This window comes from Pirellulales bacterium (assembly GCA_035499655.1).
In the GTDB taxonomy this organism is placed as follows: Bacteria; Planctomycetota; Planctomycetia; order Pirellulales; family JADZDJ01; genus DATJYL01.
This window is the reverse complement of record DATJYL010000140.1, coordinates 1-40,380: the sequence shown is the minus strand read 5'-3', so window position 1 is coordinate 40,380 and position 40,380 is coordinate 1. Positions and strand designations below refer to the sequence as shown.

The window sequence follows — 40,380 nt, the reverse complement described above, 5'->3', positions numbered from 1 at the left end:
CGTTCCGGTACCGAGCGTAACCAATCCGCTAATGGTTTCGTTGGCGACAACCGGCGAATTCATGGTGATCGTCCCGCCATCCTGGATATTAAGAGTTTGACTTCCAGAAGTGCCAATGAAGAAAGGCGCCGCAGACGACGTGTCGAAGAAGATGTTTGCGATCGAGACGCCCGCACCGAGGTCGATCGTGGTGAAGCCGCCCCCCGCATTGTCAAATGTTGCCGTTTCACCGCCGAAGGTTCCCGGAACCGTCGTGACCCCACCCCAATTGGCAACATCGGACCACAACCCGTCGGTTAAAGTAGCACCGTTTCCGTCCCATGTGGCACTGTCAGCAAGGGCGATGGCAGGCAGGAACACAATGGTGAATGCAACTAACTTGCATGCGGCGCGGATAATCATAAGATGCTCCTTAAGGATCAATCGCAAAACAACCCCCGATCAAACACCCTGCCGAATCACTCAGAGTTCATTGTTCGGGCTTCACTCCGGAATAGAACCAACTGCCCGACCGGACTAGGTATTGCAGCGCTCCGCTCCCCCTTATTTGAACCGAATTTGAAATGCCTCGGCTGGCGCGCGGTATTTACCCCAAATCAATTTAATTCCAGCACGACGCACTAAATCGCTGATCGCTTCCTATCGACCCAGTGACTAATTCTCAAATTGTGCGCAATGACCGAGAAGTATTGCCGGATGTGAACACTCCCAACCCTGCAGCTTAGTTTCGGTTTGTCGACGACAAAATAGCCAAACTCAAACACAGGCATAGCCATTCTTTTCATCCTTCGATTTCTCGATGACTAAGGTGCACCGTTATCATTGGATTTGGTCAGCAGCCTTCACTCTTTTGAATATCTATGCAGTTTGCGTTGAAATTTTACTGGCGAAATTCCAATGCAGCGCTTAAAGGCACGTGAGAATTGGAACTGGTCAGCAAATCCAAGTTGACGAGCGGCTTGCTTAATCAGAAACTGTGGATCGCTAAGCAACCCGGCTGCAAACTGCATTCGACGACGCAGTAAATAGTTATAAGGTGTGACGTAATTGAATCGTTTGAAAAGTCGGCAGATATATGTCACTGAAAGCTGGTTGTATGCGGCCACTTGTTCAACGCTCTTAAATTTCAAAAAGTCCCGATCGATCAACTTTTGAATTTCCTGGTAAGTGGCAAATGCCCGGACATCGTTTCTGTCGGCCAAGGCTGGTTGTTCAGCAATTTTATAGGCCAACGCCGGCAACAACGATGCACACAAGGTCGGACTATATCGGGTTTGAGCAAGGCCATTTGCAATCATCAACTCGAACAATTCGCGTATCTGATGAATCGCACTAGTTTGCCTAACACCTCTCGAAACCAAATCGGCCCACCGAAAAATTTTCCGAGCACCTTGTCCAGCAAACACGATGTAGTATTTTTCGAGGAACTCGCCCGAGTTAACAGATATTTTTAAAGACGAGCCTGGCATATATCCAAACACGGATCCGGGAATTAATGCGTGCTCTTTGTCGTCAAATACCACCCACCCTGTTCCCGCCGCAACAAATTCAATTGCATAACGTGGAAACTTTTTAATCTCAATCGCCTGCCCGCTCCGGACACGTTCCCACCCGCCACAAATAACTCTGACTTCAATGCTCGAATTTCGTGTTAGCTCAAAGCAAAACCGTCTTGCATCACGAACTAGCTGCTGAGGAACGGTTTCCATTAGTTCTGCGGCAGCAATGGTCCCGCAGTTGCCGATATCTGACGTCCGAAACTTTTTCGACATTTCCCCTTTTTAGTGATAAGAACTGCCTGCCTGACGCCTAAATCCCACTTTGCAAGTGATGTGACTGACACACCGAAAAACTCTAGCCCTTCCCCCAACGGCTGAAACCGGCCGTAGATCAGAAGATTGCCCCTTACCATCTATTACGGGATGAGTGGCACAAACCTAACGGCGTTCGACGGAAATTTTTGAGATTAGATGGCATCTGCTGTGGTCAGGATTTTGCAGGCCTGTGAGGGACGATGGCATCACAAGGTCGGATTCAAAATCAGAAACCACCGAAGAAAATGTTTGCGGCTCAACCAATCGATGGGTAAAATCAAGCTTCTGTGTCAGTCTTGAATCGAAACCATCTGGGTTGAGGCAGTGCTATTTCGTGAAAGGGCTCGCAGTGGCCTATTCCTCAAATTCAATCACGCGCATCACATTGCTTAGTCGGCTAAAATCGGTTCCAGATGATCCGTCCGCCTGGGCCGAATTTGTGCATCGCTATGGCCGAAAAATTATCGCTTGGTGCCGGTCCTGGGGACTCCAAGAAGCTGACGCCCAAGATGTAACGCAAAATGTTTTTCTTAATCTAACGACTAGCCTTCGAGATTTTCGCTACGATTCAAGAGGCTGTTTCCGCGCTTGGTTAAAAACAATCACTCACCACGCATGGCGAGACTACCTTGAGAAGCGTAACAAGCTTGTCACGCCAAGCGAATGCGATTTGGTGCACGATCAGCTTTCAGCCTTCGAAGCTCGCGACGATCTTTCCACGAGGCTCACTGAGCTGGTTGAGCAAGAACTTTTCCGAGAAGCTGCTGCCCGGGTTCGTCTTCGTGTCGAACCACGCACTTGGGATGCTTTCCGCCTACTAGCGATTGATGGCCAGTCAGGCGCACAAACGGCTAGACAACTCGGCATGAAAGTAGCAACTGTCTTCGTCGCCCGGAGCAAAGTACAAAGGATGCTTTGCGAAGAGGTAAAACGTCTGGGAGATGAGTAATCGCTCGTTTCTGCGTAAATAAAAATCGCGATGATAACTTGTCCCACAACAGATTCACTTGAAAAGTTCCTCAGGCATGGTCTCGATGATGCCGAATATAAATTTTTCGAATCCCACATCGAAAGCTGCTCCAGTTGCCAGGAAACGCTTCAGCGAATATCGATCAGTATTCCGGCCAAAATTCATCCACAGCTTTTGAATGCTCTGTCCGAAACGGACCTGACTAATTCATCGGTTGCCGAAGCGTTTTTTTTTGCTCGGCTTACCGAAGAGGTGCTAGCGCGTCAATTGCCGGATCTTACTCCGCCGATGGAAGACTTTGCTGAAATTTGTTCCGCTCCAGAACTAGCTGGCTACGAAATTCTGGGAGAATTAGGGCGTGGTGCGTCGGGAGTAGTATTCCGAGCTCGCCACCTGGAATTAAATCGGTTAGTGGCTTTAAAAGTCCTGTCGTCAGCATCGCATCTATCTAGCGAGGCCCAACAACGGTTTCGACTCGAGGCGCAGGCCATCGCCCGCTTACGACATCCAAATATCGTGCAAGTTTACGATTATGGAAAAAAAGGTAACTATCCTTATCTTGCGCTGGAATTAATTGAAGGGGACAATCTGGCACGGTGGCTGGCCGGGGTTCCTCGGCCAGCAGCAGAATCGGCTCGCCTAGTCGAGGTTCTTGCCAAGGCAATTAGTTATGCCCACTGTCGTGGTGTGATCCACCGCGATCTAAAACCCTCCAACGTTTTGCTCGAAACGAAATGCGCAAAATCTATCCGTCCTTCGATCGAACGCCCTTCTGAAACAGTATGGTCCGACTGCGACCTAAAAATCACTGACTTTGGACTGGCAAAGATTGGTTCCGATTTTAACGAAACGGCGAGTCAACTAACTCAATCAGGAATGGTCTTGGGTACACCCTCATACATTGCACCAGAGCAAGTGTGCGGGCACACAAACGAGGTTGGTCCCGCCGCGGACGTGTATTCGCTGGGCGCCATCTTATACGAAATGCTAACGGGTCGCCCGCCATTTCATGGCGCTACGCCGATGGAAACACTGTTGCAAGCGGCCCACCAGGAACCTGTTCCGTTGCTCCGGTTGGCGCCGCAAGTACCACGCGATTTGCAGACCATCTGCCTGAAGTGTCTGGAAAAAAATATTGCCAAGCGGTATGCCACGGCATCAGATCTAGCCGCTGATTTGGAACGGTTTCGCAAACACGAGCCAATCGTGGCTCGTCCCTTGGGCCGTGGTCGTCGACTTTGGCGTTGGGCCCGTCGGCACCCTGTGCAAGCAATGGCAATATCAACAATTGTTTTGTTGTTCTTTGCGATTGCTAGCGGAGCGATTTGGCTAAGCTACAAGAACGCGACAAAATTGCGACTCACGGAAGACAATTTGCATGAGGTCGCTCAACTGCAGTCAGAAGGCAATTGGTCGGACGCCAATGCTGTGCTTGCTCAAGTGAAAGAACGGTTGGGAGCCGGCCCACCTCTTGAGCTCCGCGATCGCATCAAGCAGTTAGACCAAAATGCTCGTAATCATGATTTGTTGAGGCGTTTTGATGATATTCGCTTGGAACGCGCAAACGTAGAAAAAGTGCCATTTAACAATTTCCAAGCCGATCAAGATTATGCAATTGCATTTCGAGACGCAGGCATTATCGATACGAACAAGGATCCTGCAGCTATTGCGATGAGAATCGCCGCGTCGTCGATCCGCGCGCCGCTGCTTGCTGCAATGGACGATTGGGCTGTCTGCACGAATGATACAAAACGACGGACGCTTTTAATGGACGTCGCTCGGCGGGCCGATCCAGATGTATGGCGCGACTGTGTCCGCGATCCGGTTACGTGGGAGGATACCGACAGGCTAGTGCAACTGGCTAAAACCGCACCTGTCAAAGAGGAATCGGTCCAATTACTCGTCGCCGTAGGTGATCGATTGCAGACCAAGAGACGCGACTCAATTGAATTCCTTAACCGAGTGCAACAAACCTATCCCGCCGATTTTTGGGCCAACTATTTCTTGGGAATTGCGCTGACAAAAAAGAAATCACCCGACGCTGCAGGCTATTTCCGCGCGGCTTTAGCCCTTCGTCCTAGTTCGGCAGCTGTCTACGAGGGTTTAGGGAATGCCTTGCGAGCTGTAGGACAAGTTGATGAAGCGATCAAACAGTATTGGCGAGCAATACAAATCAATCCCAGTTATAGCGGGAGCTACGTTAGTTTGGGGAGTGCGTTGAAGACGCAGGGAATGGTTCGTGAAGCAATTGAACAATATCGTGAGGCAGTGAAAATCGACCCGAATAACGCGTGGGGACACTATGTTCTCGGCAATGCCCTCAGGGAATATTGCCGACTTGACGAAGCCATTGAGCAGTATAATCAGGCAATTGCCCTGAATCCGCAGTTAACTCAACCGCATTACGATTTGGGAACCGCTCTGACCTACGCCGGCAAGTTTCCGGAGGCAATCGAGGAATGTGAAATAGCACTTCGCATGCATCCGAAGAGTGGCATTGCCCATTACAACATTGGGATTATTTTGCAAATCCAAGGACGTTTGAGCGATTCGGTGGAACAGTTTCAAACCGCCGTTCAACTCAGCCCCAAATTAGAGAGGGCCTACGAAGCACTAGGGCAATCATTAATGGCCCTGGGCAATTTCAACGACGCTGAAGTCGCAATTCACCACGCTCTTGCATTGCTGCCTGAAGGGCATCCCCTGCACAGCTTTGTTAAGCTTCAACTTGATCAATGCCAACGTCTTTTTGATTTGGAAAAACACCTCCCTGCTGGGGTCGCGAATAATGCTAATGCCTTTGACGAAGACACCGACCGATTGCTGGCCGAATTGTACTTCATTAAACAACAATATGACTCATCAACACGTCTGTATAGCGCATGCTTCGAAACTTCATTACAACCAAAAGACGAATTATATCGTAGTTGCGGCTTTGAGGCGGCATGTGCTGCGGCGCGAACTGCAAACTGTATTCATAACGATGGCGACCTATCAGTCGATGCGGAACGACTACTTAATATTCAACAAGCACGCAAATGGTTGCGGATGACTTTGGACGCCTGGGCTTCGACGCTAGGCAGTTGCCAATCGAATTGCACACTACTACATAAACTTTATTCATGGCAAGCCAGCCCTGATCTGTCGGGACTGCGAGATTTCAACTCAATCGAAAGGTTGTCACCGGAAGAAGCACGCGAGTGCCGAGAGCTATGGGATGATTGGGCCGATGTGTTGAGGCGGGCAGAGAATTTAAATTAACGACACCCGATATTTCCATTTCTTTCAAGCGACTGTTTCTTTTTTTCCTGTGTGCGTTTGTCCTTGCTCCATGAGGAAAGCATCTTTTAGTAGAGAACTCTAACAATACCGTAGGGGCGGTTGCTAATGCCGTTGAGATAGGCGACAAGCTGAATAATGTGCGGGAACCAGCCCATTGTCGGAGAGGGGGGGAAATGGAAAAGCGCGTGTTGCGCGCGGCGACATTTTGCGTGGCTGCCATCTGCTGGCTAAACACGAACTGCGCACAAGCACAATTGAGGGCCTTTGGCGATGCAGAAGGTTTTGGCTCACTATCCACCGGCGGCCGCGCCGGCAGCCTGTACGTGGTGACCAATCTCAACGATTCCGGCGCTGGCTCTTTTCGCGACGCAGTGAGTCAATCCAACCGCATTGTGGTATTTGCCGTGGGCGGATATGTCAATTTGCTGTCAGCCGTCAGCGTGAAAAGCAACATCACCATTCTGGGCCAAACCGCGCCCGGCCAAGGCATTGGCTTCATGGGACACGAGGTTTCATTTTCAACTTCCAGTAACGATATTGTCGAATTCATTCGCGCCCGAGAGGGCAGCGCCGACTCTTCCGCCAAGGCCAGCATTAACTTGGGCGATACCACCAACATGATTCTGGATCACGTGGATGCGGAATACTCGCAGTACGACAACATCGACGCCGTGGGCACCAATGGCGTCAATAACGTCACCATTCAAAACTCGCTGTTGGCCGATCCCATTAAAGCACAGCAGTTCAACATGCATACCGAGGGGAATAACGTCACTTATGTGAACAACTTGTGGGTCAACGCCCACAACCGCAATCCGCTGGCGAAATCGAACAGTCAATACATCAACAACGTGGTTTATAATTACCAAGCTGGCTACACCACGGGTAACTCTGCGGGCGTTTACAGCTACGACATCCTGAACAATTATTTTATCGCCGGGCCAAGCACTACCAGCGCCGGAGATGCCTGGTACCAGTTGGACTCCAATCAAAGCGCTTATGCTTCTGGTAATTTGCTCGACTCGAACAAAGACGGAGTCCTCAATGGTTCGGCGACTACGCCCAGCGGGGTAAATTTGCTGTCTGCTCCCTGGTCGTCCACCACAACCAGTTTGCCGCTATTAAGCGCATCGGCGGCTTACACGTTCGACGTGGCCCACGCCGGCGATTCGCTGCAGCGCGACACAGTAGATACGCAAGTCATTAGTCAGGTGCAATCACTGGGCACGCAGGGTTCTATTTACAACACGGAAAATGACACCGGCCTGTCGAATAACGGCTTTGGCACCATCACGGGTGGCACACCACCTACTAGCAGCGCCAACGACGGCATTCCCGACACCTGGGCCGCGGCGCATGGTTTGAGCACGACCGATCCGTCGGGCGCACTCAAACTTAATCCGCTGGGCTACACCATGATCGAGCAATACGCCAACGAGCTAGGCGATGAATACGCCAGCCAAACGTGGTCCAACGCTAGCGGCACGTGGTCCAGCGGCACGTGGTCCTCGGCCGTGCCAGGAGTTTTTGACCATGCGCTGATCCGCGGCAACGGATCAACCAATGGCACGGTTACAATTTCGTCGGGCACCGCCACAGCCATGACACTTTCCATCGGTGGCAACGGTCCCACCACCGCCGGCGGCGAACAAGTCACCGTCTCCACCGGCGGAACGCTGAGCGTTTATGACACCATTACCGTGGGCGATCAAAATAATGCCACGCTGAACATTAGCGGCGGCACCGTGCAAGCCTACAACATCATTTTGGGAGATACGGTTTATTCGCCGTCGGCCACCAACTATACCGGCACCATCAATTTCACCAGCGGCACGCTGATGGTTTCGCAAATTGCTTTGGGGGCTGGCACGCCGAGCAACTGGACCAGCGGCGGCACGATGAATTGGAGCGGCGGCACGCTACGGGCGGCCGCCCAGTTGGCGATCAACGTGCCCATTTCGATGTCCGGGAGCGCCGGAACGATCGACACCAACGGGTTCAACGGGACGATTTCCGGCGCGATCTCCGGCAACACAGCCATTACAAAAATCGGCTCCGGCATCCTCGCGCTGACGGCATCGAACAATTACTCCGGAGGAACAATTCTAACCGCCGGTGAACTGGGAATCTCCAGCGACGCCAACATCGACGGCTCGGGCAGCTCCATCACTTTTAACGGCGGCCTGCTGCAAATTAACGGCACATCGCTAGTCACGTTGAATTCGCACGTCGTCAACTGGTCGACCTTCAACGGCGGATTTGACATCGCCAACAGCGCCAATACGTTCACGGTCAGCCAGAATATCGGTGGCAACGGCTCGTTCACAAAAGCCGGGGCGGGAACGTTGGTACTTAGCGGAATGAATAGCTACAGCGGCGGGACGATTCTCACCGGCGGCGTTTTGTCGGTGTCAGACGATTCCAATTTGGGCGCGGTCGGCAGTCCCATCACGTTTGCCGGCGGAACTTTACGCATCACCGGTATCACGTTCACGAATCTCAATGACCACGCGCCGACATTTTCCGCCAGCACCTCCACCATTGATGTCAACACTGCCGCCAACGTCTTCACCATTTCTCAGGCCATCGGCGGGTCCGGCGGCATTACCAAAGCCGGCGCCGGCGTGCTGGTGTTGAGCGGAACGAACAGCTTCACTGGCGATACCAACATTTCGGCCGGTACCCTGCGTTTAGGCAACGCGCTGGCCTTGCGAAAAAGCACGGTGAATTTGACCACCACCGGCATTGTGCTCGATCTGAACGGTTTCAACGCCACGTTTGGCGGACTGTCCGGCTCCCAAGGCCTGGATTTGAAAGGCACAACCCTGTCGGTCGGCGCCAACACAGAGTCTTATTCGGGTGTCATTAGCAGTTCCATCGGCACCGGCTCGATCATTAAAAACGGCAGCGGTACGTGGTCGGTTACCAGCGCCAACACGTACACTGGTTCCACGACCCTGTCCGCCGGAATTCTGAACATCGTAACCATCGGCAATGGTGGCGTTGCCGGACCGCTGGGCCAATCCACGAATGCGGCGGCGAATCTGGTCTTCGACGGCGGCACGCTACAATTCACCGGCACAGCAGGCGTCAGCACCGATCGTCTGTTTACCATGACTCCCAATGGCGGCACCATTGATGGCTCCGGCAGCAGCGGCGATGGTTTGGGCTTTACCAATACCGGGGCCATTGCCTTCACTGGGACTGGTAATCGCGCGCTGAATTTAATCGGCAGCGAAACCCATAACGCCTTTTCACCAGCGCTGGGCGATCCCGACGCTTCGAGCAAAACCTCCGTCATTGCGAACGGCACGGGACGCTGGCTATGGGAAAGCAAACTCTCGACCTATTCCGGCAATACGACTGTTCAGGCCGGCACCTTGCGCTTGTATCAGGGCGGCTTTTTGCCGTCCGGCCCGGGAAAGGGAAATGTGCTGGTCAGCACCGGCGCGACCCTCGTCGCCGACACGACGACGGGAATTAACGCCCTGGATAACGGTTCGTCGGGGGGCGGCACCGTCACTGTCAGTGCCGGCACTTTCACCTTCGGCAATGGTGATGCCTCCGGCAGTTTCGCCGGGGCCATTGGCGGGGCCGGCGGAATTGCCAAGACCGGTGCCGGCACCGAGGTGCTTTCTGGAACCGATACGTATTCCAGTTCCACGACCATCAGCGGCGGCGTTTTGCAATTCAACACCGCCGCCAGCATCGGCGGCTCCGGCGCCAGTGTGACCGTTAGCTCCGGTGCCACCGATGCCGCCGGATACGCCATCGATCAAACTTTCCTCGGACGAATCACCGGCACTTCCACAGGCGTCGTCGCCTTAGCCGCCTCCAGTTCGAACAATTTAAATCTGAGCGCCAACGGCGGTGCTAATCTGCCCTATATCAGCATCGGGGCCATCGGATCGGTAACTTACAGCGGAGTGCTTACGCCGGCTAACAGCGCGTACTCTTTCGGTGGCGGCGGCGGAACGCTAACCGTCAGCGGCATTAATGCCCTGAGCGGAAATTCCACAGTTACGGTTGGTCTTGGCAGTGCCGCAGCTGTTAATGCGTTGAACCTGAACGTCACCGCCTCGCAAAGCTACACCGGGGCCACGACTATCAAAACCGGGGGCGAAATCAGCGGCGTGGTGGCCAATGGCGGAACCAACAGCGGCATCGGTTCCTCGTCCAACGTCGCCAGCAATTTAATTCTCGACGGCGGCACGCTGGCCGGCACGGGTTCGACCAATCGGCTGTTCACACTCACCGCCAATGGTGGCACGCTCGACAATTCCGGCGGATTGAGCTTCACCAACACCGGCGCGCTGGCGACTGCGGCCAGCTCCAGTCCGACCCTAACCTTGACGGGTTCCAGCACCGCGCACAACACGCTCAGTCTGGCCGTGGCCGATCCATCGGGCGGCACGCTTTCGGTTGTGAAATCCGGTACGGGAAAATGGACCTTCGCCAGCGGCGTTAAAACTTACAGCGGCGACACCCACGTCACTGCGGGCACTTTGGAAACGCTCTCCAGCGGCGCGCTTTCGCCCAACAGCAACATGGTGCTGGATGCCGGGACCACACTCGATTTCCATGATGAACCGAGCGAATCGATTAACGCCCTCGCCGGCGCCGGCGCCGTGGTGAACAGTTTCTCCGGCTCGCATACCGACACGCTGACCATCGGCTCCAACAACGGCGGCGGCAGGTTTACCGGCACGATCACCAGCGCCGGCACGTTCAATCTCATCAAAAATGGCGCCGGCACGGAAATCTTGTCCGGCGCAAACGCCTTCACCGGCACCACGACCATCAATCATGGAACGTTGCAGTTGGGAGCCAGCAACACGTTTCCCACGACTGCGAATCTAACACTTGCTGGTGGGACCTTAACCACCGGTGGATTCAGCGACAATTTTGGCGCCGGCAAGCTACAAGTAACCGCCAATTCGCACATCGACTTGGGGTCAGGCACAAGCGTCCTGCACTTTGCCGCCAGCAATGCCATACCCTGGAGCGGGGCCCTCACCATTGATGATTGGAGCGGCTCGCTTTCCGGCGGCGGGCCCGATCAAATCTTTGTCGGCTCCGACGCCACCGGTTTATCGGCCTATCAATTGGCCAACATTGTGTTCACGGGTTCCGGCATGCCCGATGCGGTCCAACTCGCCACCGGCGAGGTCGTGCCCGGCCGAACGCTTATCCCCGGGGATCTTACCGGCGATAATGCCCTTGATGCTCCCGATGTGCTGGCGATGATGACGGCGCTTGCGGATCCTGCCGCTTACGAATCGACCCACGATCTGACCGCCACCGATTTGGTTACGCTGGGCGACATCAATCAAGACGGGTATTTTAACAATGCCGACATCCAAGCGTTGATTAGCGACCTTCGCAGCGGAGGTGGATCAAATGCGACGGTCCCCGAGCCCGCTGCGTCTTTCCTGGCGATCATTTCCACCGCTGGCGGCTTGCTTTTTTACCGTGCAGTTTTCCGCACCGGAAACCCCAGCCGCTTGATTGTGCCTGCGTCCGAAACCGAGCTGACAAATTATTTCATCAACTGACCGGTTTGTTGGCACATGCTGAGCGTCTCGAAAACTCATCTAGGTTCTCGGTCTGGTACTCGGTTGCCGTTCCACCCAAAGAAATGCGTCGGCAAACCAACGAATTTGCGACCGTCGGGCAGCCTATTTGTCTTCTGCGCGGTCAACTTCAAAGCGAATCCGGAGGAACTCCGGGCACACTTGCACGACGTAATCGTGCAATTAGCCAGTCAACCTCGGGACTTTAAGTCTGCCGAAGAGTTTCTTGCGCAACTGCTGCCAGACGCTTGGCTTGCTGATCATCTTGAGGCTCTCCGTTCCCTAGCCCGATAACACATTGGTACTTTTGTTGACACGGCACCGCTTACTTTACCCAGTTGGAGAGTTGGGGCAGCCGTAACGCCAAACGATGAGGCCCATTCGCACTAGATTCCGACCGATCCTGTGCTTCGTCGCGGTTCAGGCTCCGCCAATTTCTGAATAGTCAATAAAAAGTGCTTGCTTTGGTCATATTACCCGCCCATAATGGGGGGGGGGGGAAATTGAAATCACTGCCGTCATGCGGCAAGGACTAAGGAATTCATGTCGAGGCAAGATTGCAATCTTTCGACCCAACTCGCTAGCGTCTTTTGTTCAAGGAGTCGCTAATCACATGAAAAGCCATAGCCTGCTGGCGCTCCTATCGGTTGGCGTTGGAGCAATCTTCACTGTCGCTCCCATGAGCGCCCGCGCCGACGAAGCCTTCTTTGTGTCGAATACCAACAACACGATTGAGCAATTCACGCCAACTGGCGTCGGTTCCCAGTTTACAAACTCCGGCTTGCACTCTCCGGAAGGATTGGCAATTGATAGCGCTGGCAACGTCTATGCCGCGAATTCCGCCAACACGGCGATCGAAAAATACACACCCGCCGGTGGAACAGGAACGGTTTTCTCCAGTTTCGGCACTTCTAATAAGGCCGGCTTGGCTTTCGATAGCATGGGCGACCTTTTCGCTGCTGGATTCGGCAATAATACGATTGAGGAGTACTCTCCCGCTGGCACGCCGTCTGTGTTCGCCAGCGACCCCGGCGACCATTCTGTTGTGTACCAACCACAGGGAATTGCCTTCGACAGCCTGGGCAATCTCTATGTGGCCAATCTTAACTTCATTGAGAAATTCACTCCTGCCGGCTCCCCGTCGCGATTTGCCACCCCAGGCCATGCTCTGGGCGGTCTGGCCATTGACAGCGACAACAACGTCTTCGTGTCGTATTTCAACGATAACAAAATCGAGGAGTTCAATTCCCTGGGCAACGATGAAGGGGCATTTGCGGACCCGAACGACAGCTCCATTTTGGCGATCCCGCTAGGCCTGGCCTTTGACAGCGACGGGAACCTTTACGCCGCAAACATCACCAACTTTATCGAGGAGTTCGCGCCGGATGGAACTCCCTCGCGATTCGCAACAGATCCCGGCGACGGTACTGTCATGCATGATCCGCAATATATTGCGATCGGCGTCGTTCCAGAGCCCTCCTCCTTGGCATTGCTGTGTGTTGGCACGGGAATACTCTTGGTCGCAACGCGCCGGCGAAACCATCAAATCAGTCCCGACGGGCATCTCGCTCCTTGGTGTGTCTAGGTACAGCAAAGTGTAACCGTAGCAAATAAGCGAAAGAGTCTTTGCACCTTTCGACCGCATTACGCATCCGTTTTCTTGGACTCCGAGAAACTCACCCCTTTGTTGGCACATTCTTGGCGTCTCGAAAACTCATCTCCGTGCTCAGCCTGACAGTCGACGGCCGTTCGGGTCCAAGAAACGCCCCATCAACCCAACCCTTTTTCGAGTCGCAGTCGCGCGCTGAGTGTATTTGCGATGGAGCATTTGGCTTGCTTCAGCGCGCCTGTTCCGCGCGGCTGTGCGCACAACTGACTTCGTCCGAACTGCAAGGACTGGTCGAATCTCCGGGGGATTCGCAAGTCACTCTAGCCTAGTTGTAAGTAGTGAAGTAATGTCCTACTGCTGCGATTGCGTTGCTAGCCTCTCAGCCCACTTGGTGTTTGTCCCACGATAGGAAGTTCCCATGCCTGAATGACCATACTTTTTTTAATCGTCAAAGCTTGCCCAGTCGATAGAAGGGCAGAGATATTGACAATCGTTGCACCTTGCAGTGCTAGCCTCAGGACTCGCAGATGGCATCGATTTTAGACCGGCCCTCTTCCTTTGTGTTGCAATCTCCGCCTCGGGAGACGCTCGTCGATTCATTAGAATTGGCATCCATGCCCCCTGCGCGCGGGCCGCTTAACTTGATTCTGATGGCCAAGCGCCGAAGGGCACATTCGCAAGATTTTCCCGCAATTGCACAGAAGATTCGCGAACTGGCGCCGGATATCAAGCCGATCATCCTGACCGATCGCTATTACGACTATTTGTGGCCCGCACCGTGGCTGAGACCCGCGCTGACAGTGGCACCGGCGCAATTGCAGCGTTACCATCCGCTGCGTGGCTACCTGTGTCAGAACCGTCTGTTCAAAAAGAGCACAGAATATGCGTTGATGGAGCAGTTCGGAGTGCCCGTTCCGCGCTGGGCACTGGTGACTGAAAACCAATCACCCGATCTGACCGGCTTCGGACCGTACGTGGTCGTGAAGCCTGACTTAGGGTGCCGCGGGGCCGAGGTTAAGATCAAACGTCAGGGGCGAGTGCGGTGGAAACCGCCGGCGAATAAGATGGCGGTTCGCAGGGGCAATCTAGACCTAATTGCGCAGGAATTCATTTATACGGGCTCTTGGCCAGTCAGCTATCGCGTGACCACCCTGTTTGGTCGAGTGTTGTTTTCTTGGAAGGTTGAAGCTGCACGCACCCGGCGCCCGTTGTCGAGCCCCGTTGGTTTTAATGTGGGTGACGCAAACGGCGGCGGGATGGCGATCACTTCGAGCGGTCCGGGCTGCCGGTTCGAACTTTGTTACGACGAGGACGTTTTGAAATTAGGACAGCGCGCGCACGCCGCATTTCCCAACCATCCGCTGCTGGGCTTTGACATTATTCGCGAGTCGCCGAGCGCCAAGCTGTATGTCATCGAGGCAAATTCCGGCGGCGATGTTTGGCATTTTTCCTCGGCGACAGGACTGAGCATTCAACGCGACAACAACCTAGATTTTGCCGCTCAGTTCGACGGTCTGCGCCGCGCGGCGTTGACGCTTATTGCGGAAACGCGACGGCGTGCTCAATAGCATCTAATTGGGCTAACTGCGAAGAAAGATCAGTCGCATGGAACCCTTTCTCGTCATGAATGCTCCTTCGCTTGCAACCGCGAATCGTCGGCGGCTTCACATGCATTGCGCCCGGTCCATGGCGTGCGCGTCGTTGGCGCCCTGGCGGGGTTGTGAACTCGCGCACTACTCCGATCGTTCGCTCCTGTTCTCGAAACCGGGCGATCTTGTATGCCTCCATGCGCCCCCTGATGCAAGTTACCTGGCCTACTTAAATCGACTGGGAATCGGCCCGCGTCTGGCGGACGTGATTTCCTGCCCCGACTTGCCTGATACTGCCGGATTACCTATGGCCGCGAAGCTTGGCAGGGACGAATACCTTTGGCGGCAACTTGTCGAAAGTCTTCGGCCCGCGGAAGAAGTTGAACTTCAGCCGTATATGACGACCCGCTTCGAGACGGAATTTGCTCAGCGTTTACAGGACTGCCTGCCTGGAACTGTGCAGTTGATTGGCGGCAATAGCGCCGTGCTAGAGCACTTCGACCAAAAACATCATGCCCGCCAGATGGCTCTGGCACTTGGAATTCCCGTGGCCCCTGGCGAGGTGATCGAGATTGCCAAGGCGATTGATTGGTACAACTTGGGCAATGCAATCCGCCGCCAACTCTGTCACACTGGGAAGGTAATTGTTCGTGGAGCCTGTGGCAATAACGGCTCATCAGTTCAGGTTGTTGTCGGCACTCACGAAGTGACGCCCTGCATCGAGCGTTTGCGACAGAACGACTCTAACATAACCTATCTGGTTGAAGCGATGTTCGAAGTCACGAGTTCCCCCAACATAGGAATGTTCATTGATCCGCAGACGCGTGATGTCTCGTGCTTCAGTTGCACGCAACAGGTATTCGAAAGGAACTTAGATCACGCTGGCAACCAGTATCCGCTCAAAGATTCAGGCCAACTCCCGGCCATGATTGCCGCAGCAGAACGATTCATGTTCTTTCTGCGAGACTTGGGTGTAACCGGTCATATAGGATTTGATTTTTGCGAGTACAAATTACCCGCCGGCGGAATATCCTTCCTAATGGCCGAGCTCAATCCCCGGATTAACGGTGCGACATATAGTCAAACTTTGTTCGCGGCATTGAATCAGATTCAGCGCAATTACGGCGGCCCATCGCTGGGCAGCTTCTATGCCGTGAACATGTCCACGGCACTCAACAGCTTTTCGGCACTGGAGGACGCCGTTGGTGAATTGCTCTTCAAGCCGGGCCAGCACCAAGGGTTTGTTCCGAGAAATCTCAGCCCTTTTACCGAGGGGAAGTGTAGCGTCGTCATGGTAGCCCATCAGGCGGAAGGCCTCAATGAACTGCATTCTCAGCTTTCTGCGAAGCTACAACCCGCAGTTATGCGGCGAGCCGCGCGAGCAGCATAGTCAAGCTTGAAATTCTGTTTCGATGCCTGCCCTGAGGATCAAAGGCACTTACCACCCTGTATTCAAAGGAACTGCTAACAGTGAACTCGATATCATCGTCAAGGTTTTCCTATTTTTCGCGAGTGATACGACCGATAAACACGATATCCTTGTCTCCTATGAATACTGCTGCTAGCAATCGCGTTTGGACCCATGCCACTAGCTAGCCCTCCAACTTGGCACGTAATTGAAAGCTGCGATGAGCACGTCATAGCGGAAATCTGCTGCTTTCGAATAAGCGTTTGGCGCGAGGAAGGGCTTCTATCTCCCCATGCTTTCCCCAACGGCCAGTGGCGCGATTCGGTCGACGGGCGGTCCACGCATTGGCTCATTCGTGATTTCCATGGACTGTGCGCGGCCGCAGGACGGTTGAGCATGCACCGTTCGCTGTCAGAGGTTCATCAAGCTGACGAGTATCTCCGCTTCGGCTTGCAGTTGCCGGGTCCCGTGGCTGCGCCTGACCGTGTGGTGGTGGCCCGCTTTGCCCGAGCGTGCGGCTTAGGACGTCGTATTCTCGATTTGCAAGATGCCGCCGCTCAAGCGCGCGGAGCCTTGCATGCCGTGCGGCAGGCCTCACCGCGCATGGCTCAGTTGCTCGAACATCGGGGATGGCGGGTACTGGGACCTGCGAGCCCGGATAATCGCTTTCCCGGCGTCGAATTCCAGGTGGTTGTTAAGGAGTTCTGATTCAAGGAATAATTCTGGACGACACGCAACATTGCCCCGTCCCCTTTTAAAAAGCATAAGGCGTCATGCCGCGTCAACAATCCCTCGCCAATCACCTATTGCATCCTCTGGAAAGGGGCGCGCGCTGGGCCACGCGAACAATTCGCGATGCTCTCGAGAACCGGCAGCAGGTTACGGGAAACGAGCGAATCTTGCTCGTGCGGCATCGATTGCATATCACAAGTTATTACCGCAAATTCCTAGATTGGGTCGCGACAGAGTTGCCGGACGTGCGTCGATACTTCGAACTGTGCACATTACCTTGCCGCAGCCGGATCGATTCGCGCACGCGTCTCGTGGTGCCCTGGGTATCAGAAAACATGGTCAGTCGCAGGCCCCATGTCTATCGACAGTTGAAAGAACTGGAAGCAATCGCGAACGCCGGTGGAATCGAAACCATCAATCGTGTCGATCGGATTTTACAGGCCTTGAAACTCGAAGCCTCGGAAGCGATTGCCGCGGCGGGCGTGCGAACACCAAAGATGACGCGGATTTTGGATCATCGTCAGTTCAATCGTGATTTCGGCGGATTGCATCTGCCGCTGCTGATTCGCGAAAACCGCGCTCACGGCGGCAGCACCAAGAGCTACTTGATCCGCAATCGGGCGGATGTGGAGCGGGTCCCGCTGGAGAAATTTGAGGATCCAATCGCGGTGGAGTTCATCAATGTGCAAAGCCCCGTCGATGGATACTTTCGCAAGTATCGCTACCTCGCCGCCGGGCAGCGCGGCATTGCATTGTCGGTGCAGATTGCCAAGGAGTGGGAGGTGCGCGGTACAAAGCGGGATCTCAACGCCGCCACTTGCCGCGAAGAAATGGAGCATCAACGGCAGCCCGATTCCAATCATCAGCGGTTCCAACAGGTCAGGAGAATTCTCGGTCTTGACGTGGTGGCCTTCGATTACAGCTACACTCCGACGGGAGACCTGGTTGTTTGGGAAATCAACGTCTTGCCGGGTCTGGGACTCGAACGAGAGCCCGAACGCCAGTACATCAATTACGCCCAGCGTCGTGCAATGGCGGCAATCATTGAACTCTATCTCACTCGCGCGGGCATTGAAGCGCCTGACTCCCTAAGCGAGATCGTCGCCACCGGCTGGACACCTGCCTCGCCAGTCAGGCGATCGGCCTGATCTCCACCTTTAACGCATTGAGCTTGATACTGTGAAATCTTCTGGCAATCATCGCAAATACTTTTGGAAGGGCCGGTTGTGCCGCATGTCCGTTTCCACCGCCGATGCGTGGCAGAACATTCACTGGCTTAACAGTGGTCTGCGGATTCTTGTCGCGCGACACGGCGGGAAGCATCCGTATTTGCAGCACTACTACTTGAGTTGGCTGGCAAGGGAATTTCCTAAGTTGCGATCGCTGTTCGAGCTGCGATTACTCCCCTGCAAAGTACGAGATTGGTCTCGCTATCGGCTTTATGTTCCCTGGTTCCAAGATCCAGCAGTCGATTGGATGGATCGCGCGACCTACGCTCGGGCGCTCGACTTGGAAGCCGAATGCAAATCGCGCGGAATTCCAATCATTAACTCCGTCGCCCACACGAGCAATTGCATTCGCTCCCTGGCCGCTGGGCGTCTCGCTGCGGAAGGAATTCGCACGCCGCGAGTCGTGCCTATTTCCGATCCGCAGCAATTCCAATCCGATCTTGGCGGTTTGGATTTGCCCTTCATCGTCCGTGATGATTGCGGCCACGGCAAAGCGGTCGTGCGGGTCAGGCAGCCAAGCGATCTCGAAAAAATCCGCTTCGATCGAATGCGTCGTCCGATTGCCGTTGAATGGATCGATGTTTCCGGAGCCGATAGCCTGTTTCGCAAGTGCCGCTTTGTGGTCGCCGGCACGGTTGGTGTGCGGCGTCACTTGATTGTTTCTCGGCACTGGGAAGTTCGGGCCGCGAGGCGCGTGGCCAGTAGGGCAACTCGCCAGGAAGAACTTGACTACCTTACAGCCCCGACCTCCGAGCACGCGTTGCTCGACCGGGCCAGGCGGTGCCTTTATTTACAGTGGGCTGCATTCGATTACAGCTTTGACTCCCAAGGCGAGCCAATTGTCTGGGAGACGAATTCGTATCCGAATTTATCGTTTCCCACGGAACGGGAATTGAGTTACACGCATCCTTATGTTGAACGTAGCCTGGCCGCCATGACCCACATGTACCTCACAGAGGCCGGATTGCCAGTGCCGGAAGAAATTATTCGACGCATGATTCTGCACACCGGATGCGCGTCGCAGACCTGGCAGGATGCAGCCTTCATATCGGCCGCCTAAACGGAAGGCGAAAAAGGTGCGAAGGAACCTGCATTAGGATCAATGAAAGCGAGCCGTAAACTTGAAGATGCATGACGTCGGCAGTGTTTGTCTGACTTCATTAGGTGCGTTTGATCATCTTAAATCACCGATAGCGAGATAGGTCATGGAGCCTCTCATTATCAATGCCGCTCTTACCGGAATGGTTCCTCAAAAAAGCGACAACCCGTATGTGCCGGTCTCTCCTGAGGAGATCATCGCCGATGCTCGCCGTTGCGTCGACGCTGGCGCGACAATTCTCCACCTCCATGCACGTGAAAAGGACGGTACTCCGACGTACCGCGAGGAAATTTACGCCGAAATTTTTCATGGTGTTCGAGAGCGGTGCCCTGGAGTGCTGATTTCTGGCTCTTGCAGTGGCCGCCTTCATGGAGAGTTTTGGCAACGCAGCCAAGTCTTGAATCTACAGCCGGACCTGGCTTCACTCACGCTGGGCTCACTGAACTTTCCCAAGCAGGCATCGGTTAATGCCCCGGACATGGTGCAGCGGCTGGCGTCAAGCATGCAAGAACGGGGAATCATTCCCGAACTGGAGATTTTCGATTTGGGCATGGTCGACTATGCGCGCTACATGGTCGACGAAGGATTCATCGAACCACCGTTTTATGCCAACGTTTTGCTCGGCTCGCTGGGCACGCTGGCCGCGACCCCTGACAATTTGTGTACGCTGGTGCGAGCACTTCCTTCGGGAACGACTTGGGCGGCGGCGGGCATCGGTCGCTTCCAGTTCTTTGTTAACTCGTTGGCGGTCACAATGGGTGGCCACGTCCGTGTGGGATTGGAAGATGCGATTTATTTTGACTGGAAGACAAAACGACTGGCCACGAACGCCGGTTTGATCGACCGCATCGTGCGGCTCGCTCGTGCAGCTGGGCGCGAAATCGCGACCAGCGATCACACGCGGCACAAACTCGGTCTTCCACCGGCCGGGAACGTGGTGTCGCAGATCGCTACCGTTCCCTTTCAGCGTGCCGCCTGAGGAGAAAATCAGATGGACCCATGGCTGGGGAATAAGATGGTGCAAGTTTCCGTAATTCTGAGCACTTACAATTCGCCCGACTGGTTGGCAAAAGTTCTGTGGGGATATTCGGCTCAGTCCTATCCCCATTTTGAGATCCTCGTGGCCGATGATGGTTCAACCCCAGCCACCGCTGCATTGATTGCGCGAATGCAACACGATACCGGTCTAATGCTTCGGCACGTTTGGCAGGAGGACCAAGGATTCCGAAAGTGCCGCATCCTGAACCGCGCCATTTTGGCCGCGCGAGGCGAATACCTAATCTTTTCCGACGGAGATTGCATCCCGCGAAAGGACTTTGTTGCTCAACACGTCCGCTTCGCCAAACCGAATCAATTTCTATCCGGCGGAATTGTGCGTTTGCCAATGGACCTCAGCGTAAGGATCTCGCGCGAGGACATTCTGAACGGCAGTATCTTTCGCCCAACATCACTTCTTGCCCTGGGGATGCCGTGGACTCGGAAACTACGCTTCCTTGTCACCAAGCCTTGGTTGGCCTGGACATTCGAACGATTCTCGTTAACCCGCGCGACATTTAACGGATATAATTCGTCGGCCTGGAAAGTGGACGTGGAAAGTGTTAATGGTTTCGACGAGCGACTGTATTATGGCGGCCTCGATCGGGAGCTTGGAGAACGGCTGACGAATGCCAGCATTCGTCCGCAGTCGCTGCGGCATCAAACAACATGCCTCCACCTGGACCATTCCCGAGGTTATTCCGATCCTGAATTGATTGCCGCCAACCAGCGTATTCGATGTGAAACGCGTCGCAAGCGTTGCACTTGGACCTCATTCGGGCTGAACCATGATAGCTTGAAACCGCCGGAATACATTTTGGATCGTGGCAGTTGGCAATCAGTGGATGAGGAAACGATTATCCCATTTTCGAGTGATGCCGTGCGAAATTCTAGCACTCGAAGTCCTCTCAACCGGCACGCAGCCTGAGCTATGCGCGACATCGTGGCATCCTGCTAGACCGCATTGAAATCTCGCGATCGAAACACGTAAGCGACGTGATTGACACGACGGTGATCGACTTCGACGATTGTGCATGGGTAAGATCGAATGATACAGGTATTGTGCTGCAAGCCGGACGTGAAGACGGGTACCTTCGCCGAACGGACACGAAAAACCAAACAGGAAACAACCCAGTTCCAGGCACTAGCCAAAATCAATTGTGAAACTATGAAGGAAGCCCGGAGTGGAGTAGCGTGGCTGAGGCCAGGTCACTCAACACGAAGGAGGTTCCTATGTGGTACGTGGGTTTGGATCTTCACTTGCGGCACACGACAATTTGCGCACTGGACGATCAAGGTTGCATCGTCAAGCAGCTCAAAGTGCGTGGCGCCTGGAGGGATGTCGTGGCGGTTTTGGAGTCTTGGAATGAGCCGTTAGCCGTCTGCTTTGAAGCGTCGTGCGGGTATGGGCACTTGTACGATGTGCTGATGCGTTTTGCTCACCGGGTTGTGGTAGCGCACCCAGGGCAACTGCGACTCATCTTTCGGTCCAAACGCAAGAACGATCGGATTGACGCGGAGAAGTTAGCGAAGCTCATGTTCCTCGACGAAGTGCCTGCAGTCCATGTTCCCTCGGAGGAGGTGCGGACCTGGCGCGAGCTCATCGAGCATCGCAAGCGTTTGATGATGAAGCGAACCCGCACGAAAAACTCGTTACGAAGCCTGTTGCGCGCTTGCGGCATCGCCACACCACGCACCTGGCGTCTCTGGACCAACGAGGGTGTCGAATGGCTGAAGGCCGTGGAACTGCCGAGCCAGACCCATCACTCACGTCGTTTGATGCTCCTGGAAGAGTTGGCGCTGTTTGCGCAGCAAGTGCAAATCGTGAACCAAGCGCTTGATCGACTCGCTACGGGAAACAAACAGGTTCAGCTTCTCCAGACGATCCCGGGCATTGGGCCTCGCACCTCGGAGGCGGTCTTAGCTTACGTGGATCGCGCCGACCGTTTTGCGGATACGAAGTCCATTGGCAGCTACTTTGGCCTTGTGCCCAGCCAAGACCAATCTGGCTCGACGAACCGACTCGGACACATTACACGGCAAGGCCCCGCCACGGTCCGGCATCTTCTTGTCGAAGCCGTTTGGCAAGGCATTCAGCGGTCACCGACCATCCGCGCCCACTTCGATCGAATTTATCAAGGTCAGGAAATCCGAAAGAAAATCGCGCTGGTGGCCACCGCCCATTACGTTTTGAGGGTGATGTTGGCCATCCTGAAATCCGGGCAACCCTGGAGGGAAGCACCAGCTGCATGACCAATGTGAAGGAGATAGCGGGAACCAAACCGTACCCCGTAGGATGCGCATGGCACGTTGATGCCGAAAATGTGAATGGGGACGGCCGAATTCAGCTCATGGCGGCCTGCACGTCAGGGATGCCGGATGGATGCTTGGGAGTTCCCGTGATTTACCCGCTACCCCTTGACTCGGGCTTCCTCATGGATGCGCACCTTGACGGACACTACCCGGAAGTCGCGGCGAAGCGATCAGCCTTACGAGATTAGACCTAGAGCCGGGCCTTCATTGCAATTCCATTTCAAATGGGCACTGTCGCAGTGGATCAAACGGCCTGAATTAGGAGCCAAAGCTCTCACAAGTTTGGGCGCGGTAGCAGGGGCGGATTGTGCTGCGTTTTCATAGGGATTGACCTGGGGGGGTTCCCTTAGATTACCTATTGTTTTGTATCCTCAAACGCGGTGTGAAAGCGACGAAATTCCAGCACAGATTTAGTGCGCTGGGGCCCGGGTTGAGGCGGCAAGATATCGATCGTTTTCGTGAAAAACACTGGCGCTTTGCCACGTCGGAGACGGCTTCGACTTTGAGCTATTTGCAGAGCCGTTTTGGCAGAAAACCTCTATGCAGCAGCCAAAAATCGACTCGAAAAAGTACTGCTTGTCAAACGCGCGTTTTTGCGGAATTTCCAGAACCCCGGCTAAAGTTGGCGGCCGTGATCAAGCGACACCGCTCCTAGCTGCCGAAGAGTCCTTAGGCGTGTGACGGATAATTATGGGAATATCGGGAACGCTTTTTGACATTTGAATTTTCACGGATCATCCTGTGTTGCCCCGCTCAGCAAAGACAGGATCTGTTTCTTGATGTCAGAAGACAACGTGGGCCAACGAGAGATGATCAAAGCCAGGTCAGGGTTGGGTGATCCGACCATTCCGCTGTTCGACGTATCGGAAGATGCGTCAAAATTTGACGGAATTGCACCGGATTGTGCAGCGCTGGAATCTGGCGATTTACATAAGTCTTTGCTAGGATTCTTGCTTACGTGACCCAGTTCGAGTCCTACTCGGGGAGCTTGAACTACTTTGTTTATGTTCATGTGAATGATGTCGTTGGCCGGCGCTACATCGGCCAGACCGACGATTTGCATCGCTGACTCGCTGAGTATGTTAGCGAGGGTCGTTGACCGACGCGATGTGTCTTGTTCGCATCCGTCAACTCCGGCGGTTTTTTTCAGTGCGCTGTCGGCCTCAATGCGGCGAAAAGTTGCTTGTGTGGCCCCCACTTCACGGCTATAGTGGGGAGGCGTCAGTCGATGGGTTGGGACAGAGGCAAGGCTCCACGGTTCAGTTGCACCATTGAATTCGGAGCCCGCTCGATGAAACGCTTCTTGGTTTCACTCGCGCTGCTTTGCGCGATTTCATTTGTTTTTTTCCGAACCGCTTTCGCCGATGTGTTCAACATGCCCGACGGGCAAACCAGCCTGGTCACCGTGTCAGTCGGTAATCCGGGCAATACGGCTAATCAACTAAACTTCGGTTCCATTCGTGGAATTGGATCGGTCGGCTACAACTATAGCATTGGCGAATATGACGTGACCGTGGGCCAGTACACGGAGTTTCTGAACGCTGTGGCGGCGACCGATCCTTATGGGCTTTACGTTTCCAACATGGCGACGGACCTGCACGTCGCCGGAATCCAGCAGAATGGCGCCTCGGGCAGTTACACGTACAGCGTGATCGGTTCTCCTAATCATCCTATTGCCTACATTAGTTGGAGCAATGCGGCTCGATTTGCCAATTGGCTTTATAACGGCCAGCCGGACGGTGCAGAAGGTGCGAACACGACTGAAACGGGCTCGTACACGCTTAACACTGGCGTTCTATTTCCCACCCGCAACACCAATGCCACTTGGGTGATTCCCACCGAAGATGAATGGTACAAAGCGGCATACTATAATCCTTCCACTAAAACATACAATATTTATCCATTTTCCATCGACACTGCTCCCACCACTTCAGCTCCGCCGGGCAACACGCCAGACACCGCCAACTTTTACGATCCAACAACCGGTTACGCTGTTACCGGTTCGTCAACTTTAAGCAGCACGCAGAATTATCTGACCGATGTGGGGGCCTACACGGCTTCCGCCAGCCCCTACGGCGCTTTTGACATGGGGGGCGATGTTTTCCAGTGGAATGAAACGCTGATTGATGGCGCCCGCATCCGCGGTTTAAGCGGTGATTCGTGGTCCGATACCTCCCTCTCTCCTCAATTACTACTTAGCTACTATGGACCGGAAGAACTGTACGACTACGGTCCTTCGTCCGGCGATCTCTACGAAGTCGGCGCCACCGGATTCCGCGTGGCACTCGTTCCCGAACCTTCCAGCGTTATTCTCTTAGCACTAGCCTCTCTAGGCTTGCTGTGGCGCGCGAAGCGCTGGCCGACGTGAAGGCAAAGCGACTAACAACCCAAACGCCAAGACGGCCAGGATGAAGGTGCTGGGCTCGGGAACGGTTTCAAACGCGCCCAAATCGGGCGCGGCCCCGAGGTAAGGCAAGCCGACATTCAGGCCGGCGTCAATCAGGTCGCTCCCAGCGGCCAAATTCATAAACGCGATGTCGGGCAGGCTGCCGTCGGCCTGACGAGGCAGCGTCATTTGGGTGGCATCCAAGCTCTGGAAATCCGCGGCGCTGACGGTCACGGGCAGTGTGAACCAATTGTTCGCCACCATGCTTCCAGTTTCGTCGAGGTTCGATACGCCCGTTCCCACATACGCCAGGTTGTTGTGCAGAACTTCGCGCGTTCCCGGAACGCTGCTGTTTTCCGGGCTGGTATCTATCGCCTCCAGCATGTTGAAGTTGCCGTGATTGTTGTAGGCGGTGTTGTTGTACCAGTTGGCGGCCTGCCCCGGCTGATGGTTGGCATAAAACCCGTTGGCGCCGTTGTCGGCCGACAGGCAGAACTCGACGGTATTCGCCGACGGTGGATCGGGAAAACTGCCGCCGGTGTCGCCAAAGCCGCCGATCTTAAAGCCGTTTTTGTTTCCGTCAAAGCGTCCATTATCGTACGCCCAACAGTGGTCAAAGGTGACCCCGCCGCCGGAATTGTCAATGCAGTCGTAGCCGTCGTCACTGTTGCCCCAGGAACGGTCTCCTCGGAAAACATTGCCCGAGCCCGCGGAATGACAGCCAAAGCCGTCGGTGTTTCCGGCCGATATTCCATTCACACCGACGAGATTGTAGGAATCGCAGTTGAGAACTAAATTGTTCGACGAATGCGACAAAAAATACATTCCGTTCCCTTGATCATCGTGGGTCACGATCTCGTTGAAGGTGTTTCCATTGCCGGTAATTCGCCAATTGTCGGCTTGCTTCAAAGTTCCTGCCTGAACTCCGGTGACATTGATTCCCTGGAAGGTATCGTTCGATCCAGTGACTTGAATGCCACAGACTCGCAGGGTCGTGGGAGCAATGTTGGAAAAATTGAGAATCGGGGACGGATCTCCAGGATATGCCAGGTAGTTGATGTTGCTCTTGGTGAAATTAAGGACGTACTGGTAAGTGGCATCGGTCGCTGCCACAGAAAAGTTGGTGTACGTGCCTCCGCGAATGTAAACCGTATCGCCCGATGATGCCGCCTGTTGCGCTTGCGCAATGCTGGCAAACGGCTGCGATAATGTTCCCGCTCCGGTGTCGCTCCCATTGGTGGCCACGTAATAAGTCGCCCCTTGCACAGCGCCGCACAAGAACAGTCCAACGAGGACCGTCCCAATGGCATAGAAATTGCGCGTCAGTTGCATCGCTGGGCTCTCTCAGCACAAAGTCTAATCCATTTCACCAAATACTGCCAACTTTGTGTCCGGCCGGAAATAATTTCATCGTCTGGCACTCTTTATGCCCCCTGAATCGTTTGGCAGGGGCTGAAAACTGCCAGGGCCCGATCATGCGAGGAATGATTGCCGCGATCGTTTGTTTTGCGTTCGCCGTGTTGCTGTTGCTGTTTCCTCAAACCGATTTTGCGCATTGGGTGGACCAACAAATCAACCATCTTTTAGCGCCCGGCAGGCTCGATCTGCAATTGTGGGAATGGCGAGGCGGGATTTTTTTTGCGGTAATCGGCGCAGGAATATGCATTTACAAGTGGCGCAATTCCTAGACCCCGGAACGGTCTGGGCGCGGTCGGCCGGCATATCAACTGATATGATCCGTTCCGTTTTGCCGCTCGTTACCAGCAGGAGATTGGACGCTACCGGAGCAAATCGACCGATTCGAATTCTGCGGTTGGTCCGAATCGTGCTTCTGGAGATCGGGTAAACTCGTTTCTCGACCTGGCGCATCGACAAACGGGAACGGGCTGTGCAATTTGAGCATGCAGCAGCCCGAGGCGGCCGCTATTGCCAGGGCGATGAGAAGCAACACGTTGCGCATCCGGTCCTCGGAAAAGAGAGCCGGCAATGGTAAACGGCTTCCACCGCGGTGTAAATGGCAATTGGTCGTAGGTTAGTTTGTGGTTAAATGTCCGAATTGCCGACCGGTGCAGTCGGCGGGGTATTGTGCTCTTAACCCACGATGGGTAAGGGGTTAGTTTGAAACATATAAGGGCGACGGTCCTCAGTCGCCATGCGTAATGTCGGTTAACAGCCGGCGGTCGATGTGATCGGCTACGATTTAATCACTCAGCCGTTCAAGCTGGGCGATTTCAATCGTGACAGCAGTGTTGACGCAGCGGACATCAAAGCCATGGAATTGGCTCTGGCCGATCTGCCCGATTTTGAAATGGCCAAAAGCCTCAGCATTGCGCAGCGGTTCTCCATCGGCGACCTGAATCACGACGGCAAAGTGAGCATCGCCGATTTGCAATCATGGCTCCAGTTTCTTAAAACGGGTGGTGGCTCGGACGCGGCGATGTCTAAGCCTCCGTCGGCAACCATCGCCTTGTGCCTGGCGGCGGTCTGTCCAGTGTTCCAACGTTGGCCAAGGGCCGCGCTTCGTGCGCTACGATTCGCCGTCGGCACTTGGGCCTGACCACACTTGCGAAGCAGTACCGGCAGATTAGAATTGCCGTATCTTAGAGGAGCGCGTGCTACTGCCGTGGGGAGTTGCCAGAACCGGAGTCTGAGGTCGTTCCTTGGGCCCGAGCCATGCATTGACACCCAGTTGTCGTTTTGAGGACGCACGATTATGCAAGTTCATCTCGCCGGGATATTTAGCGCCATTGTTTTAGCCGCCAGCACCGCCATGGCCGAGGCCCAACGCCAAACGCTGCCATTTAATCAGCAGTGGAAGTTTCAACTGGGCGATCCCGCCGATGCCAGCCAGCCCGGCTTCGACGATTCTACCTGGCGCACCTTGAACGTGCCGCATGATTACAGCATCGAAGGTCCGCCGGGAAAAGATCCCAGCAAAATGGAAGGGCCGTTCGATCCTGACTCCCCCGGCAGTTCGCACTACGACAATCGTCAGCAGAAGGCTGTTCAAGACGGCGGCGGCGGTTATTTGGATGCCGGCGTCGCCTGGTATCGAAAAACCTTTACACCGCCGGCCTCAGCCAAGGGAAAGCGTGTGGCGATGGTGTTCGACGGCGTGTACATGAATTCCGATGTCTATCTCAACGGTAAGCTGCTGGGCAATCATCCCTACGGTTACACGCCGTTTCAGTACGACATTACCGACGATCTCAAATTCGACGCGCCCAACACCCTGGCCGTGCGCTGCAATGTGGAACAGCCCTGCTCGCGGTGGTACTCCGGCGCCGGCATTTTCCGGCCCGTGCATTTGGTGATTACCGATCCGGTGCATATTGCTCCGTGGGGTACTTATGTAGTTTCGGAGAAAGCCGGGGCCGATTCCAACGATTTCACGGTCACCGTAAAAACGACGGTCCGCAACGATTCTGATGCCGAACAGAAGTGCAAATTCTCCACGAAAATTTTCGACTTGGGCGTCCGCGGCGCCGACCAGGAAAGCCGCGACTTCAACAATGCTCCTCTTGGAACCGCCGTGGCGGAAGCGACCTCCGACGAACAGGCTATTCCCGCCCACAGCGAAGCCACCCTGTCGGCCAAGTGCACCGTCTCCAGTCCGCACTTATGGTCCGTCGATTCCCCGCATTTGTACCGCGCCCTCACCACCGTTTCGGAAGGGGGACAGCCGACCGATGCCGTCACCGACCGCATCGGCTTCCGCACCATCGAGTTCACCGCCGACAACGGCTTTTTGCTCAACGGCAAGCGGCTGCAAATTCAGGGCACTTGCAACCACCACGATTTAGGCGCGCTGGGCTCGGCCTTCAACACTCGGGCCATGGAGCGGCAACTGCAAATTCTGAAAGACATGGGCGATAACGCGCTGCGCACCTCCCACAATCCGCCGGCCAAAGAATGTCTTGACCTGGCCGACGAATTGGGCTTTGTCGTCATGGATGAAGCCTTCGACGAATGGAAACGTTCCAAAACCAAGATGGGCTATGGTCGCTTTTTCGACGATTGGTCGGAGCCTGACATCACCGCCATGATCCACCGTGATCGGAACCATCCCAGCGTGGTGCTCTGGTCCATCGGGAACGAAATTCCCGAACAAGGCGCCAAAAATGGCGGCGAAATGGCCAAGCGGCTCTCCGACATCGCCCACCGCGAAGATCCCACCCGCCCAACCGTGTCCGCCTGCAACAACCCCAATAGCGCTGTCCGTACCGGCTTTGCCGACGCCCTGGACGTGATGGGCATTAACTACAACATCAACAACTACGATGTCGACCACAAAGATGACCGCAAGCTGATCGCTTCGGAAACCGCCTCGGCGCTTTCCACGCGCGGCGAATACGGCTTATATTTGAATGACGACGGGCAGGTGAAAATTAAAATTCGGCCAGACACGCAATGCACGTCTTACGATTTAGATCGTCCGCCGTGGGGCCACACGGCCGAAACTAGCTTGCTGGCGTTGAAAAAGCATCCCTGGGTGGCCGGCGAGTTTGTCTGGACCGGCTTCGATTACATCGGCGAGCCCACGCCGTTTCCGTGGCCGGCCCGGTCGTCGTATTTCGGCATTGTCGATTTGGCCGGCTTCCCGAAAGACCGCTTCTACATTTATCAGGCGTCGTGGTCCGACAAGCCCATGGTGCATTTGCTGCCGCATTGGAATTGGGAGCAATTTGCCGGCAAGGAAATTCCGGTGTGGGCCTTCACTAACGGCGATTCGGTGGAACTATTCCTGAACGGCAAATCGCTGGGCACGAAGGAAGCAAAAGACCTGGTGCAAACCCATTACGAGTGGAAAGTCCCCTTCGAGCCGGGCACGCTCAAAGCCGTGGCGAAAAAAGACGGCAAAGAGTGGGCCACCGACGAAGTGACCACCGCCGGGAAGCCAGCCAAGTTGGAGCTGAAGGCCGATCGCTCTAAGATTTACGCTGATGGCGACGACTTGAGTTTTGTGACCGCCCGCGTGATCGATAAAGATGGCCACGTTTGTCCGGATGCGGATAACGAAATCAAGTTCAAGCTCGACGGGCCGGCGGCAATTGCCGGGCTGGAAAACGGCGACCCCACGAATCACGAGCAATTCCAAGGCGTCGATTCCCGCAAAGCGTTCCACGGCCTGGCGCTGGCGATTGTTCGCGCCCAAGAAACCGGCGGCACGGCCAAGCTGACGGCCACGGCCGAAGGGTTGGAGCCGGCGACGGTGAACATCACGCTGAAACCGGAAGCGGGGAAATAGCGCGGGTCAGTGTGAAATGTAGAAGCGGCTGTCCTCAGCCGCTGGCGTTTCCCCAAAGCAAACGGCAGGGGGACAGCCGTCGCACGGGTGCCACTGGCTCTGCCAGTGCTGCGTACCACACAAAAAAACACTGGCAAAGCCAGTGCCACCCAGCAGCTTTGCAAGGCGAATCGTATATGATGGGGGGGGATGCAAATTAGCCCGTGGCATTATGTCGTAATCGCCGCAATGATCTTGCTTGCGATTCAGGTCTGGCGCTTCAGTGATAAGCGCTGGCGGAAGTAATCAGCGCCGTCGCTTGGGAATTCCTAGAATTAGTACTGACCCACTGCCCCCGCCCAAAAAACTTGCCCCCCGTGGGCTAGTTGTGTAAACTAGCGGGCGAATCCCCAATTGCAGGTGGGCCGCACGGATCAGCGGGCCGATTGTCTCTGTTCTCTGGCATGTGCGGGAAATGAATCGGGGAGTAACCGTGACGCAGCCGTCACCCAATCGCAATCTGCGCAAAGCGGCCGCCGCGCTACCGGTGCGCCGGCAGTGCAGGGCGGTTCTGTTCTCTTTTCTGGCGGCGATAACTTGCGAGTTGACCCTGGGCTGCGCTCTGGCGCTTGGACTTCTCAGTTTCAATTTCTTGGCTGCGCCGATTTCGCAGGTACGGGCCGATGAACCGGGGTCCGATGCTTCTAAAAACGCCGACGCGAAACCTGCCGATGCAGCCACGCCTGCCAAAGACGATGCTGCCGCCAAAGATCGAGAGAGCAAAGACGGCGAAAAGAAAGACCACGCCGACGGCGCCGCCAAGCCGGACGAAGGCAAAAGCGCGGACGACAAATCGGCCGATGCGGACAAAGACAAATCGAAAGATAAATCGGCCGCCGAATCGCCGCAGCCGGTCAAACGCCCGGAAAAGCCCGCCAAGGATCCCGACCCCACGGAACTGAAAGTGCAACCCGATGCCGAGGGAATGGTTTCGTTCAGCTTTCGCGGGCAGCCGTGGCAAGCGGTGCTGGAATGGCTGGCCGACATTTCGCACATGAGCCTCGATTGGGAGGAGGTGCCCGGCGGCTACCTCGATCTGGCGACGCGCCGCAAATACACCGTGGCCGAGGCCCGCGATTTAATCAATTCCATTTTGCTCACTAAGGGCTTCACGCTGCTGCGCAACGGCGAAGTGTTGATTGTCTCGGACTTAAAGCATTTGGACGTCAGCCTGGTCCCGGTGGTGCTCCCGTCGGAGTTGGACGGCCGCGGCACGTTCGAATTGGTGCGAATCTTTTTCAATTTAGATCGATTGCAAGCGGAGCCGATGGTGGAAGAATTGAAGCCGCTGCTCAGCCCCGTCGGCAAAGAGCACATTAGCGCCCTGAAAACCACCAATCGCTTGGATATTCTCGACACCGCCGGCACGTTGCGCCGGGTTCGCGAAGTGGTCGGCGCCGAGCAAGGCGAAAGCGGCAAAGAGCATCAACTGCGCGAATTCCAGCTGCACAACGCCCGGGCCGACGACGTGCTGGCCACGCTCAAGCAATTGCTGGGAATTCCGCCGGAAAAAACACCCGGCGGCGGCGGCAACAATAACGACCAGATGCAGCAAATGCAGCAGATGATGCAGCAAATGCAGCAGCAAGCCCAGCAGCAAAACGGCGGCGATAAAAAGCCGCGGCAGCAGCAACAGGAAGAAAAAATTTATCTGACCATTAACCGCCGCGAAAACAGCATTATGGCGCTGGCCACGCCGGACAAGCTGGCCGTGATCGAGCAGGCAGTGCAGTTGCTCGACGTGCCCACCGCCGGCGTTTCGCCGCTGGCCGCCGTGCAGCGCGTGCAAATGTATCGCCTGGTGGCGGCCGATCCCGCGCCCATCGTCAGCGTGCTGAAAGACCTGGGCAATCTCGATCCGTCCACGCGGTTGGAAGTCGACAACGTAAACCACGCCATCATCGTCAGCGGTCCGCTGGTCGATCACGTTACCGTGCGCGCGCTCATCGAAAAACTGGATGGCAGCGCGCGGCGGTTTGAAGTGGTCCAGCTTCGCAAGCTGGATGCCGATTACGTGGCCGGCTCCATCGAGTTTTTGATGCGCGGCCCCAACAAAGACGCCACCCGGCCGCGCTATGTCTTCGGCGATTACCGAGCGCCGGAGCAATCCAAAGACGGCGGCTTTCAGGTCGAGGCCGATACCAAGCACAACCGCCTTCTGCTGCGAGTCAACGACATCGAACTGGAGGAAATTCGCGCCCTGCTCATCAAACTGGGCGAAGACCCCTTCGGCAACACGCAGGGCGACAACATGCGGGTCATCCACAGTGAACCCGGCCGCGATACCAGCCGGTTGTTAGATCAGCTCCAGCGCGTATGGCCTTCGCTCAGCCCGACGCCGCTACAGTTAAATGTTGATGACCCGAAAGATTCCGACAGCTCCCGCAACCGCGACGGCAGTAAAGGCAGTTCGACCGACGACACGCCCGACAAAAACGGCGCATCGAGCGACAAGAGCCACACCTCAGAACGCGCGCACGGCCAGTCGGATTCGGAAAACTCAGATTCAGAACATAAAAGTGAAAAGCAGGAAAAAAAACAGCCCGCACATGCGTCCCCCTCGGCCACGGCCATCATTCCTTTAAGGCTGCCATCCGGCGGTCCGGCATTCAGCGTTTCGATTGACAACTCACCGGAAGAACAGCTGCTACGTTTACCACAGCCGGCTACCGCAGCGGAGAAATTGGAGACGGCGGTGGAGAAAACCGCCCAACCGGCGACCATCAATACCGTGGCGGCCAACGATGTCGATGGGGCTGATTCCAACGCGGATCGCTCACCGCTGCGAATGCCGCCGGACGATCGTCGCACGGCGGACAACACGCCTGCGGGAAACGCTGCCTCCGGATCGCCCTTCGCATCGTCTTCGGCGTCGCCCGCAATTTCCATCACCCGTGGCCCGCAGGGTTTGATTGTCACCTCGCGCGATCCGGCCGCGCTCGATCAGTTCATGAAACTCGTGGACGAACTCTCCCCCGCCGATTCACGCTACCATGTTTTCATGCTCAAGCACACCTACGCCAAGGACGTGGCCAGCCTGCTGGAAACCGTGTTCTCCGAAGAGGCACAAAAACAACGCGATAACTTCTCGGTCTATTATTTCTTCGACGAACAGCCGCAGGAGAAGAAGGAAGATCGCAACCGCCTGTCGAAGCGCGAGCCGCTCCGCTTCACCCCCGATCCGGTGACGAATTCGATTTTGGTGCAAGGGGCCGACGACGACCAATTGGCGGAAATTAAATCGCTGATTGAATTGTACGACCGCGAGGAGCCGCCCGATTCGCAATCGATCCGCCGCACCCAAATCGTGGCCGTTAAATACGCCAAAGCGCAAGCGGTCAGCGACATTATCAAAGAAGTCTACCGCGATTTGCTCAGCCCCAACGATAAAGCCCTGGCCGCCACGGGGAATCCGCAGCAGCAACAGCAGCAGCGGCCCTTTTACAGCTTTTACGACATGGGCAACCGGCAAGACACCACGAACGGCGTTCCGCGGTTCAAGGGATTGCTGTCGGTGGGAGTGGACCCCACGTCAAATTCCCTGGTCGTATCCGCCCCGCAATTCCTACTGACCGACGTGATCGGCATGATTCACAAGCTCGACGATTCCACCAAGCCCGTCGAGCCGGTCGTGCGCGTGATTAGCGTCGGCGGCGCGCTGGACGATCCGCTGATTAAAGACGCGCTGAAAAACGTGGCCGATCCGGAAGCCGCCAAGCGAAACGCCGCCAACGCCAATCAGAATGGCAACGATCAAGATCGCCGTAACCGTTGGAATAACGGTCGCAATGGCCCCGGCGGAAACAACAATAACGGCTTCGGCGGCAACGGCAACAATAATAACGGACAGAACAACAACCGTTGATTACCGATTGAACGCTCAGAGGATTTCGCACGAACATGCCGAAAGTAGCCGGATACTCACAGCATCCGGACCGTACGGCGTGGCCGTCCGGCCATTTTGAACACGCAATACCGAATCGTACTTCGGTCTAACTTTTCGCGTGCTGCTTGTCGCTGTGGCTTTTCACCACAATTTTCTTTGCCGTGGCGGCCGGCGTTTTCTGCAGCGTAATGGTTAGCACGCCGTTGGCATGCTCGGCGGTCACGTGCTGCGGATCAACGCTGGCGGGCAATTGCAACGTGCGGCTAAAGCTGCCGTAGCGGCTTTCGCGGTGGAACACATCGCGATCTTTTTTCTCCACCGTTTCTTTCTTCTCGCCGGAAATGGTCAGCCGGTCGCCAGTGACCGTAATCTCGATTTCTTTCGGATCCACTCCTGGCACTTCCGCCCGCACGGTAACGGCGGTATCGCTTTCCGAAACATCCAGCGCCGGCGCCCAACGGCCCCAGGAGGCCACCGATTCGCTGAGCGAATCGAACGGCTCGCGCAGGAAAGAATCGAACAAGCGGTTCACTTCCGAGCGAAATTCCATAAGCGGCGACAGCCGCCCCTCCGGCGTTTCTCCCGATTTGTTTTTCCAAGGCACAAGGTTCATGGCTTTTCCTCCTCCATTTTGGAATGACGAATCGGCCCAAGCATCGCCTGCCCCAATTCTCCGTGGTTCAACAATTACTTCGCCGCCACCTTAATTTTGCGTGGTTTTACCGCTTCCACTTTCGGCAAGTGCAGCGTCAATACCCCCGACGCGTATTCCGCGGAAATCCGCGAAGCGTCTATCTGCTCGCTCACGCGGAACGTCCGATAAAAATCTCCCACCCCATATTCTTGCCGCACATACGGCCCTTGCGATTCCTGCCGCTCGTTCACGTGGGCGTGAATGCTCAACGAACCGTCCTCAAATCGCACGTCGATCTGGTCTTTTTTGGCGCCCGGTACATCGGCCAATACCACGAGTTGATCGGGCAACTCAAAAATGTCGACATTCGGACGATAATACGGCCCGCCCCGGGTGTGTTCCGGTGGCAATACTTCGGCGGCGCCAGGTTCCTGATTGATGGTGGTTTCAACAGACATGATTCAGCCTCCTGTTTGTAGGGTCTCTCAATGATTTTAATTTTCAATTGTGAGTTTCATTCGATTTTCGAAGACGACTCATCTTACTCGGTTTTCACTTTAATCTTCCGTGGCTTGGCGGCTTCGGCCTTGGGCAGCGTAAGCAACAGTACGCCGTCGTTCAGCTCAGCATGCACGTTGTCCGCATTGACTTCGCTCGACAGCCGCACGATGCGCGTGAAAGCGCCTTGCCCACGTTCGCGCCGATGAAACGCCGCATCGCCTTGTTGCTCCTCGGGGCGCTGGCCTTTGATCGTTAGCTCATTGCCAACCACGGTGACATCAAGTTGCTCGGGCTTCACGCCCGGCACTTCCGCTTCGACAAATAAGTTGTCGCTGTCTTCCCAAACGTTTACCGCGGGAAATCCCCGGCCCGTTACCAACCGAGCCGCACTGCTCACCGTCGGGTGCGTAATGACGTTAGTGAACAGACGATCGACCTCGTCGCGCAATTGCTGAAGCGGGTATACAGTGACGTTGCCTCGCATGACCATGATTTGTTTCCTCCGTTGAACGGGTCTCTATGTAAATGAAGTTTTAATCTAGACGTTCGAAACTTGAGAAGCGGCACACCCAGCAGCCCAATAAGCAAAGTCCGTGCCCAACCATTCAACGATCGGACTCGTTCTAAATGCTTGCTGGTAAGATGGTTACGCATGGGCAAATTTCGGCCAATCGAAGGCCTTATCAGTAACACGCTGCCAAACTGACAGAAAGAGTGGGTTTAATCCGCTGTCACAACCGAACTCGGCGTCACTCGACCCTTGATTGCCGATAATGATTGAGTCGCACATTTGGCGCGATTTCAAATGGGCAGTCCAGACGCTGAAACCTTACACTGTAAAAGTTTACGGCTTTTTCCGAAGATCGTGGCACGAGCTCACTTCCGAGCAATTTTCAGCACCGGCACGCGGTTGTGGAGCGATTCCCTAGCGCGTATACTGACTGGTTCGTGGTTCCCCCAGATCATTATCTACCCGTCGCGTGTTACGCAGACGGTTGTTATGCGTTTTAAGTTACTGGACCGCATTGTCGAACTGAAGCCCGGCGAAAGCATTACGGCAATCAAAGGATTGGCCCTGGCCGAAGACTACCTGGCCGACCATTTTCCGCAGTTTCCTGTTATGCCCGGCGTGTTTATGCTGGAAGCACTCACGCAAGCCTCGGCCTGGCTGATTCGCGCCACCGAAAATTTTCAACATAGTATGGTCGTGCTGCGTGAAGCACGAAACGTTAAATATGCCGATTTCGTCGAGCCCGGACAAACCCTGACCGTAAAGGCAGAAATTATTGGCGCCACGCCGCAGCAGACCAAACTAAAAGTGCAAGGCTCCGTCGATGGAAAAGTGAATGTCGGCGCTCGGTTGGTGATGGCCCAATTCAACCTGGCAGACGGCAATCCGGTTCGCGCCAGTGCCGATGCCCACGTAATCCGCCAAATGCGAAAGCAGTTCGACATTTTATATCGGCCCATGGAAACCTCGCCTGGAGTTCCGTCGGCAAATGGCAGCCATGCCGTGATCTCGCCGGTGCCCCTCAATCCGGCGGTAATTCAATAATCGCGCACACATCCACTTTGCCAACCAACAACCATACCGCAATTCAATTATTTTGTGATCGCACTGGGAGGTTTTAATCCATGCCTGTACAGCAAGCCGAAGTGTTCGAGAAAGTTCGCAACTGTTTGGTCGACGCGCTGGGTGTCGACGACGATGAAGTGACGCCCGAGGCCACCATGGTCGGCGATTTAGGAGCCGAATCCATCGATTTTCTCGACATCGTGTTTCGTCTGGAAAAAACATTTAACATCAAAATCCCACGCGGCGAGTTGTTCCCCGAAGATATTCTCAGCAATGCGCAATACATTCGCGAAGGCAAGGTCACGCCCGAGGGCATTGAGCAGTTGAAAAAACGCATGCCATTTGTCGACCTGACAAAATTCGAGGCCGACCCGCGCGTCACCAACTTCGGAAACCTGCTCACTGTGCAAGATTTAGTCAACTACGTGCAAAGTAAACTGCCGTAATCGGAATCGGCGCGTTGTTTAGGGATGAATGGCCGCTAAGCCGCAAGCATACGGTGGCCGTGCTTTGATTCTTGTCTGAGGATTTTCGCCGCCATGCGTTGGTTTTGGATCGATCGCTTCACCGAGTTTGTCAGCGGCCACAGCGCCACGGCGATCAAAACGCTGTCCCTCTCGGAAGATCATCTGCACGATCATTTTCCCGGCGCCTCGGTCATGCCCAACACCTTGGTTTTGGAAGGCATGGCTCAAACCGCCGGCTTATTGGTCTGCGAACATAGCGGTTTCACCAAGCAGGTGATTTTGGCGAAAGTTTCCAAGGCCCTCTTTCACGGCGAAGCGTCCCCGGGCGATGTGCTCACTTATCACGCCGTCCTGCAGGACATCAAGGAAGACGGCGCCATGGCCACCGTCACCAGCCACGTCAACGGCCAACTCCAGGCCGAAGCCGAAATTTTCTTCGCCCACTTGGAGCAGAACACTCCCCGTGGCGAAAAGCTGGAATTGTTTATCCCCTACGATTTGTTTTCCTGGCTGCGGCTGCTGAAACTGTACGAAGTTGGGCGCGATGCCGCCGGAAACCCACTCCAAATTCACCCTCACATGGCCGAAAGCGATCCGTTCTTAAGCGCCCAAAACGCGGCCGTGAAATAATCCCCCACGAAGTCCAGTTCTCCCCCCATCGTCAATCTTTGCCAGAAAGCCTCGCCCGCCTAGTATTCATCCCAGCTCAAGTCATCCGGCGCCATTCGCCATGACGGGAATTTCGCCGCCAGTGGAATAAGGAACTTTATTATGAAGCGTCGTGTCGTCATTACCGGCGTCGGTTGCGTCACACCCTTGGGCAATTCGGTCGACGAAATGTGGCAGCGGCTGCTGAAGGGAGAATCGGGCGTGGGTTACACCACGCATTTCGACGCCAGCAATTTTCCCACCAAAATTTCCGCCGAGGTCAAAAATTGGGATATTGCCGATGCCGGCGAGGACCCGGAGCGTTGGAAATATCGCGGTCGCCACACGCGCTTCGCCGCCGGCGCCGCCAAGCAAGCCATGCAAGATTCGGGATTGGACGGCAGCCGGTTCGATCCCACCCGCTTCGGCGTGTACTTGGGCAGCGGCGAAGGCCAGCAAGATTTTGCCAGCTTCACGCGGATGATGGCGCACGCGCTGGAGGGAGAACAACTTGATGTGGCGGCCTTCACCCGCGAGGGTTTGGAAACGCTCCACCCCATGGCGGAATTGGAGCAGGAGCCGCACATGCCCGCCGCGCATCTGGCCTCCATGTTCAACGCACAAGGTCCTAACGCCAACTGTCTAACCGCGTGCGCCGCCAGCAGCCAGGCCGTGGGAGAGGCCGCGGAACTCATCCGCCGGGGCGAGGCCGAAATCATGCTCTCCGGCGGCACCCACAGCATGATCCATCCGTTCGGCGTGACAGGCTTCAATCTGCTCACCGCCCTTTCCACCCGCAACGATGCGCCCACCAAGGCTTCTCGCCCGTTCGATAAAGATCGCGACGGGTTTGTGCTCGGCGAAGGGTCCACCATGCTCCTGGTGGAGGAACTCGAACACGCCAAAGCCCGCGGCGCAAAAATTTACGGCGAGTTGCTCGGTTACGGCTCCACCGCCGACGCTTATCGCATTACCGATACCCACCCCGAAGGACGCGGCGGCGCCGGCTGCATTCGGCTGGCCTTGGAAGATGCCGGGCTGAATCCCACCGACGTGCATTACATCAACGCCCACGGCACCAGCACCGACGTCAACGACAAGGTCGAAACGCTGGCCATCAAAACCATTTTCGGCGACCACGCCTACAAGGTGCCGGTTTCCAGCACCAAAAGCATGCTGGGTCATTTAATCGCCGCGGCAGGCGCCACCGAGTTGGTGATTTGTTTGATGGCCATCCGCGACAACGCTTTGCCGCCGACCATCAATTACGACACGCCCGATCCGGAGTGCGATTTAGATTACATTCCCAATGCCGCCCGGCAATCGCGCTGCGACGTGGCCTTGAGCAACAGCTTCGGCTTCGGCGGGCAGAACATCTCGCTCATCGTCGGGCGTTTCAAGGGATAAGCAAAAGCATCGCCATCGAATACTATTTCCAACACGTTGTTGTCAACAAAACAAGCCCACGGGTTGCAACCCGTGGGCTTGTTTCATTCATTCGTCATTCGGATTTTGTCATTCGTCATTCAAGTCCTTAAGGTCCAATGCTCGGCGGATTATTGGCAAAGAAATCGCGCGGGCCGCGGACGGTGTAGTACGGATACGTTACCTGCGCCGCAGGCGGCCCGGCCGGACCACCTAATTGCGAATCGACATTGGCTCGGTTCGTAGCGCAATCGGGAATTGGCGAGCAAGCGGAATTGTGGTCTAAACAGCCACACGCAGCACAACCGCCGCCGGCACATCCGCCGGGTCCGCAGGCGCCGCAATTCTGGCCGCAATATCCACACCCCTGATCGCAGCCGCAACCACAGTTATCGCATTTATGTCCCCACCAATGATTTCCGCAGCAGCCGCTGGAGGCCGAAACGACAAACGCAGCCAGCATGGCAAACAAGATGTTCCGCATGACTTTATATTCCTTTGCAAATGGACGGCGCGCCACGACCAGCGGCGCTGGCTGGAACCACCACGCTGCTGGGTTTACATCACCGGCTATCACAAAGCCGTCCCGATTAATGCGACGAGTACCGACAGAATCACCGATCACGCCTGACCGATGCCGTCGACGGCTTTAAGAACTGCCAGCAATGGCGTCCGATGGGTCGTGGGTCGGTCTGAGCCCTCCTCGGCTACCGACACCCTCTGATAGCTGTATCGGCCGAAAAATCGGCAGAATCCAGCAAATCGTTACGACCGCTACGTTTGCTAGCGTGGAAACCAGCCGAGGTTAATCATCTTCCGCGGTGATTTCCGCGTCTTGTGCCAGCTTGATCTCCAGCACCACGCTTTTCGAATCGCTGCCGGCCAGCGGATACGTCGCCCGCTTGCGCAATTGCAGC

28 protein-coding genes are annotated in these 40,380 nt (G+C 55.4%); 20 read left to right on the top strand and 8 right to left on the bottom strand.

The window, feature by feature from the left end; all coding sequences use genetic code 11:
- A partial coding sequence (locus VMJ32_09840; GenBank protein ID HTQ39320.1) for a hypothetical protein occupies positions 1-402 on the bottom strand: 402 nt, incomplete at its 3' end.
- Positions 403-842: 440 nt separating this feature from the next.
- Positions 843-1,772, bottom strand: a complete 930-nt coding sequence (locus tag VMJ32_09835) for an AraC family transcriptional regulator (protein ID HTQ39319.1) — start codon at positions 1,770-1,772, stop codon at positions 843-845.
- 232 nt (positions 1,773-2,004) lie between these two features.
- On the opposite strand from VMJ32_09835, the gene VMJ32_09830 reads away from it, so the two are divergent.
- The 12 genes from VMJ32_09830 (at position 2,005) to VMJ32_09775 (ending at position 22,593) form a co-directional block, all read left to right on the top strand.
- Positions 2,005-2,763: a sigma-70 family RNA polymerase sigma factor gene (locus VMJ32_09830; protein ID HTQ39318.1), complete on the top strand. Its 759-nt coding sequence runs from the start codon at positions 2,005-2,007 to the stop codon at positions 2,761-2,763.
- A gap of 30 nt (positions 2,764-2,793) precedes the next feature.
- Positions 2,794-6,045 carry a tetratricopeptide repeat protein gene (locus VMJ32_09825; GenBank protein HTQ39317.1) on the top strand — a complete coding sequence of 1,084 codons (3,252 nt, stop codon included), beginning with the start codon at positions 2,794-2,796 and terminating at the stop codon, positions 6,043-6,045.
- A gap of 194 nt (positions 6,046-6,239) precedes the next feature.
- The gene (locus VMJ32_09820; protein ID HTQ39316.1) at positions 6,240-11,621 is read left to right on the top strand and encodes an autotransporter-associated beta strand repeat-containing protein; all 5,382 of its coding nucleotides are present in this window, start codon (positions 6,240-6,242) and stop codon (positions 11,619-11,621) included.
- Positions 11,622-12,159: 538 nt separating this feature from the next.
- Positions 12,160-13,224: a PEP-CTERM sorting domain-containing protein gene (locus tag VMJ32_09815; protein HTQ39315.1), complete on the top strand. Its 1,065-nt coding sequence runs from the start codon at positions 12,160-12,162 to the stop codon at positions 13,222-13,224.
- Positions 13,225-13,775: 551 nt separating this feature from the next.
- Positions 13,776-14,816 carry a hypothetical protein gene (locus VMJ32_09810; protein ID HTQ39314.1) on the top strand — a complete coding sequence of 347 codons (1,041 nt, stop codon included), beginning with the start codon at positions 13,776-13,778 and terminating at the stop codon, positions 14,814-14,816.
- 37 nt (positions 14,817-14,853) lie between these two features.
- Entirely contained in the window at positions 14,854-16,227 is a 1,374-nt protein-coding gene (locus VMJ32_09805) for a hypothetical protein (GenBank protein ID HTQ39313.1), read from the top strand.
- A 414-nt stretch (positions 16,228-16,641) separates the two neighbouring features.
- The gene (locus tag VMJ32_09800; GenBank protein ID HTQ39312.1) at positions 16,642-16,953 is read left to right on the top strand and encodes a hypothetical protein; all 312 of its coding nucleotides are present in this window, start codon (positions 16,642-16,644) and stop codon (positions 16,951-16,953) included.
- A gap of 65 nt (positions 16,954-17,018) precedes the next feature.
- Positions 17,019-18,125 carry a hypothetical protein gene (locus tag VMJ32_09795; protein HTQ39311.1) on the top strand — a complete coding sequence of 369 codons (1,107 nt, stop codon included), beginning with the start codon at positions 17,019-17,021 and terminating at the stop codon, positions 18,123-18,125.
- Between the two features lie 31 nt (positions 18,126-18,156).
- Positions 18,157-19,266 (top strand): hypothetical protein, encoded by a 1,110-nt coding sequence (locus VMJ32_09790; GenBank protein ID HTQ39310.1) that lies wholly within the window; start codon positions 18,157-18,159, stop codon positions 19,264-19,266.
- Between the two features lie 145 nt (positions 19,267-19,411).
- Entirely contained in the window at positions 19,412-20,284 is an 873-nt protein-coding gene (locus VMJ32_09785; protein ID HTQ39309.1) for a 3-keto-5-aminohexanoate cleavage protein, read from the top strand.
- Between the two features lie 12 nt (positions 20,285-20,296).
- Positions 20,297-21,268 carry a glycosyltransferase family 2 protein gene (locus tag VMJ32_09780; GenBank protein ID HTQ39308.1) on the top strand — a complete coding sequence of 324 codons (972 nt, stop codon included), beginning with the start codon at positions 20,297-20,299 and terminating at the stop codon, positions 21,266-21,268.
- A gap of 305 nt (positions 21,269-21,573) precedes the next feature.
- Positions 21,574-22,593 (top strand): IS110 family transposase, encoded by a 1,020-nt coding sequence (locus VMJ32_09775; protein HTQ39307.1) that lies wholly within the window; start codon positions 21,574-21,576, stop codon positions 22,591-22,593.
- Between the two features lie 787 nt (positions 22,594-23,380).
- Here VMJ32_09775 and VMJ32_09770 read toward each other — a convergent pair.
- Entirely contained in the window at positions 23,381-23,716 is a 336-nt protein-coding gene (locus tag VMJ32_09770; protein ID HTQ39306.1) for a hypothetical protein, read from the bottom strand.
- A 228-nt stretch (positions 23,717-23,944) separates the two neighbouring features.
- Here VMJ32_09770 and VMJ32_09765 point away from each other — a divergent pair, with 228 nt between their 5' ends.
- Positions 23,945-25,021 (top strand): SUMF1/EgtB/PvdO family nonheme iron enzyme, encoded by a 1,077-nt coding sequence (locus VMJ32_09765; protein HTQ39305.1) that lies wholly within the window; start codon positions 23,945-23,947, stop codon positions 25,019-25,021.
- Here VMJ32_09765 and VMJ32_09760 read toward each other — a convergent pair.
- Entirely contained in the window at positions 24,983-26,371 is a 1,389-nt protein-coding gene (locus tag VMJ32_09760) for a hypothetical protein (GenBank protein ID HTQ39304.1), read from the bottom strand. The two genes, VMJ32_09765 and VMJ32_09760, sit on opposite strands and share 39 nt — an antisense overlap.
- An 853-nt stretch (positions 26,372-27,224) precedes the next feature.
- Between VMJ32_09760 and VMJ32_09755 the strand changes: the two genes are divergently transcribed.
- The 3 genes from VMJ32_09755 to VMJ32_09745 all read left to right on the top strand — a co-directional run bounded on the left by VMJ32_09755 (position 27,225) and on the right by VMJ32_09745 (position 34,191).
- The gene (locus VMJ32_09755) at positions 27,225-27,596 is read left to right on the top strand and encodes a dockerin type I domain-containing protein (GenBank protein ID HTQ39303.1); all 372 of its coding nucleotides are present in this window, start codon (positions 27,225-27,227) and stop codon (positions 27,594-27,596) included.
- Positions 27,597-27,752: 156 nt separating this feature from the next.
- On the top strand, positions 27,753-30,287 hold the full coding sequence (locus VMJ32_09750) for a glycoside hydrolase family 2 TIM barrel-domain containing protein (GenBank protein HTQ39302.1): 2,535 nt from the start codon (positions 27,753-27,755) through the stop codon (positions 30,285-30,287).
- 454 nt (positions 30,288-30,741) lie between these two features.
- Positions 30,742-34,191, top strand: coding sequence for a secretin N-terminal domain-containing protein (locus VMJ32_09745; GenBank protein HTQ39301.1), 3,450 nt, complete (start codon positions 30,742-30,744; stop codon positions 34,189-34,191).
- 127 nt (positions 34,192-34,318) lie between these two features.
- Here the strand turns inward: VMJ32_09745 and VMJ32_09740 are convergent, their stop codons facing one another.
- The 3 genes from VMJ32_09740 to VMJ32_09730 form a co-directional block, all read right to left on the bottom strand.
- On the bottom strand, positions 34,319-34,825 hold the full coding sequence (locus VMJ32_09740) for an Hsp20/alpha crystallin family protein (GenBank protein ID HTQ39300.1): 507 nt from the start codon (positions 34,823-34,825) through the stop codon (positions 34,319-34,321).
- 74 nt (positions 34,826-34,899) lie between these two features.
- Positions 34,900-35,304, bottom strand: a complete 405-nt coding sequence (locus VMJ32_09735) for an Hsp20/alpha crystallin family protein (GenBank protein HTQ39299.1) — start codon at positions 35,302-35,304, stop codon at positions 34,900-34,902.
- A gap of 83 nt (positions 35,305-35,387) precedes the next feature.
- Entirely contained in the window at positions 35,388-35,837 is a 450-nt protein-coding gene (locus VMJ32_09730) for an Hsp20/alpha crystallin family protein (GenBank protein ID HTQ39298.1), read from the bottom strand.
- 510 nt (positions 35,838-36,347) lie between these two features.
- On the opposite strand from VMJ32_09730, the gene VMJ32_09725 reads away from it, so the two are divergent.
- From VMJ32_09725 to fabF, 4 genes are all read left to right on the top strand, one after another.
- A complete protein-coding gene (locus tag VMJ32_09725) occupies positions 36,348-36,902 on the top strand; it encodes a 3-hydroxyacyl-ACP dehydratase FabZ family protein (protein ID HTQ39297.1) in 555 nt (184 codons plus the stop codon).
- 80 nt (positions 36,903-36,982) lie between these two features.
- The gene (locus VMJ32_09720) at positions 36,983-37,369 is read left to right on the top strand and encodes an acyl carrier protein (GenBank protein HTQ39296.1); all 387 of its coding nucleotides are present in this window, start codon (positions 36,983-36,985) and stop codon (positions 37,367-37,369) included.
- A gap of 93 nt (positions 37,370-37,462) precedes the next feature.
- Positions 37,463-38,020 carry a 3-hydroxyacyl-ACP dehydratase FabZ family protein gene (locus tag VMJ32_09715; protein HTQ39295.1) on the top strand — a complete coding sequence of 186 codons (558 nt, stop codon included), beginning with the start codon at positions 37,463-37,465 and terminating at the stop codon, positions 38,018-38,020.
- A gap of 141 nt (positions 38,021-38,161) precedes the next feature.
- Entirely contained in the window at positions 38,162-39,445 is a 1,284-nt protein-coding gene (gene fabF / locus VMJ32_09710; protein ID HTQ39294.1) for a beta-ketoacyl-ACP synthase II, read from the top strand.
- 127 nt (positions 39,446-39,572) lie between these two features.
- On the opposite strand, the gene VMJ32_09705 is transcribed toward fabF, so the two are convergent.
- A complete protein-coding gene (locus tag VMJ32_09705; GenBank protein HTQ39293.1) occupies positions 39,573-39,947 on the bottom strand; it encodes a hypothetical protein in 375 nt (124 codons plus the stop codon).
- Between the last annotated feature and the right edge of the window lie 433 nt (positions 39,948-40,380).

Excerpts from the sequence above, each read along its gene's own strand:
- VMJ32_09775 (HTQ39307.1), top strand. The coding sequence starts at position 21,574 with ATGTGGTACGTGGGTTTGGATCTTCACTTGCGGCACACGACAATTTGC.
- VMJ32_09760 (HTQ39304.1), bottom strand. The coding sequence starts at position 26,371 with ATGCAACTGACGCGCAATTTCTATGCCATTGGGACGGTCCTCGTTGGA.
- VMJ32_09715 (HTQ39295.1), top strand. The coding sequence starts at position 37,463 with ATGCGTTGGTTTTGGATCGATCGCTTCACCGAGTTTGTCAGCGGCCAC.
- VMJ32_09770 (HTQ39306.1), bottom strand. The coding sequence starts at position 23,716 with ATGCAAATCGTCGGTCTGGCCGATGTAGCGCCGGCCAACGACATCATT.
- VMJ32_09825 (HTQ39317.1), top strand. The coding sequence starts at position 2,794 with ATGATAACTTGTCCCACAACAGATTCACTTGAAAAGTTCCTCAGGCAT.
- VMJ32_09735 (HTQ39299.1), bottom strand. The coding sequence starts at position 35,304 with ATGTCTGTTGAAACCACCATCAATCAGGAACCTGGCGCCGCCGAAGTA.
- VMJ32_09745 (HTQ39301.1), top strand. The coding sequence starts at position 30,742 with ATGAATCGGGGAGTAACCGTGACGCAGCCGTCACCCAATCGCAATCTG.
- VMJ32_09720 (HTQ39296.1), top strand. The coding sequence starts at position 36,983 with ATGCCTGTACAGCAAGCCGAAGTGTTCGAGAAAGTTCGCAACTGTTTG.
- VMJ32_09725 (HTQ39297.1), top strand. The coding sequence starts at position 36,348 with ATGCGTTTTAAGTTACTGGACCGCATTGTCGAACTGAAGCCCGGCGAA.
- VMJ32_09730 (HTQ39298.1), bottom strand. The coding sequence starts at position 35,837 with ATGGTCATGCGAGGCAACGTCACTGTATACCCGCTTCAGCAATTGCGC.
- VMJ32_09785 (HTQ39309.1), top strand. The coding sequence starts at position 19,412 with ATGGAGCCTCTCATTATCAATGCCGCTCTTACCGGAATGGTTCCTCAA.
- fabF (HTQ39294.1), top strand. The coding sequence starts at position 38,162 with ATGAAGCGTCGTGTCGTCATTACCGGCGTCGGTTGCGTCACACCCTTG.
- VMJ32_09740 (HTQ39300.1), bottom strand. The coding sequence starts at position 34,825 with ATGAACCTTGTGCCTTGGAAAAACAAATCGGGAGAAACGCCGGAGGGG.
- VMJ32_09820 (HTQ39316.1), top strand. The coding sequence starts at position 6,240 with ATGGAAAAGCGCGTGTTGCGCGCGGCGACATTTTGCGTGGCTGCCATC.
- VMJ32_09765 (HTQ39305.1), top strand. The coding sequence starts at position 23,945 with ATGAAACGCTTCTTGGTTTCACTCGCGCTGCTTTGCGCGATTTCATTT.
- VMJ32_09800 (HTQ39312.1), top strand. The coding sequence starts at position 16,642 with ATGCACCGTTCGCTGTCAGAGGTTCATCAAGCTGACGAGTATCTCCGC.
- VMJ32_09810 (HTQ39314.1), top strand. The coding sequence starts at position 13,776 with ATGGCATCGATTTTAGACCGGCCCTCTTCCTTTGTGTTGCAATCTCCG.
- VMJ32_09815 (HTQ39315.1), top strand. The coding sequence starts at position 12,160 with ATGCGGCAAGGACTAAGGAATTCATGTCGAGGCAAGATTGCAATCTTT.
- VMJ32_09835 (HTQ39319.1), bottom strand. The coding sequence starts at position 1,772 with ATGTCGAAAAAGTTTCGGACGTCAGATATCGGCAACTGCGGGACCATT.
- VMJ32_09780 (HTQ39308.1), top strand. The coding sequence starts at position 20,297 with ATGGACCCATGGCTGGGGAATAAGATGGTGCAAGTTTCCGTAATTCTG.
- VMJ32_09705 (HTQ39293.1), bottom strand. The coding sequence starts at position 39,947 with ATGCGGAACATCTTGTTTGCCATGCTGGCTGCGTTTGTCGTTTCGGCC.
- VMJ32_09805 (HTQ39313.1), top strand. The coding sequence starts at position 14,854 with ATGGAACCCTTTCTCGTCATGAATGCTCCTTCGCTTGCAACCGCGAAT.
- VMJ32_09750 (HTQ39302.1), top strand. The coding sequence starts at position 27,753 with ATGCAAGTTCATCTCGCCGGGATATTTAGCGCCATTGTTTTAGCCGCC.
- VMJ32_09795 (HTQ39311.1), top strand. The coding sequence starts at position 17,019 with ATGCCGCGTCAACAATCCCTCGCCAATCACCTATTGCATCCTCTGGAA.